Annotated in this window: 45 protein-coding genes, 1 pseudogene and 1 other annotated feature (1 of these 47 running past the window's edge); of the genes and pseudogenes, 20 read left to right on the top strand and 26 right to left on the bottom strand. The window is 45.7% G+C overall.

Annotated features, from left to right (window positions below):
• From HC752_RS18495 to gltB (HC752_RS18425), 15 genes are all read right to left on the bottom strand, one after another.
• Positions 1-323, bottom strand: partial view of a flavodoxin family protein gene (locus HC752_RS18495; RefSeq protein WP_190336658.1) — the 5' portion only. Its footprint begins 244 nt before the window's first position; the window shows 323 of its 567 coding nt (coding positions 1-323); it begins with the start codon at positions 321-323; its stop codon lies off the left edge, out of view.
• A gap of 213 nt (positions 324-536) precedes the next feature.
• Positions 537-1,157 (bottom strand): TRIC cation channel family protein, encoded by a 621-nt coding sequence (locus HC752_RS18490; protein WP_190336657.1) that lies wholly within the window; start codon positions 1,155-1,157, stop codon positions 537-539.
• A 34-nt stretch (positions 1,158-1,191) separates the two neighbouring features.
• Positions 1,192-2,028, bottom strand: a complete 837-nt coding sequence (btuF, locus tag HC752_RS18485) for a vitamin B12 ABC transporter substrate-binding protein BtuF (RefSeq protein ID WP_190336656.1) — start codon at positions 2,026-2,028, stop codon at positions 1,192-1,194.
• Between the two features lies 1 nt (position 2,029).
• Positions 2,030-2,983: a cobalamin biosynthesis family protein gene (locus tag HC752_RS18480; RefSeq protein WP_190336655.1), complete on the bottom strand. Its 954-nt coding sequence runs from the start codon at positions 2,981-2,983 to the stop codon at positions 2,030-2,032.
• Positions 2,984-2,992: 9 nt separating this feature from the next.
• A complete protein-coding gene (mtnN, locus tag HC752_RS18475) occupies positions 2,993-3,688 on the bottom strand; it encodes a 5'-methylthioadenosine/S-adenosylhomocysteine nucleosidase (protein ID WP_190336654.1) in 696 nt (231 codons plus the stop codon).
• A gap of 297 nt (positions 3,689-3,985) precedes the next feature.
• The gene (locus HC752_RS18470; protein WP_190336653.1) at positions 3,986-5,509 is read right to left on the bottom strand and encodes a PTS transporter subunit EIIC; all 1,524 of its coding nucleotides are present in this window, start codon (positions 5,507-5,509) and stop codon (positions 3,986-3,988) included.
• 249 nt (positions 5,510-5,758) lie between these two features.
• Positions 5,759-6,661 carry a PIG-L family deacetylase gene (locus HC752_RS18465; protein ID WP_190336652.1) on the bottom strand — a complete coding sequence of 301 codons (903 nt, stop codon included), beginning with the start codon at positions 6,659-6,661 and terminating at the stop codon, positions 5,759-5,761.
• Between the two features lie 387 nt (positions 6,662-7,048).
• Positions 7,049-8,296 (bottom strand): ABC transporter substrate-binding protein, encoded by a 1,248-nt coding sequence (locus HC752_RS18460; protein WP_190336651.1) that lies wholly within the window; start codon positions 8,294-8,296, stop codon positions 7,049-7,051.
• Positions 8,293-9,729 (bottom strand): ATP-binding protein, encoded by a 1,437-nt coding sequence (locus HC752_RS18455; RefSeq protein ID WP_190336650.1) that lies wholly within the window; start codon positions 9,727-9,729, stop codon positions 8,293-8,295. The genes HC752_RS18460 and HC752_RS18455 overlap by 4 nt, the downstream gene beginning before the upstream one ends.
• Entirely contained in the window at positions 9,726-10,418 is a 693-nt protein-coding gene (locus HC752_RS18450; RefSeq protein WP_190336649.1) for a response regulator, read from the bottom strand. The genes HC752_RS18455 and HC752_RS18450 overlap by 4 nt, the downstream gene beginning before the upstream one ends.
• Positions 10,419-10,836: 418 nt before the next feature.
• Positions 10,837-11,277 carry a DUF1499 domain-containing protein gene (locus HC752_RS18445; RefSeq protein WP_190336648.1) on the bottom strand — a complete coding sequence of 147 codons (441 nt, stop codon included), beginning with the start codon at positions 11,275-11,277 and terminating at the stop codon, positions 10,837-10,839.
• Positions 11,278-11,364: 87 nt separating this feature from the next.
• Entirely contained in the window at positions 11,365-12,777 is a 1,413-nt protein-coding gene (locus HC752_RS18440) for an FAD-dependent oxidoreductase (protein WP_190336647.1), read from the bottom strand.
• A 13-nt stretch (positions 12,778-12,790) separates the two neighbouring features.
• A complete protein-coding gene (gltB, locus tag HC752_RS18435; RefSeq protein WP_190336646.1) occupies positions 12,791-17,254 on the bottom strand; it encodes a glutamate synthase large subunit in 4,464 nt (1,487 codons plus the stop codon).
• A gap of 370 nt (positions 17,255-17,624) precedes the next feature.
• Positions 17,625-19,094 carry a glutamate synthase subunit beta gene (locus HC752_RS18430; protein WP_190336645.1) on the bottom strand — a complete coding sequence of 490 codons (1,470 nt, stop codon included), beginning with the start codon at positions 19,092-19,094 and terminating at the stop codon, positions 17,625-17,627.
• On the bottom strand, positions 19,094-23,635 hold the full coding sequence (gene gltB / locus HC752_RS18425; RefSeq protein WP_190336644.1) for a glutamate synthase large subunit: 4,542 nt from the start codon (positions 23,633-23,635) through the stop codon (positions 19,094-19,096). The genes HC752_RS18430 and gltB (HC752_RS18425) overlap by 1 nt, the downstream gene beginning before the upstream one ends.
• 581 nt (positions 23,636-24,216) lie before the next feature.
• Between gltB (HC752_RS18425) and HC752_RS18420 the strand changes: the two genes are divergently transcribed.
• The 4 genes from HC752_RS18420 (at position 24,217) to HC752_RS18405 (ending at position 30,033) form a co-directional block, all read left to right on the top strand.
• Positions 24,217-25,155: a TIGR01212 family radical SAM protein gene (locus HC752_RS18420; protein WP_190336643.1), complete on the top strand. Its 939-nt coding sequence runs from the start codon at positions 24,217-24,219 to the stop codon at positions 25,153-25,155.
• 69 nt (positions 25,156-25,224) lie between these two features.
• Positions 25,225-26,958, top strand: coding sequence for a diguanylate cyclase domain-containing protein (locus HC752_RS18415; RefSeq protein WP_190336642.1), 1,734 nt, complete (start codon positions 25,225-25,227; stop codon positions 26,956-26,958).
• A 257-nt stretch (positions 26,959-27,215) separates the two neighbouring features.
• A complete protein-coding gene (gene arcB, locus HC752_RS18410; RefSeq protein ID WP_190336641.1) occupies positions 27,216-29,573 on the top strand; it encodes an aerobic respiration two-component sensor histidine kinase ArcB in 2,358 nt (785 codons plus the stop codon).
• A 1-nt stretch (position 29,574) separates the two neighbouring features.
• The gene (locus tag HC752_RS18405) at positions 29,575-30,033 is read left to right on the top strand and encodes a hypothetical protein (RefSeq protein WP_190336640.1); all 459 of its coding nucleotides are present in this window, start codon (positions 29,575-29,577) and stop codon (positions 30,031-30,033) included.
• A 77-nt stretch (positions 30,034-30,110) separates the two neighbouring features.
• Here the strand turns inward: HC752_RS18405 and arcA are convergent, their stop codons facing one another.
• The gene (gene arcA, locus HC752_RS18400; protein WP_190336639.1) at positions 30,111-30,827 is read right to left on the bottom strand and encodes a two-component system response regulator ArcA; all 717 of its coding nucleotides are present in this window, start codon (positions 30,825-30,827) and stop codon (positions 30,111-30,113) included.
• Positions 30,828-31,678: 851 nt separating this feature from the next.
• Here arcA and HC752_RS18395 point away from each other — a divergent pair.
• On the top strand, positions 31,679-32,164 hold the full coding sequence (locus HC752_RS18395; protein ID WP_190336638.1) for a putative 4-hydroxy-4-methyl-2-oxoglutarate aldolase: 486 nt from the start codon (positions 31,679-31,681) through the stop codon (positions 32,162-32,164).
• Between the two features lie 33 nt (positions 32,165-32,197).
• Here HC752_RS18395 and HC752_RS18390 read toward each other — a convergent pair whose 3' ends face one another.
• Positions 32,198-32,671 carry a ribonuclease regulator gene (locus HC752_RS18390; RefSeq protein ID WP_190336637.1) on the bottom strand — a complete coding sequence of 158 codons (474 nt, stop codon included), beginning with the start codon at positions 32,669-32,671 and terminating at the stop codon, positions 32,198-32,200.
• Between the two features lie 366 nt (positions 32,672-33,037).
• Positions 33,038-33,159: a sequence feature (Thr leader region), on the top strand.
• A gap of 29 nt (positions 33,160-33,188) precedes the next feature.
• Here HC752_RS18390 and thrA point away from each other — a divergent pair.
• The 3 genes from thrA to thrC are packed head-to-tail and all read left to right on the top strand — an operon-like array spanning position 33,189 to position 37,887.
• Positions 33,189-35,648 (top strand): bifunctional aspartate kinase/homoserine dehydrogenase I, encoded by a 2,460-nt coding sequence (gene thrA / locus HC752_RS18385; RefSeq protein ID WP_190336636.1) that lies wholly within the window; start codon positions 33,189-33,191, stop codon positions 35,646-35,648.
• Between the two features lie 2 nt (positions 35,649-35,650).
• Entirely contained in the window at positions 35,651-36,607 is a 957-nt protein-coding gene (gene thrB, locus HC752_RS18380) for a homoserine kinase (protein WP_190336635.1), read from the top strand.
• Positions 36,604-37,887: a threonine synthase gene (thrC, locus tag HC752_RS18375; RefSeq protein WP_190336634.1), complete on the top strand. Its 1,284-nt coding sequence runs from the start codon at positions 36,604-36,606 to the stop codon at positions 37,885-37,887. Before thrB ends, thrC begins: the two co-directional genes overlap by 4 nt.
• 135 nt (positions 37,888-38,022) lie before the next feature.
• Here thrC and grcA read toward each other — a convergent pair whose 3' ends face one another.
• Positions 38,023-38,400, bottom strand: a complete 378-nt coding sequence (gene grcA / locus HC752_RS18370; RefSeq protein ID WP_190336633.1) for an autonomous glycyl radical cofactor GrcA — start codon at positions 38,398-38,400, stop codon at positions 38,023-38,025.
• Between the two features lie 343 nt (positions 38,401-38,743).
• Here grcA and nfo point away from each other — a divergent pair, with 343 nt between their 5' ends.
• The 4 genes from nfo (at position 38,744) to HC752_RS18350 (ending at position 41,465) form a co-directional block, all read left to right on the top strand.
• Positions 38,744-39,607: a deoxyribonuclease IV gene (gene nfo / locus HC752_RS18365; RefSeq protein ID WP_190336632.1), complete on the top strand. Its 864-nt coding sequence runs from the start codon at positions 38,744-38,746 to the stop codon at positions 39,605-39,607.
• 83 nt (positions 39,608-39,690) lie between these two features.
• Complete coding sequence (locus tag HC752_RS18360) at positions 39,691-39,897, top strand: hypothetical protein (RefSeq protein WP_190336631.1); 207 nt, start codon at positions 39,691-39,693, stop codon at positions 39,895-39,897.
• 262 nt (positions 39,898-40,159) lie between these two features.
• Positions 40,160-40,837: a uracil-DNA glycosylase gene (gene ung / locus HC752_RS18355; protein WP_190336630.1), complete on the top strand. Its 678-nt coding sequence runs from the start codon at positions 40,160-40,162 to the stop codon at positions 40,835-40,837.
• Positions 40,838-40,913: 76 nt separating this feature from the next.
• Positions 40,914-41,465, top strand: a complete 552-nt coding sequence (locus tag HC752_RS18350) for a hemerythrin domain-containing protein (RefSeq protein ID WP_190336629.1) — start codon at positions 40,914-40,916, stop codon at positions 41,463-41,465.
• Positions 41,466-41,569: 104 nt separating this feature from the next.
• Here the strand turns inward: HC752_RS18350 and HC752_RS18345 are convergent, their stop codons facing one another.
• On the bottom strand, positions 41,570-41,755 hold the full coding sequence (locus HC752_RS18345) for a DUF3545 family protein (RefSeq protein WP_190336628.1): 186 nt from the start codon (positions 41,753-41,755) through the stop codon (positions 41,570-41,572).
• Between the two features lie 712 nt (positions 41,756-42,467).
• Between HC752_RS18345 and HC752_RS18340 the strand changes: the two genes are divergently transcribed.
• Positions 42,468-43,949: an amino acid carrier protein gene (locus tag HC752_RS18340; protein ID WP_190336627.1), complete on the top strand. Its 1,482-nt coding sequence runs from the start codon at positions 42,468-42,470 to the stop codon at positions 43,947-43,949.
• A 98-nt stretch (positions 43,950-44,047) separates the two neighbouring features.
• On the top strand, positions 44,048-44,824 hold the full coding sequence (gene yaaA, locus HC752_RS18335; protein ID WP_190336626.1) for a peroxide stress protein YaaA: 777 nt from the start codon (positions 44,048-44,050) through the stop codon (positions 44,822-44,824).
• An 84-nt stretch (positions 44,825-44,908) separates the two neighbouring features.
• On the opposite strand, the gene HC752_RS18330 is transcribed toward yaaA, so the two are convergent.
• Both HC752_RS18330 and HC752_RS18325 read right to left on the bottom strand, forming a co-directional pair.
• On the bottom strand, positions 44,909-46,681 hold the full coding sequence (locus HC752_RS18330) for a family 20 glycosylhydrolase (RefSeq protein ID WP_190336625.1): 1,773 nt from the start codon (positions 46,679-46,681) through the stop codon (positions 44,909-44,911).
• An 11-nt stretch (positions 46,682-46,692) separates the two neighbouring features.
• Complete coding sequence (locus HC752_RS18325) at positions 46,693-47,769, bottom strand: ROK family transcriptional regulator (RefSeq protein ID WP_190336624.1); 1,077 nt, start codon at positions 47,767-47,769, stop codon at positions 46,693-46,695.
• Between the two features lie 233 nt (positions 47,770-48,002).
• Between HC752_RS18325 and HC752_RS18320 the strand changes: the two genes are divergently transcribed.
• From HC752_RS18320 to HC752_RS18305, 4 genes are all read left to right on the top strand, one after another.
• Positions 48,003-49,217 carry an ABC transporter substrate-binding protein gene (locus HC752_RS18320; RefSeq protein WP_190336623.1) on the top strand — a complete coding sequence of 405 codons (1,215 nt, stop codon included), beginning with the start codon at positions 48,003-48,005 and terminating at the stop codon, positions 49,215-49,217.
• 143 nt (positions 49,218-49,360) lie between these two features.
• Positions 49,361-50,293, top strand: coding sequence for a carbohydrate ABC transporter permease (locus HC752_RS18315; RefSeq protein WP_190336622.1), 933 nt, complete (start codon positions 49,361-49,363; stop codon positions 50,291-50,293).
• 8 nt (positions 50,294-50,301) lie between these two features.
• Complete coding sequence (locus HC752_RS18310) at positions 50,302-51,144, top strand: carbohydrate ABC transporter permease (protein WP_190336621.1); 843 nt, start codon at positions 50,302-50,304, stop codon at positions 51,142-51,144.
• Between the two features lie 2 nt (positions 51,145-51,146).
• Entirely contained in the window at positions 51,147-52,259 is a 1,113-nt protein-coding gene (locus HC752_RS18305; RefSeq protein WP_190336620.1) for an ABC transporter ATP-binding protein, read from the top strand.
• Positions 52,260-52,408: 149 nt separating this feature from the next.
• On the opposite strand, the gene HC752_RS18300 is transcribed toward HC752_RS18305, so the two are convergent.
• Both HC752_RS18300 and HC752_RS18295 read right to left on the bottom strand, forming a co-directional pair.
• Positions 52,409-53,350: a hypothetical protein gene (locus HC752_RS18300; protein ID WP_190336619.1), complete on the bottom strand. Its 942-nt coding sequence runs from the start codon at positions 53,348-53,350 to the stop codon at positions 52,409-52,411.
• A 115-nt stretch (positions 53,351-53,465) separates the two neighbouring features.
• Positions 53,466-53,627 carry a hypothetical protein gene (locus HC752_RS18295; RefSeq protein WP_190336618.1) on the bottom strand — a complete coding sequence of 54 codons (162 nt, stop codon included), beginning with the start codon at positions 53,625-53,627 and terminating at the stop codon, positions 53,466-53,468.
• A gap of 431 nt (positions 53,628-54,058) precedes the next feature.
• Between HC752_RS18295 and HC752_RS18290 the strand changes: the two genes are divergently transcribed.
• The gene (locus tag HC752_RS18290; RefSeq protein ID WP_190336617.1) at positions 54,059-54,922 is read left to right on the top strand and encodes an SIS domain-containing protein; all 864 of its coding nucleotides are present in this window, start codon (positions 54,059-54,061) and stop codon (positions 54,920-54,922) included.
• Between the two features lie 70 nt (positions 54,923-54,992).
• Here HC752_RS18290 and srmB read toward each other — a convergent pair whose 3' ends face one another.
• Entirely contained in the window at positions 54,993-56,222 is a 1,230-nt protein-coding gene (srmB, locus tag HC752_RS18285; protein WP_190336616.1) for an ATP-dependent RNA helicase SrmB, read from the bottom strand.
• A 90-nt stretch (positions 56,223-56,312) separates the two neighbouring features.
• Entirely contained in the window at positions 56,313-57,026 is a 714-nt protein-coding gene (locus tag HC752_RS18280; RefSeq protein ID WP_190336615.1) for a tRNA1(Val) (adenine(37)-N6)-methyltransferase, read from the bottom strand.
• Positions 57,027-57,365: 339 nt separating this feature from the next.
• Between HC752_RS18280 and HC752_RS18275 the strand changes: the two genes are divergently transcribed.
• On the top strand, positions 57,366-57,587 hold the full coding sequence (locus tag HC752_RS18275; RefSeq protein ID WP_190336614.1) for a hypothetical protein: 222 nt from the start codon (positions 57,366-57,368) through the stop codon (positions 57,585-57,587).
• On the opposite strand, the pseudogene HC752_RS25490 reads toward HC752_RS18275, so the two are convergent.
• Positions 57,558-57,671, bottom strand: a pseudogene (locus tag HC752_RS25490) (IS982 family transposase); the annotation flags it as partial. The gene HC752_RS18275 and the pseudogene HC752_RS25490 overlap by 30 nt on opposite strands.

The raw sequence follows: 57,671 nt of genomic DNA, 5'->3' as shown, positions 1-57,671 counted from the left end.
CAGGTGAAACCCGCCGCCATTGTATTCTGCCATTCTCGTTCAACGTAGGCATCGCTGCTTGTATCCATGAAAGCTTTGAATTGCGCCGCGGGACCGCCCATGTAGGTGGGGGATCCGAATACAATGGCATCGCTGTTTTTTAATTCCTCAAAGAGTGCAGGATTTTGATAGCGCCCTTCGTGAATGTCTCTAGGCTCAATTTCTAACAATGTCGGGGTTGCGTTGGGCACAGAACGAACGCCACTGGCGATGTATTCAGCCAAGGCTTTTGTCGCGCCACACTTTGAAAAATAGACAATGGATATTTTAGTCACTGACGTCATTCTCTCTATATTGGTAAAGTTATTTGTTTACTAATATAGGGTGTGAGCTGACTAAGTAAACAAAATACTTTATTTAATGATTTTTTAACCAGCTAAATGAGAGGTCGTTCTAAGAATCACGCAACAAAAAGCCCACATCAAACGATATGGGCTTTCGAAAAGGGAGATGCTCTTTCTTAAAACGGTTATTCAGTATGTACTGATAGGGTTGTGTTATTTATTAAGGGCAAATACTGGCAGAGAAAGGTGCCACTTGATGGCGGCTAGCCTAATGAGCAATGTGGTGAAAATACCAATGAATAAGGCAGATGAGTGCTCCATGCCTAATGTGATAGCCCCTGTATGAACAATACCGCCAGCTAAACAAGCGGTGGCGTACACTTCGCTTCTTAGCACCATGGGGATTTCTCTGGCAAGAACATCTCGGATAATACCGCCGCCACACCCTGTGAGTACGCCCATAATAACCGCCACTATTGCGCTATCTTGATAGATCAGTGCTTTTTCTACGCCGATGCCGACAAATACAGCCAGCCCGATGGCATCACAAACGGGCAATACGAACCACGGCAGGCGTTTAGGACGTCGAACAATCAACATGGTGAGGACGCAGGTAATAAAGATAACCCAAAGATAAGCCGTATCCGAGATCCAGAATACAGGGGTTGCACCCAACAGCATATCGCGTATCGATCCGCCCCCAATCGCCGTGACACTCCCCAGTACCACAACACCGAATGGGTCCATCTTTAAGCGGCCTGCAAGCAGCACCCCAGAGATCGCAAACACGGCGATTCCAAACAGATCAATAATATAAAGAAGTAATGCGTCCATGTTTCTCGTATTCTCAGTTATCTTTTACGTATTCTCAGTTAGCTTCTGAGTGTTGTCTTGCTTGTTCAAAAAAATCGCATACCTGCTCTATGGCGTTAACGGTACGCGGAGTCGGGCGGTTAATCCAATCGGAATTCAGCGACCAAATCTGTTTGTGTTGCACTGCGGGGACTTGAGATGCCCACCCTTGCCATAACGACTCATCCTGCACGGCGTGACGAGAGGTAAAGATGACATCCGGTTGTCGAATAATGACTTGCTCTTCCCCCACTTGAGGGTAAGGGGAAGCGCTGTCGACAAAGATGTTCGTGCCACCACAGAAACGAAATACCGCACTTGGCCAGCTGTCTTGGGCGACGGTGATAATGGGTTTCGTGCTTAACTGATAAAAGTACTTTATAGGCTTATCGGTCGCATAACGCTGTTTCAGCTGAGCTAGGTTTTTTCGAAAATCGGCGGCGGCTTTCATACCAATGCTGGGGTCTTCCGCGTATTGGCTTAGCTGCTCTAAATTATTAACGATGTCATCGAATGTGCCTGTTTTGGAATCGTAAATGTTAAACCCAAGCTTCCTTAATTTGTCTAGCTCTTTAGCGGGGTTACCACTTGGCCAGGCGATGATTAAGTCTGGTTGAAGTGCGACGATGCGCTCCAGTTTGATGCCTTGGTAACTGGCGATTCGTTCGAGTGCTTTTGCTTCTTCTGGGTAATCGCTGTGGTCGGTTGCGGCTATCAGTTTGTCGCCTAGCCCTGCCGCAAAGGCGATTTCTGTGGCATGAGGAGCAAGAGAAATAATACGTTGAGGTTTGGTATTAGCCCAAATCGATGAATGGACAAGGAGACCGGCTAACAAAGCAAAGAGCGTTTTCAATTTATAGACCTTGATAGATGAATGCCATGACGGCGCTTTGCAGTAACACCCAACCACAGATGCGCCATGCCAGAAGGTGTTGAATTTGAGATAAGTGATACGCAGCAGGCGCGACTCGCCCGCCAAGTTTAGGGCGCATGGTTTTTTTATCACCGTAAATGGCGGGGCCACCAAGCGATAACTCAAGTTTGTTGCCCACGGCGGCCATCAGCCAACCGGGACCCGGTGTCGGCCAGGTTTTGCCTTGTGAAAGCATGCCCGATAACACCGTAGGCATATTGTTGCCAACGGCGATAAGCAGGCTGAGTAGCCTAAGTGGAACCAATTCTAACAGCGCAAGCATTCGAATGGCGGGTAAACCAAATGGTAAGAACTCATTTCGACTCGGTGACCACGCCCGCGCAAGCTCCATGATGAAGCGATACATTAAGGCACCAATGCCCCCACCGATGGCATACCAAAACATCACGCATACTACATTGCGACCGTACCCTAAAATCAACGTCTCTGCGCCAGCTTTTCCAAGCCCTAACGGTGAAAGCGTGTCCGTTGCTCGATTCACATGAGGTGCCAATTCACGGCGAGCGCGTTTTTTGTCCTCTTTACCTAAAGCTTGAATAAGGTGCTTTGCCAGAGATTCATTGCTGCGCCAGTCGATGGCTAAAAGTAGCAATGCCAAATCAAACAATTGTGGTTGCCAAACCAGAGGCTTTAATGCGATGAAGAAGATGAGAGCAGGTATGCACATGACTCCCCAAGCCAAACTGCCTGAAAGGATGCTTTGCCCATGGCTTTGATTGTGGTTCACTTTGGCGGCGAGGATTTCAGCAAACTTATGCCAAAGCGTTGCTGGGTGCACCGATTTGGGGATAGGCAAGATAAAATGAAACAGCAAAGCGCCCCATAAAACCAATAGGGCGCCGTTAGAATACAGCTTACTAAACAGCTCTTCCATTGATAACGGTTACTTCAGTAGGTCAGCCATATTGAGTACCATTTCCGAGGAGCTTTGTGCTGCCAACGGAAGGAATTCATCAAAGCTCATTGGGGATTCTTTATCAGCAACGTCGGAAATGGCTCGAACCACCACAAACGGAACATTGAATTGATGACAGGTCTGAGCGATAGCTGCGGCTTCCATTTCTACCGCAATAACAGATGGAAAATGGGTGCGAATAAAGGCTTGACGATCTGCGCTGCATACAAAGGCATCGCCTGTACAAATCAAACCGCGAACAGCGTGTTTGCCGTCCATTTTTTCTAAGGCTTGCTCGGCCACTGCCATCAGTTTTTCATCAGCGGCAAATCCCGCAGGTTGACCAGCCATTTGACCCATTTCATAACCAAAAGCGGTGACATCTGCATCGTGATGACGAACTTCCGTTGAAATAACCACGTCACCTAAATTCAAAGAAGCGTCAAACCCTCCTGCGGAACCGGTATTGATGACAACGTGGGGTTGGTAGATTTCGAGTAACAAGGTGGTTCCAATCGAAGCAGCCACTTTACCAATGCCTGATTGCAGTAAAACAGCATCCACACCGTTTATTTTACCTGTATAGAAAACGCAACCCGCGCGCGTTTCTTCTTTACAGTGAGTCATGGCTTCTTTCAGGATAGCCACTTCCTGCTGCATAGCACCGATAATACCGATTTTCATTGGACGTCTCTAAGTTAGTATTCAATTACAGCGGATTGTATACCCAAACCACCTTAAGATGCTAGGTTCCGCAAACTCACTCTAGGAAGCTGAGGCTCTGCACTATTTCGTTATCAAAGAGCTATCTCGGTATCAAAGAACTATTTTTTTATCAAAGAGCTATCTCAGTATCAAAGAACGATCTCAGCATCAAAGAACCATTTTGTTGCCAAAGAATTATTTCGGAGCCAAAGAAATTGGAAAGGAAAGAAAAAAAACAACGCGCCATGTGGCGCGTTGATCTTTATATGTTGATTTCTAACTAGGATTGGTTGACAGGGTTTGAGGGGGCTCACTTGTTTCTGAGTTCATAATATCAGCGACGAATTGCGCTCTTGAACCTAATATGATTTGCAAGCCTTTAGAGCCAACTTTTATTACTCCCATGGCACCCAGCGCCTTAATTTCATCTTCTTTGACGATAGATTGGTCATTCACTTGCAGTCGTAGGCGTGTAATACATGCACCGATGGTCGTGATGTTACCTCTGCCGCCAATTAGGGTTGTAATCTCACGTGCCAATTCTTCGTTGCTTAATGTAATTGCGGCACTTTCGGTATCTTCGCGTCCAACGGTTTTAAAGCCAAATTTGCGAATCGCCAATCGGAATACAGAGTAATAAATGACGGCCATTACTGAGCCCCAAAGAATGACATTGATCCAGTTGGTCTTGAATCCATCCATGGATGGCAGAATACCGAATGAAATGAAATCAATAATACCTGCGGAGAAGGTTTTACCAATGTGCACATCGAGGGCATACGTTACTGCGTAAGAAACCCCTGCCATGATTGCAGAGAATACGTAAAGTAGAGGAGCAACAAAGATGAAGGCAAACTCGACGGGCTCCGTGATGCCCGTAACGAAAGACGTCAGCGCGGCAGACCCTAGGATACCTGCGGCAATTTTTTTATTCTTATCTTTGGCTTCATGGTACATCGCCAAGCACGCTGCTGGGAATGCAAACATATAGATAGCAAAGTTACCTGATAAGAACTTACCCGCTTCTTGGTATTCGGCGGTTGAGAAAGAGGTGACGCCGTCTTCTAGCATTTTAAACCAAATGGTATGGTCGCCATTAACCACTGTGCCCGCCGCTGTTGTGTACTCACCAAAAGAGAACCAGTAAGGGCTATAGAAAATGTGATGTAAACCCAGTGGTATCAGTGCGCGCTCCATGAATCCGTAGATGAACGTCGAAATATACATATTGCCGCTGTTGGCCATATGAGAGAGCGCATCAATGCCTGACTGAATGTAAGACCACACATAAGGAAGCACAAGACCAATTAAGAATGCAGTGAACGCCGTGACGATAGGAACAAAACGCTTGCCAGCAAAGAAGCCCAGAAAGTCAGGCAGTTTGGTTTGATAGAATCGTTGATACATAACCGCGGCTAGAATACCCGCGAGCAAGCCGCCAAATACACCCGTTTGCAGTGATGGTATCCCCATGACCATAGCGTAGCGTCCGCCGCTCATTGCCATTTCAGGTGTAATGTTAAGTGCGACGCCCATCGTTGCATTCATGACCACTAACGCGACAATGGCAGCCAAAGCCGCAATACCGGATTCTTTCGTTAAACCAACAGCTGCACCAACAGCAAATAGGAGAGGGAGGTTATCGAAGATGACGCCACCTGCACGCATCATTAGCGGAATGTCCAACTTCGCACCAAATGCCAGCAAAAGACCTGCTGCTGGTAAAATGGATATAGGTAACATTAACGCTTTGCCAACTAAAGAAAGCCGGGACAGGCTGCTTCTTAAACTATCTATCATGTTTAAATCCTTCTATGTTCACATTAGTTTTTATTTCTGTTTTCTTTATACATATAAAGAATATCAACCTTACTGACCCCTAAGGTTACAAATGCTTTCACTATGTAAAAATGAGCTTACAAAACGGCGGTTGTGGGTTGCAGTGATTGCAATAAAGAAAAAGGCACCGAAAGGTGCCTTGGAAGGAACAGGGAAACGTTCAAGGTGACTAGGGGAAAAGCTTCTCTGCTGCCCGTTTTTTAAAGGGGATTATGGCGCGAGAGTACAATAACTTGAGCCGTCACAATGTCTGTGGGATTTAACCTGGCCATAGGTCTCAGGGTTCCAAACGTAGACGACTTCTTGTAAGTTTGATGTCAGTGGACCAATGTATCCAGTGTCATATTGAGTCACGTAGTGCTTCTTAAACTTATTCAGTTTAATGGTTTCATTGGTGCCTGGCTCAAGCGGAATATCATACACTTCTTCAGTAATAGCCCCATTTGGTAATCGTGCTTTTAGCGCTTCAATTTCTATATTCACGTTTTGAGGGTTCGCATCCGTGTAAGGTTGATCCTGACCAAACTTAATTTTACATTTTGCTTGATTACCGAGTCGATAAGCCGCTGTAATCACCGCTTCTTTTGTCATAAAGTGATCGATGTGGGTACCGTTTGCGATTGGAACCAATAATGTACAGTTGTCGCGTTTTAAGATGGAAGTGAAGTTATGTACCATCATGTTAAATGTATCGATTTCAATTTGACGGAAGTTCTTAAAGGTACCCGCTGGACCGCCCCCTGCAGTGACATCGCCTTTGTATTTTCTTAGCGGAGCATCGTAGTAGCCGTAACTTCTAAATTTGAATTTGTCCCAACCCGTGAACAGCTCGGTTAACGCATCATAGTCTTCAGCGTAACGAGCTTTTGTGATAGTCAGTACTCTTTTATCGGTTAACACATCAAGATGATTGGTTGAGTAGTTAGATGCTCCAAACATGACATCGACTATCCGCTCATCATTTTCATTGGATAAGTTTAAGCTGGATATGTATCCGGAAAAAACCAATAAAGCATCATCATGATGAGGGCTTACAATTCGATATTCTTCTGCACTGATATTGGCAGCAAGAAGTAATGTAGAAAAACCTATTAGCTTGGACGAGAACTTCATTATCGCTTCTCCATTATTTAATAACTGTGGCGCTATTCGTTTATTGCTATCCCCAAGTGACCTGAAGTTGAGGTTTTGGAGCTAGCGTCTTGAGGTTACTTGGGTACAGAGATTCTAGAGGACGCAGTATTTCTATAGGTGATAATTTGTAACTGTTTTGTAAGTGATTTTTTAGAAATGGATAGAGTGAGGCGATGGTCAGTCGCACGATGTTATGGCTGACTTGTCAATGGGGGGCGGATAACTTTCATGAATATTGGGCTGGCAGACATGAATATTGTGCTGGCGGATATGGATATTGTGCATCCTGAAAGTTTGGTAAGAAAGCTGCGCTGCATCAGCCTCAAGATGAAAGGCGCAGTTAAAAAATCGTTGGGTGAAGGCTCTCTAAGGTCTGTTCGGTATGTTGGAACTGAATACGCTTAAATGGCTAATTAATGCGTCATCGGTGATGGTTGAGTCATTGAAATACTGAAACAGCTCGTTGGATACGGCATTTTGTATCGTTGGGTTGACGGCCATAGAATCGATGAAACTGGGCATGGCTGTACCAAGTTTTCGGGCGGCATTGAAATCATGGTAAGACTTCTGTTGGCAGTGGGACAAGCTATGAACCGGGATGTTTTTTTGTGCAGGGATAGATCCCTTTTTTTTATTAAATTCAAGCAGAAAGTCAGGGTTTGATATTGAACTTATTATGTATTCGAGTTCTTCGCTATGTGCTTGCTGTGTTTTAAAGAACGCCAAGCTATCAATATTGTAAATAAACCCATTCTCAGTGGATGGGAAGGTGATGCACTCAATATGTGATGGCATGGTGCGTTGGGTGCTGAGGATTTCTGCCAAAGCCCAATCACCAGTTAGCTGGAATGCAACCTCACCATTTAGCAAAGATTGGGTGCCTTGATCCCATTTCATCGTCATAAGTTCCGAACCCACTAGATTAGAAATGGTTCGGAATCGTTTTAATGCTTTTTCTGTGTGCTTGCTTTTGAGAGCATCGGGTTCTAAGTTCACAAAGGCTCGTCGATAGTAATCTGCACCACCCACTCCGTAAGCAATGTTTTCAAAAAGCTGGACGACTTGCCACTGTTCATTCCCGAGGGCGATTGGGGGGATTCCTCTTTTTTTCAGCTCTCTAAACGCCATGATCAGCGAATCCCAATCTTTTGGTATATCAACATGGTGTTGCTTTAATATGGACGTGTTTACCCACATCCAGTTGAGGCGATGAATATTAATGGGGACAGCCACATAGTTCTCAGCAAACTGATGGATGCTTTGAACCTCTGGATATAACACATTATCCCAATCTTGGGACCGCGCTATGGTATTCACATTATGCAAAAAGCCAAGTGCAGCCCATGACTGAATAGCGGGTCCTTCCATTTGGGCAATGTTGGGAAGGTTGCCCGCAATCGCCCTTGCTTGAAGGATCGTCTTAGCTGGCGAGCCTCCACCGCCCGCAATGGAGTCATTAATGAGCCGGATGGGGGAATTGATGAATTGATCTTCGATGACGGAAAGAGCCGCTTGTTCACCTTTTGCTGTCCACCAATGCAGTAATTCAAATGAAGGCTTGGCAAAAACAGGTGTAGCCAGCGTCAGCAGTGATAAGTAATATCCAATTTTCATAAAATTCTCGCCAAAACGATATCAATTTCTAAACCACCATTAGGGGAATTGGAGAGGGTGACATCGCCGCCATGGCTTCGAGCAATGCTCCTTGCTATGTATAGTCCTAGACCGGAGCCATCGACTCCATTTTTGTCGATTCGGACATACGGTTTAAAGACCTCTTCCAGCATGTCGTTGGCGATTCCTGGCCCCGCATCTTGGAGAGTAATATGCAGAGTGTCTTCGTTGACATACATACTAATGTCGACGGAATGACCATATTTTACTGAGTTATCAACGAGATTAAACAGGCATCGTTTGATGGCCAAAGGTTTTCCATAATGGCGAATTGAGGGCATGCGGTTGAGCCGAACCACTTGCTGAGACTTGTTATGAATAGCGGCACATTGTTCAATAAAATCATTGATTTCAAACCATTCTAATTCTTCATGAATATCGTTGTCTCGCATGCACTGAAGCGCCCCGTTAAGCATGAGCTCAACCTCATTTAATAGCTTCTCAAACCGCTCTTTTGTGGGTTGGTCATCCAACATTTCGGTGCGGAGTTTCAGGCAGGCTAAAGGGGTTTTGATGTCATGAGAAATGGCATTAAAGAAAGTATCTCTGTCTCTCAAGTAGGCTTTTATACGACGGTTCATTTTGTTGAATGCGTGGATAGCCGCGCGCGTTTCGCTGGAACCTTCTTCTTTTATTTCCTCTATTTGCATATTTGCTCCCATTAATGTGGCTGAGCGGGCCAGCGAGCGAAATGGGCGCGTCTCTCTTCTTAGTACGACGTAAGAAACGCCAACGAGTAGCACGGTAACAATGAAAAGGAAGATAATCTGCCGACCATCAATGAAGTTGTTTTTGAGATCATTGAAAGATAAAGGTAAAACGGTAGCCAGGTAGAGCCATTCATCCTTAGTAATGTGTACCTGTATGACCATAATGGGTAGGCTCAATTCTCCTAAAACCAAGCTGTAATTTTTCCATAATGCAGGCAGTTCGTTGATTTTTAGGGCGGTGTTAAATAACAAAATTTCGTCGCGGCTAGTGAACGTCACTTTAATGGCATGGGACTGTTTTATTTGTTTATCCAACTGCTTGATTGCCTGAGCTTCAATGTCGGGCACCAGAGCGTAATGTTGAAGCGCCGGCATAGTGAGAGAACGATTGTTCATTGAAACAAAGAAGCGTGTCCCACCAATATTCCGTAATTGCTCCAGAACCAAATGACGATAATTGACGGGTAACTCTGAAAAATAATTAATGGTTTCGGCGGCGGCGGAGGTAATGGTGGATACCGCGATACTTGCCGATTCTTTTTTGGATGCCGCCGTTGCTTTAAACCAAACGAACCCTGCAAAAATCTCTGCCAAGATGATAACAGTGAACATAGAGATCGTGATGCGGGTGACCATGGAATGTAAAACCATTTTGTTTTTCATTTTGATTCAATGGCCAACATGTACCCACGATTTCGGACGGTTAGGATAACGTTGCGATGGTCATCTCTGAGCTGTTTTCTCAGTCGGCTAACTTGGACATCAATGCCCCTTTCCATGGGCTCGGCATCTCTTCCCCAGAGCGCTTGTGCGATTTGATCGCGGCTCAATAGGCTGTTGGGCTGATCGAGCATCAGAGAGAGCAAACAGTAGTCGGCTCCTGAAAGGGACACAGTCTGACCGTCGTCATGCGTTAATTGACGCTTTAATGTGTCAAATGTCCAACTCAGAAAACGGATTTTCCTTTCCGTTATACCTGTATTGAATGTCGCACGACGCAGCAACGCTTTGATTCTGGCTAACAGCTCTCTTGGGTTAAATGACTTGGTAATATAGTCATCTGCTCCTATTTCTAATCCAGCAATACGATCCGCATCGTCGGTGACAGCGGTGAGGATAATGATAGGAACGTGGGAATCTTGTCGTATCTTCTGGCAAAGTGTTAGGCCGTCATCCCCAGGTAGCATGATATCTAATATGATGAGATCAGGTGTGTTGGATTGAAGCAGGGTCCACATCTGATCTCCATTCATAGCGGTCAGCACAGAAAAGTTTGAACGTTTTAGATATTCGCTAAGCGCGTCAAGGATTTCCTGGTTGTCATCTACGATTAAGATAACCTTATTTTCCACTCGAACTACCTATGAGATTGATTGAACTGACACTTTGTTCAATTTTGCTCTAATTTGCAAGAAGGAGAAAGTGAACTGTGTTTGAATTCCGTTATTTAAGTCACCCGAACTCGGGGTAACAGATTGCTTTCTAATGGTTCTTTTTACAGACCACTGCGTTGTACTCTCTCAATAACCCGTTATTGATTCGTGGGGGCGATTAACCTCTTATCCCGAGTTCAGGTTAAGTTGGGTGGTCGATTTTTCGAGGGTGAGTTTTCTTCCGATGTTATGCGATTTAATCACAGTGCGAGGTGTGTCGTTATGTTGTAAATCAATGGATACTCAGGTCGATACCTTGCAACAAAGCGTAACAGTGCTGAACGGATCATCTCGATGGATCCAAAGCGCTTGAATAAGAAGGGGAGACTGAATTCTCTCATTCATTTTGCTTAATGAGTTTGTGATTCAGTAAAAGCTGACGTAATTCATCTGTACGTTCCCGATTGATGCCAAAGTCAGAATGACCAGTGCGAGACTCCGAACGTACGACCAATGTGTCGCCTTCAATTTTGATTTCTAAATCGTCGACAAATCCAAAGAAATCGCTCGTGTATTCTATTCGAATGTAGGCGCCCTGTTTGACCGCTGTTAGCGAGCCCGGCATAGATAGCGCCACACTTTCAATTTGATCAATGGTGATATCCCCTGATGCCAAAGTGAATGGTTGTATCAGAAAGTCTTCACGATGCTCAAGAGTGGAGACACAGTTTGGGCTGTCTCCACAAGGATGGGAAGTTCTGTCTGGAATCGACACGGGTTCTTGGCTGCAAGCCGAAAGGAAAACGAAAGAGCCTAAAACGACACTGAGGTTTTTCATTGGTGAACTCTCCTTAGATGAAAAAGCAAAGAACAGCTTGTCACTGTGCTTTGCTTTAGAGTATGCGTTATGCGTCCTGTTAGCGAGTTAAACCTCTAAGAAATCGAGGATGCCTTCCGCAGCTTTTCTGCCTTCATCAATCGCCGTCACGACTAAATCCGATCCTCTTACGGCGTCACCACCCGCGAAGATTTTCTTATTGGATGTTTGGTATTGAAACTCTTGATCCGAAGGGGCTTTGATGCGACCCCACTGATCCAACTCCACCCCGAATGGTTCTAACCAGCTCATTGTGTGTGGCTGGAATCCAAACGCCATAATAACCGCATCGGCATCCAGAATGTGTTCGCTTCCCGCAACAGGCTCTGGTCGGCGGCGACCTGCACTATCGGGCTCTCCTAGGGCGGTTTTCACCACTTTCACGCCCACGACTTTGCCGTCTTTGTTCACTTCAATGCCCAGAGGCTGAAGGTTGAACAGGAAGTTAACGCCTTCTTCTTTGGCATTTTTTACTTCACGCCGAGAGCCGGGCATGTTGGCTTCGTCACGGCGATACGCACATATCACGTTGCTTGCACCTTGACGAATGGATGTGCGAACGCAGTCCATCGCGGTGTCTCCCCCCCCGAGAACCACGACGCGCTTGCCTGCCATGTCGATGTACGGATCCGTTGTGTCCAGTTCCATCACTTTATAGGTGTTAGAAATAAGGAAGGGCAGTGCATCATATACGCCTGGCGCCTCTTCATTTTCTAAGCCCGCCCGCATGTTTTTATAGGTGCCCACGCCTAAGAAGACAGCGTCGTAGTCATCAATAAGCGCTTGGAGTTGGATATCTTTCCCCACTTCAACATTCATTCTGAATTCGACACCCATCTCACTGAAAATATGACGGCGGTTTTCCATGACCCCTTTTTCCAACTTGAAAGAAGGAATACCAAAGGTCAGTAAGCCACCGATTTCTGGGTAGCGATCAAACACGACGGGCTTTACACCGTTTCGTACCAAAATGTCGGCGGCAGCCAGACCTGCCGGACCCGCACCAATAATGGCCACTTTTTTGTCCGTCCATTCCACAGAGGACATATCGGGTTTCCAGCCCATCTCGAACGCTTTGTCCGTAATGTACTTTTCGATATTGCCGATGGTGACCGCGCCGAAATCGTCATTGAGCGTACAAGACCCTTCACACAGGCGATCTTGAGGACACACTCGCCCACACACTTCAGGCAGGCTGTTGGTTTGGTGAGACAGTTCCGCTGCTTCTATGATTCTTCCTTCGTTGGCCAGTTTTAGCCATTGAGGAATGTAGTTGTGAACAGGGCATTTCCATTCACAATAAGGGTTTCCACAGTCAAGGCAGCGATCCGCCTGCGCGGTGGCTTGTTGGTGGGTAAAAGGTTCGTAGATTTCGACAAACTCAATCTTCCGTATCTTAAGCGGCTTCTTAGCGGGATCGACACGTTGAACATCGATAAATTGGTATACGTTCTGGCTCATGAATCTCTCCTACTTACTGTGCCTGAACACGCAACTCAGCTGCGCTACGACTTTGGTGACCGAGCAATGTTCTCAGGTCAGAAGCTTGTGGTTTCACAAGGTAGAACTTGGGAATCCATTCATCGAAATTCGCCAGAATCTCCTCAGCATGCACCGAGTGGGTTTCGTCCAAATGTTCAGATATCAATCCTCTCAAGTGCTCTTGATGGATGTAGAGATCCGAGAGTGATAAGGCTTCAACCGATTCTGTGTTCACTCGTCCTTTAAAGTCGTTATTGGCATCCAGTACATAGGCAAATCCGCCAGTCATACCCGCCCCAAAGTTCACGCCCGTAGCGCCAAGGATGGCAACCACGCCTCCTGTCATGTATTCGCACGCGTTGTCGCCCGCGCCTTCAATCACGGTAATGGTGCCTGAATTGCGCACCCCAAACCGTTCACCTGCTTTGCCTGCTGCAAACAATTTGCCACCTGTCGCACCGTACAAACAGGTATTGCCTATAATCGTTGCTTCGTTGCAACGAAATGCCGTACCTAAGTGTGGTTTGATGGTGATTTTTCCGCCTGCCATGCCCTTACCGACATAGTCGTTGGCATCGCCAGTTAGGTAAAGCTCCACACCGCCAGCATTCCACACACCGAAAGATTGCCCAGCGGTACCATTTAAGTACAACTTAATGGGCTGCGCCGCCATTCCTTGATTGCCATAACGTTTGGCGATTTCTCCTGACAAACGGGCGCCTACCGAGCGATCGGTATTGATCACATCGTAGTAAAAGTTTGCACTTTGCTTGGCTTCGACCGCCGCCATGGCATCGGAGATGATTTTTTGGTTTAGCGCAGCGTTATCAAACGGTGCATTGGGCTCCGTCCAACTGACGGGGTGCCCTTGTGGCGAGATTGGCTTTTCCAATATTCCCGAAAGGTCGAGCTTACTTTGTTTCGCCGTCATACCCTGCACGGCTTCAAGCAAGTCTGTTCGTCCAATCAAGTCTGTGAGTTTTTCAACACCGAGCTCAGACATGATTTCTCGCACTTCTTCAGCAAGCCCTGTGAAGTAGTTGACGACCATATCAGGCAAGCCTTTGAAGTATTGTTTACGCAGCGTTTCATCTTGAGTAGCAACGCCAGTCGCACAGTTATTCAGGTGGCAGATCCTGAGGAATTTACAGCCCATGGCGACCATAGGGGCGGTACCAAAACCGAAGCTTTCTGCGCCCAAAATTGCCGCTTTTACGACGTCTAAGCCTGTTTTGAGCCCGCCATCCACTTGTAAGCGAATTTTATGGCGCAAGCTGTTGGCTACTAACGCTTGCTGAGTCTCTGCCAAACCTAATTCCCAAGGGCTGCCTGCGTATTTTACCGACGTTAACGGGCTGGCCGCGGTACCACCGTCGTAGCCGGATATGGTGATGAGATCCGCATACGCTTTGGCGACACCCGTCGCAATGGTGCCGACACCTGGCTCGGAAACCAGTTTGACCGAGATTAACGCATTCGGGTTGACTTGTTTAAGGTCGAAAATCAGCTGTGCCAAATCCTCAATAGAGTAAATATCGTGATGAGGTGGTGGGGATATCAGGGTAACCCCTTGTACCGAGTAACGCAGTTTGGCGATTTCAGCGGTGACTTTGTGACCTGGAAGTTGACCACCTTCTCCAGGTTTTGCTCCTTGAGCCACTTTGATTTGCAGAACATCCGCGTTGGTTAAGTAATGCGGCGTCACGCCAAATCGCCCCGAAGCGACTTGCTTGATGCGGGAGTTGCGTTCTGTGCCAAAGCGGCGTGGATCCTCGCCGCCTTCGCCTGAGTTTGAGTAGCCGCCTAGGCGGTTCATCGCCATCGCTAATGCTTCGTGCGCTTCAGGGCTGAGTGCGCCAATCGACATGGCGGCAGAATCGAATCGTTTAAAGAGTTCGGTGTTCGGCTCGATTTTTTCCAGTGGCAATGGTTTGTCGGCTTTCTTCAGTTTCAATAAGTCACGCAACATGGCGACAGGGCGATCATTTACCTGTTTAGCAAACGATTTGTAGTCACTGGCTTCACCTGAATTAACAGCCGTTTGCAGTGTGCTTACGACATCTGGGTTGTAGGCGTGAAATTCACCGCCGTGGACAAATTTTAACAACCCGCCGTGGTCGATGGGTTTGCGTTTCGCCCATGCCTTACGAGACAGGTTGAAAATATCTTGTTGGAAATCGCTGAAAGAGGCGCCTTGGATTCGGCTTGTTACGCCTTTGAAGCACAGATCGACCACATCTTGATGTAATCCAACGGCTTCAAACAATTGAGAACAGCGATAAGAGGCGACGGTCGAAATGCCCATTTTGGACATGATCTTGTACAAGCCTTTATTGATGCCGTTGCGATAGTTCTGCATCGCCTCCCCATAGGTGCGATCCAGCGCGCCATCATCAATGATTTTGCCTAATGCCTCGTAAGCCAAGTAGGGGTAAATCGCAGTCGCCCCAAAGCCAAGCAATACAGCAAACTGATGTGGGTCGCGTGCCGTAGCCGTTTCCACAATGATATTGGCATCACAACGCAAATTGGCGTTGATCAGGTGGGTTTGTACGGCACCTACAGCCATCGCTGCAGGGATAGGCAGTTTCCCTTTCTGAATATCGCGATCGGATAACACAACAAGCACGGTGCCTTGTCGGACAACCGTTTCGGCTTGTTCACACAAGTCACGAATGGCTTGTTCGAGCGACTTTTCTTCAGGGTCGAAGTTAATGTCTAAAAGGGTATTTCGGTAATGCTCGTCGCTCAGTTCGAGCAACTGCAGCATATCCGAATACAGCAAAACAGGTGAGTCGAAGGCGACTCGGTGCGCGTGACCATCGGTTTCACAAAACACGTTCATTTCCTGACCTACGCTGGTGGCCAGCGACATGACGTGTTTTTCACGAAGTGGATCAATCGGCGGGTTAGTGACCTGTGCAAACTTTTGGCGGAAGTAATCCGTAACCAAGCGCTCTTTGGAAGATAAGACTGCCATTGGGGTATCGTCACCCATAGAGCCGACCGCTTCTTGCCCCATATCACCCAGCACTCGGAGGACTTGATCGACTTCTTCGTTGCTCATCGCAAACTGCTTTTGATAGGTTTTGAGTTCATCGCTATCAAAATTGCGCTGACCCACTTCCTCATCTTTTAGATCGGCAAAAGGGGTTAAGCGGTGAACGTTGTTTTCCATCCATTCACGATAAGGGTGACGGCTTTTCAGGTCGTTGTCGATCTCGGATGACTGCCAAAGTTTCCCTTTTCGAGTGTCGATAACCAGAAGTTCGCCAGGACCAACACGTCCTTTCTCGGAGACTTCGTCTGGCGTGTAGTCCCAGATCCCCACTTCAGAGGCAAGCGTAATCAAGTTGTCTTTGGTAATGACGTACCGAGCAGGGCGTAGCCCATTTCGGTCTAAGTTACAGGCGGCGTATCGACCATCCGATAAAACGATCCCCGCAGGGCCATCCCAAGGTTCCATGTGTTTGGAGTTGAAGTCATAAAATGCCCGCAGATCGGGATCCATGTCGGGGTGATTTTGCCACGCTGGCGGCACCAGCATGCGCATGGCTCGGAACACATCCATGCCGCCCGCTAAGAATAAGTCCAGCATGTTATCGAGGCTGGATGAATCGGATCCGGTTTCATTAACGAATGGCGCAGCGCTTTGCAAATCGGGTAGCAATGGCGACGAGAATTTGTACGCTCGCGCTCTTGCCCATTGCCGGTTGCCTTCAATGGTGTTGATTTCGCCGTTGTGCGCCAAATAGCGGAATGGCTGAGCCAGTGGCCAACGTGGCTGTGTGTTGGTGGAGAAACGTTGATGGAATAAGCAAATCGCCGATTCCATACGCAGATCCGCCAAGTCTAAATAGAATCTTGGGAGATCCGCAGGCATGCATAAACCTTTGTATACGATGACCTGAGTTGACAGACTGCAAATATAAAAATCGTCATCGTCTTGAATTTGTTTTTCTATGCGGCGACGAGCAATGTATAAGCGCCGTTCGATATCACGTTCGCGCCAGCCAGCGGGAGCTGAAATGAATACTTGCTCGATGTTCGGCACAGATTCATTGGCGATAGGACCTAATACATCGGTATTGATGGGGACGTCGCGCCACCCAATGATGGTGAGGGTTTCTCTCGCTAATTCTTCATTAATCACGCGTTTGGCTTCATTTGCTTTTTCAGGCTCTTGACCAAAAAAGACCATGCCAACCGCGTATTGTTTGCCTAGGTTCCAACCTTGTTCTTGGGCGATAATGCGCAGATAGGTATCTGGCTTTTGAAGTAATAATCCGCAGCCGTCACCCGTTTTACCATCGGCGGCAATACCACCACGGTGAGTCATTCTATCGAGTGCTGAAATAGCAGTGCGGACAAGTTTGTGACTCGGTTGACCTTCCATATGGGCGATCAAACCGAATCCACAGTTGTCTTTTTCAAGACGTGGATCGTAAAGAGCCATTGCAATTCTCCCTTTGCTTCCTACCTTCCTGGTAAGGGGATCGTGTAACTTATATTTTTTATAGTTATGTGGAGTGGCTTACGTAATTATAGTTGCCAAACTCTCTACTTTCTTAACATTGTGGTGTCAATTTGTTATCACCAGCTTCACAACCTATAGATAATGATGGAAAACGTCAAGTTATTGAGTATTTGTTGATCTAACTAGGGAGATTGGGTGGTTTCCCTCGTTTATCTATTATGTAAACAATGAGTTAGTTTGTCGTTGTTGGCAGTTTTATTGACAACAAAGAGAAAAAATGCCAGCAACAAGTGTTGCTGGCAAAGTTCAGGAAGGAGTTTGGGAAAATTTTTAGGCGTTTTCCCTATTTTTATCTCGAAAGCATCAAAGAATCGGCTTTTGCTTCTAAATGGGTGTTGCCCATTAAATGTTTATCAATCGCGCGAGCAGATTCCCGCCCTTCGTTGATACAACGAACCACGAGTGATTGACCTGTGCGCATATCACCTGCCGCAAACACACCTTTTTGGTTGGTTTGGAAATCTTGTGTGGCAACGTTTCCGCGTTCATCAAGCTTGATATCCAACTGAGCAAGCACACCGGTTGGCTCTGGATGTAGGAAACCCATTGCTAGGAACGCTTGGTCACAAGGGATCACACGCTCACTGCCAGCGATTTCTTCAAATGTTGGGCGTTCTCCTGCTTTAGCGTCTTTCCAGACGATGTCCGCTATGCGAAGCCCTGTGACCTGACCATCATCATTACCGATGAACTCTTTGGTCAGGATATTCCAGTGACGCTCACAGCCTTCTTCATGAGAAGTCGACGTGCGCATGATCATTGGGTATTGAGGCCAAGGCATATTGACAGGACGTTTCTCTGGCGGAATGGGCATGATTTCGACCTGAGTAATGCTCGCCGCTTTATGGCGGTTAGACGTTCCTACACAGTCTGAACCTGTGTCACCACCACCGATCACCACAACGTGTTTGTCTTTGGCGTGGATTTCTTCGGTTTTCAAATCCATGTCGTTTGCACGGCGGTTGTTCTGGCCTAAGAATTCCATCGCAAAATGGACGCCTTTGAGATCGCGTCCCGGAATTGGTAGATCGCGTGGTACTGTGGAGCCGCCTGTCAGCAGAACCACATCGAAATCTTCCCGTAGCTGAACGGCATTGATGTCCACGCCAATGTGCGCATTGACCACAAATTTGACGCCGGCTTTTTCCATCAAATTGATTTTCCGATCAATGACAGACATGCTCAGTTTGAAGTCTGGAATCCCAAAACGGAGTAGACCGCCTACCTTTTCATCACGTTCAAATACGGTCACCAAATGTCCGGCGCTATTAAGCTGCTCGGCCGCAGAAAGACCCGCAGGACCACTGCCGATGATCGCGACGGTTTTACCTGTGCGCGAACGCGGCGTTTTGGGCTTGGCATAACCTTCGCGATAGGCGGTTTCAACGATGGTTTTCTCAATGTTACAGATGGTGATTGGATCTTGGTTAATGCCTAATACACACGCAGTTTCACAGGGCGCTGGACAGACACGACCAGTAAACTCCGGAAAGTTGTTGGTGGAACTTAAAATGTTCCATGCTTCTTCCCAACTATCGCGGTAGACCGCATCGTTAAATTCAGGAATGATGTTGCCAATTGGGCAACCGCTATGACAAAACGGCACACCACAATCCATGCAACGAGAAGCCTGAGTATTGATTTTGGTGCCGAACTCTTCGTTCAGCACAAATTCTTTGTTGTTTTCAATACGAACGCTAGGGTCGAGCTTTCTTGGCAACTCTCGACCGTGCTCTAAAAATCCAGTAGGCTTACCCATTATACTGCCTCCACTTCTTCTTTTTGTTCTGCTTCCGCTTTACGCTTTTGAAGTACCGCTTTGTAATCGCGCGGCATGACTTTCACCATGGTGGTTAAGCTTGCTTCAAAGTTATCAAGGAAAGACTGAGCAACTTCACTTCCTGTGAATTCAACGTGCTTAGTCAGCATGTCGAGTAGCAGGTCTTTGTCTTCTTGTTCAATAGGGTCTAAATCGACCAGTTCAGCATTCAGCTTGGTTTCGAAATCACCCGCTGTATCCCAAACGTAAGCGACACCGCCACTCATGCCTGCCGCAAAGTTGCGACCTGTCGCACCAAGGATAACGGCGGTACCACCAGTCATGTATTCACAACCGTGATCACCTACACCTTCAACGACTACCTTAGCGCCTGAGTTACGAACACAGAAACGCTCGCCTGCTAAGCCACGAATGTAGGATTCGCCGGAGGTTGCACCATAGAAACAGACGTTACCGACAACAATGTTGTCTTCTGCCACAATGCTGGATCTTGAATCTGGGTAAAGTACTAAGGTACCGCCAGATAAGCCTTTACCCCAGTAATCGTTCGCATCCCCTTCAACTTCGAATTTCACACCTTTCGCAAGGAATGCGCCAAACGACTGGCCAGCACTACCGTTGAACTTAACGTTCATTGGTTGAGGCAACCCTTGGTCTTTGTAGATTTTTGATATCTCGTTAGACAACATGGTGCCAACGCTTCGATCGGTATTGATGATAGGCAGTGTCGCATTCACTGGTTCACCAAATTCAAGCGCCGGTTGCGCCAGTTTAATCAGCTGACGATCCAGTACGTCTTCCAAGTTGTGGTTTTGCTCTTTTTGGTTGTATACGCCGTCTTCTTTGCGAGCCTGCTCAATGTGCAAAACAGGAGAAAGATCCAAGTTTTTGTATTTCCAGTGGGCGATGTTTTCACGCACTTTCAACTTGTGAGATTGCCCCACCATTTCATCAATAGAGCGGAAACCCAGTTCTGCCATGATTTCGCGCAAGCCTTCTGCCATGTATTGGAAGAACGTCACGACGTCTTCTACGCGACCATCAAAGCGCTCACGCAGGGTTTTGTTTTGTGTTGCGATACCCACTGGGCAAGTGTTTTTGTGACACTTACGCATCATGATACAGCCTTCGACAACGAGAGCGGCTGTCGCCACGCCCCATTCTTCGGCGCCGAGAAGAGTGGCAATGGCTAAATCACGCGGGGTTTTCATCTGACCATCAGACTGCACAACGATTCGGTTACGCAAACCATTCTTAAGAAGTGTTTGGTGTGTTTCTGCTAAGCCTAGCTCCCACGGTAGACCCGTGTGACGGATAGAAGACATTGGAGAAGCACCCGTACCGCCATCGAAGCCAGCAATAAGCACAACGTCTGCCTTGGCTTTTGCAACACCAGAGGCAATCGTACCCACACCGGCTTCAGAAACCAGTTTCACGTTAACACGACCTTTACGGTTGGCATTTTTCAGATCATAAATGAGCTGTGCCAGATCCTCGATCGAGTAGATATCGTGGTGTGGTGGTGGTGAAATGAGACCAACGCCCGGAGTGGAGTGACGGGTTGCGCCGATCCAATCATCGACTTTGTCACCTGGTAGCTGTCCGCCTTCGCCCGGTTTCGCACCCTGAGCCATCTTGATTTGGAGTTCGTCTGCGTTGGTTAGGTAGTATGACGTCACACCGAAACGACCTGATGCTACCTGCTTGATCGCCGAACGTTCCCAGTCGCCATTTTCCTTGCGCTCAAAACGTGCTGGGTCTTCACCGCCTTCACCGGAGTTTGATTTTGCACCGATGCGGTTCATCGCGACAGCCAGAGTGGAGTGCGCTTCGTAAGAGATGGAACCGAAAGACATTGCCCCTGTCGCAAAGCGCTTTAGGATACTTTCAATGGGTTCAACTTCATCTAGAGGAATTGATCCTGCTGGGTTTTTAATGAAATCTAACTGGCTACGCAGTGTGGCTGCGTTATCACCTTGATCATCAACGGCTTTCGCGTATTGCTTGAACTGATCAAAATCTTTGTTTCGAGTTGATTGTTGTAGCAAAGAGATGGTTTCTGGGTTGAACAGGTGCTTTTCACCACGCTGTTTCCACTGATAAACCCCACCGACATCCAGTACTTGAACTGGGATTTCACGTGTTGGGTAACCCACACGGTGACGAACCAATACTTCCTTGGCAATGTCATCGATGGTTAAACCTTCGATACGAGTGACGGTCCCTGTGAAGTATTTCTCAACGACCGACTTACTGATTCCCAATGCTTCAAAGATTTGAGCACCGTGGTAAGACTGAAGTGTCGAGATCCCCATCTTTGAGAAGATCTTAAGCAGACCGCCATTGATGGCTTTACGGTAATTTTCGAACAGATCGCTGATGCTGGTTTCTGGATCCAGTTTTTTGGTACGTTGTAGCTCTACCATTGTCTCGACGACGAGGTATGGGTTCACCGCGTTGGCACCATAACCCACAAGCGTGGCGAAGTGGTGAGTTTCACGCGCATCACCTGTTTCGACCACGATATCACACTTGGCACGCAAGCCTTTACGGATTAGGTGGTGATGAACGGCACCGACAGCCAACATGGCAGGGATCGCCGCGTGGTTGGAATTTACCGCTCGGTCAGTCAGTAGGATGATGGAGTAGCCATCAACAACAGCATCTTCTGCGTATTGGCAAATGCGTTTTAATGCACGCTCAAGCTTGCCTGCATCTTCATTCGCTTGAAAGACGATGTCCAGTGTTTTTGCTTGAAGGTGTTCGTTATCGATAGCACGCAGTTTTTCAAGCTCAGAGTTAGACAAAACGGGAGATTCCAACTCCACCTTCTGGCAGTGAAGCGGTGTTTCTGTTAGCAGGTTTTGGTCTTTACCTAAGTAGGTATTTAAAGACATGACCATACGCTCACGAATCGGATCGATTGGTGGGTTCGTCACCTGAGCAAAAAGCTGCTTAAAGTAGTTAGACAGGTGCTGAGATTGGTGCGAAAGCACCGCCAGCGGCCAGTCTGCTCCCATGGCGCTGAGTGGTTCTTTGCCCTCTTTTGCCATTGGAACAATGATGTCGTTCACTTCTTCAGAGCTCACACCAAACGCTTGCTGCTTGTGCAGCAATTTCTCTGGAGAAGGTTGGTTAAATTCGTTGCTCGCGTCTGGCAGTTTCTTAAGGCTAAGCAGATTCTCTTTAACCCACTTTTCATAAGGTTGCGCGTTGGCAATGCCGTCTTTCACTTCTTCATCAGAAATGATGCGACCCTGTTCTAGATCGGCAACAAAGATACGACCAGGTTGCAAGCGACCGCGGAATTCAACGTTTTCTGGTTCAATATCAACCACGCCAGACTCAGAGGCCATCACGAGGAAGTCGTCTTTCGTTACTGTGTAGCGTGATGGGCGTAAGCCGTTACGATCAAGTGTGGCACCGACTTGGACACCATCGGTGAAACAAATGGAAGCCGGACCATCCCAAGGTTCCATAACATTGGCATGGTACTGGTAAAATGCACGGCGCGTCGGATCCATATTTTTGTTTTCTTGCCAAGCTTCAGGGATCATCATCATGAGAGCATGAGGCAAGCTACGGCCAGAGAGTACGAGGAGCTCAAGTGCCATGTCAAAGTTGGCTGAATCTGAGCTGCCTTCCTGACATATCGGCAGCAGCATGTCGATTTCTGCCTGAGTAAACAGGTCAGATTCTAAAATGGCTTCACGTGCTTTTATCCAGTTAAGGTTGCCACGAACGGTGTTGATTTCACCATTGTGTGCAATGTAACGGAATGGTTGCGCTAAGCGCCATCTAGGGAACGTGTTGGTAGAGAAACGAGAGTGAACCAACGCCAGTGCGGTGACCATGGCTGGGTTCTGCAGATCTAAGAAGTACTGAGGTACTTGCTCTGTGGTCAGTTGCCCTTTATAGACAATGGTTTTGTATGACATCGAGTTGATGTAGAAATCATCACCAATGTTAGAAATACTTTCTAGGCATACGCGCACAGTGTAGTTTCGTAGAACATAAAGCTTACGTTCTAATTCTTCTGGCGTCGTGCCCGGACCACCAGTAATAAAGACATGTTCAAACTGAGGTTCTGTGCTGAGAGGATCGGCACCGATCATGGAGTTATCAATAGGAAGAACGCGGTAGCCTAGAACTTCAAGATCTAAGCGCTTTGCATTACGCTCAAGAATATCTCGGCATTGTGCACGTTTGTGCTCATCTTTAGGGAAGAGAACAACACCCGCACCGTATTTTTCAAAAGAAGGCAGTTTAATACCAAGCTTAACCGTTTCTTCCAACAGGAATTCGTGTGGCTTCTGCAGTAAAATACCAGCACCGTCACCCGAGCATGGGTCACAACCCTGACCGCCGCGGTGTTCCATGCGAGCAAGCATATCAAGTGCTTGCGTCACTACATCATGAGATTTACGGTTTTTTAGGTGAGCAACAAAACCGATACCACAAGCGTCATGCTCCAATTCAGGAGTGTACAGACCTTGTGTCTTCTGCTCTCTATCTACCATAGATACTTCCTTCCAGTTTATTACGGGCACGGGTTACTCGCGTAAACGCACCAGTTCCTTTTAATTATGAAATCGAAACCATCTGTGTTGATGGTCTGAATCCTTTCTGTTCTTCGCGGAAATTTAATTAGCGAAGATAACTAATCCTTGGTGATATCCATTGCAGTTTGCCTAGTTTGCAGACGTTTATGTTGGTAGGTGTGGATATCTTCCGATTTATTCGCGTTCTTTAATTGACCGACATTGCTCAAAAAAACGCAATTTGTGTAACTATCCTACATTTTTGTAATAGTAAATTCCATCCAAACTTAACGCGGAATGTGTGTTTTTTCGGCTGATTTATGCAATTTTAGGTTAACAAAACAGTAACATCTGCAAAATATCCTGTATTTTCTGCATCTTTATTGATTTTTGTCCGTAATTCAGATTTTTCGTGCTTCTACAATTTGGTGATAATTTTCGCTGTTATGTAATTAAATTACATAAATGAGAATGATTCTCGTTTGATGTTCTTTTGTTCATATGACACACGTTTTTCGATCTTAAAGAAGATTCTTTTGTAGAGGTGTTAACTCATAACCATGAAACAATTGCACGAGTCGGTGAATACGTTGGGGCAAGATTTACAGCGAAGATACGGAGAGAAAGTCCATAAGCTGACGCTGCATGGTGGCTTTAATTGCCCCAACCGAGACGGAACGATTGGTCGAGGAGGTTGCACTTTTTGCAATGTTGCTTCGTTTGCCGATGAACAAGCTCAAGTAAAAAGCATCAAAGATCAACTTGTTGATAGAGCGGATGAAGTAAGCCGTGCAAAAAAGTACTTGGCCTATTTCCAAGCGTACACCAGTACGTATGCGGAAGTTCAAGTATTACGAAGCATGTATGAAGAGGCACTGGAGCAAGCGGATATTGTGGGATTATGTGTGGGGACGCGCCCCGATTGTGTGCCAGAGGCTGTGCTGGAATTATTGACCGAGTACTTGAGAGAAGGGTACGAAATTTGGTTGGAGCTGGGGTTGCAGACGGCAAACAATAACACGCTAAAACGGATAAACCGAGGACATGACTTCGAGTGTTACTCACGTATTACTCAAAAAGCACGAGAGCTAGGCATAAAAGTGTGCACTCATCTTATCGTCGGACTCCCAGGAGAAAATAAAGCGGACTGCATTGAGACACTTGATAAAGTCATCGATGTTGGTACGGATGGCATTAAGCTCCATCCTTTGCATATTGTAGAAGGAAGCATCATGGCAAAAAGCTGGCTGGCTGGACGGCTCACTGCCCCAGCGCTCGATATGTACGTTGATGTTGCGTCTGAAATGATCCGCCGGACACCACCGGATGTGGTCTATCATAGAGTGTCTGCAACCGCGAGAAGGCCCACGTTACTGGCGCCAATGTGGTGTGAACAGCGGTGGTTGGCCATGACGGAAATCGGTCGTCGTCTTGATACCTCAGGGGCGCAAGGAAGCGGGCTTAATCAGCCTTATGAATTTGTTGCGCCCAATCGATAAACAATTCAGTTAAGCGCTCATGCCCCTATTTGTGTACAATTTCGGCGGGCAATCAAGAGCGGCATTACGATGGAAGAATTGGTTCACTGGCTTTGGAATAATACTCACGGATTTGGCATCGATATGCTCGCGATATTGGTGGGAATCAGTCTGGCAATGGGAGTGAAATGGTACTACCAAAGGCAGCTTCATGAGTTGCTCCAAAGTACGCCAACGGCGATGATCGCCATTGATGCCTGTAGTGGTCGATTGCTTGATGCGAATACCGAAGCTCTTCAACTGTTGGGCATTAGACGCATTGGGGAGCAATACCTCTTTCCGAATTCGGTTTCTTCAACGGATCTCTTGTACTTATTAAATGAAGCGTTTGATGACCAGCGCAAAAATCTTTCTTATCGATTTTCCGTTTCCCAACACCATGAAGTGAAAACCACCTTATCGGGGCGAAAAACACACTACCTAAGGAAAAAAGCTTGGATTTTGTACTTAACTCCGTATCAATCCTCCGAGAGTGAACTGGATGAGAAGCAGCAAAAACTGCTGGTTTCAAAGCGAGTACTGGACTCCATCTCTCAGCCTGTTTTTTACACCGATAAAAACGGGGAGTTGATGGGCAGTAATAGAGCATTCGATCTTTTTTGGAAAGGAAGGGAAAGTGAAGGCACCCAGAGTGCGAAACAGCTTAGCCAGCACAAACACAGCCAGCAGCGCTGGACCACGTCTTCTGATGGGCATGCCTGCCTGCTAGAAACGCACATTAAAATGCTCACAGACGAAAGTGGTGATGTGATTGGCAGCATCGGCATTAGCCTTGATGTGACCGACTGGCATAATAGCCAGCAAATATTGCGTGATGAAATGGAGCGCAGTAAAGACACTGAAATTGCCCTTGCTCAGCGTGACACCATATTGCAGTCGATTTTAGAAGCCAGCCCCGATCCCATTGGTTTGTTCAACCAGAATAGAATTTATGAAGCTTGCAATCAGCCTTATGTTGAAGCCCTTGGAGTAGCGACACCCAATGATTTGATTGGTAGGCGAGTGGAAGACGTGGTTTCTCACAAGGTTTATTTGCGTTACAAAGACAGCGACGATAGGGTGATGCAAGAAGGTACATCATTACGCTATATCGATCGTATTGAACACAGCAATGGCGATATTACATGGTACGACGTAGTAAAAGCCCCTTATCGTAACCCCGCATCAGGCACTAATGGGGTGTTGGTGATGGCTCGTGATGTATCAGAACGCTTTCGAGTAGAAGAGCAGTTGGAAAAGGCGAATCGCGAACTGGAAAAACTGAGCTTCATTGATGGGTTAACCAAAGTAGCGAACCGAAGGCGTTTCGATGAGCAGCTCGATCTGTTATGGCGCTTGCATGTCCGTCAACAAAAGCCGCTTACGGTTATGCTGTGCGACGTAGACCATTTTAAAGACTATAACGACAACTATGGTCACCAAAAGGGCGACTCCGCTCTTATCGCTCTGGGCTCAACTTTTGAGAAGGTGCTTTCTCGTTCCTCTGATTGTGTTGCTCGATATGGCGGAGAAGAGTTTGCGTTTATTCTACCCGATACGACATCGGAAGGCGCGAAGCGAGTTGCCGAAAGTATTCACCAACACGTTCATGAATTGAATATTGTCCACGAACACTCCGGTGTTGCCGATCGCATTACTTTAAGTATTGGCATCGTGTCATGCATTCCTGCGATGACTGAAGTGCCTAGCCAACTGGTCGCTATGGCGGATCAAGCGTTGTACAAAGCCAAACAGAAGGGGCGGAATCAGTCTCAATTTGTTTGAATTCAACTTAGTTAATGGATGTGATGCATCCATAAGACTTTGTTGGGGATGTTGTCATACCCAAGCCACCTTGCTCTTGGGAGTCTATCTTCGACGCCATTTCATCGATAAAGAACTCGGAAAGGGTTCATCATGAGACTGTGTTTTTTCTTGAACTGACGCAGAAGATATAGTTCTGAATCCTCCATACAGAGGTCACTTGGGTATACAATGCGGGTTTCTGTCATGTTGCCAATCTCATTTTAAACGGAATTTTCATGAAGCCGATGAAAAACTTGGCGCAATACTATGTTGACTTACTGGTCAAATTAGGGATTGTGCGTTTCTCCATTCTTTTGGCGCTCGCCCTAGTTGCTCTCGCTGTCTTTGTTCAGGTCGGGATTACGCTGGCTCTCCAAGGTACCGTCGACAATATCGATATTGTTCGTTCTGTTTTCTTTGGGTTGGTGATCACGCCATGGGCGGTCTATTTTCTTTCCGTCGTGGTGGATCAACTGGAAGAGTCTCGCCAGCGTCTTTCTAAACTGGTCTCCAAGCTCAAAGACATGCGATCGCGAGACCAGGAGTTGAATCAACAACTCCAAGAAAATATCTTGCAACTCAACCTAGAAATCGAAGAAAGACAAAAAGTCGAAGTCGCACGTGAGCAACTGCTCACTGATATGGAAAATGAAGTATTCCAAAGAGAAAAAGCGCAAGTGGAATTGGCTGAAAGAACGGCGTTGCTTCGTTCTTTTATTGATGCGTCCCCCGACTTGATTTACTACCGCAATGCCAAAGGAGAATTTTCTGGTTGTAACCGAGCGATGGAAGATTTAACGGGAAAACGAGAACATGATCTGGTCGGGCTGACACCTTGGGATGTGTACAGTAAGGAAGTGGCGCAGCAAATTGTGGAAACCGACGAGCAAGTTTTTTCACACAATAATTCGCTCACTTATGAGCAATGGTTGGAATACCCTGACGGCAAAAAAGCGTATTTCGAATTACGAAAAGTGCCGTTTTACAGCAAAGAAGGCAAACACCTCGGTTTGGTTGGATTTGGTCGCGACATCACTGAGCGTAAAAAATACCAAGATGCTTTGGAAAAAGCGAGTCAGGACAAAACGACTTTTATTTCCACAATTAGCCACGAACTGCGTACACCACTCAACGGTATTGTTGGTTTAAGCCGAATGCTGCTAGAAACTAAGCTGTCACAAGAGCAGCGGCAATATATGCAAACCATCAATGTGTCTGCGATCAGTCTCGGTAATATATTCAACGACATCATTGATATGGATAAGTTTGATCGCCGTAAGTTGGAGTTGTTCCCTAAACCTTTAGATTTTACCGAGTTCGTTTTGGAAATTGAAAGCCTGTCGAGCTTGATGGCCGAGCAAAAAGGGCTTCGTTTCGATTTAGAAAGGCTAACGGACTTACCATCGGGTATTGAAGTAGACGCGACTCGTCTTCGCCAAGTACTGTGGAACTTAATCAGCAACGCCATGAAATTCACCAAAGAAGGTGGGGTAGTGATGAGTGTACGTTCGGAAACATTCGATAACCACGCTGAAATAGTGATTGAAATTGAAGACACAGGTATAGGCATTCCTGAAGCCGAGCTAGAGAAAATCTTTGCGATGTATTACCAAGTGAAGTCGGGTAAAGACAACTTACATGCTGTCGGAACAGGCATTGGGTTAGCGGTTTCCCATCAATTAATCACTATGATGGGAGGCGATATCGTGGCGTCAAGTGAAGAAGGGTTTGGAAGCACCTTTACCGTCACCTTAAACGCACCGCTCGTTGAAATAGATCCGCAAGAGTCGGCGATAGAGCCAAACTCAGAACGGAATCTACGTATCTTCATGGTCGAAGATATCGAGCTGAATGTAACCGTTGCTCGTTCATTACTTGAAAGCCTTGGACACAGTGTCGAAGTGGCAATGACGGGGGAAGAAGCCATTGCTTCGTTTAAGCCGAATAACTTCGATCTGGTATTACTGGATATTCAATTACCTGATATGACGGGGTTCGATGTTGCTGCGTATTTTAGAGACCATTACGAGCAGCTCCCTCCGCTTGTCGCTCTGACCGCCAATGTCCTGAAGGATAAAGATGAGTATTTCCAAAACGGAATGGATGACGTCATCAGCAAACCATTATCCGTGAGAGGCATCAAAAAAGCCCTCTCACTTTCGGATTTTTATTCCAGTAATATTGAAAATGAATGCAAGGAAGAACAAGAAGTTAGTGCACCTGCTGATACACAGTTAACGAGTCAAATCTTAGATCTAGACATGCTAGAATCTTACGTGGGCATCGTGGGTACAGCTCCCGTATTTGACAGCATTAAATTGTTTGAAGATATGATGCCTAGTTACATGGACGTGCTGGATTCCAACATGACAGCAAAGGATCAAGCAGGTATTGTTTCTGAAGCGCATAAGATTAAAGGAGCGTCGGGTTCGATTGGCTTAAAGCGAATCCAAAGTGTGGCACAAAAAGCGCAATCACCAGAGATGGCGGCTTGGTGGGAAAACATACACGATTGGGTAGAAGAAATTCGTAATGGCTATCAATCTGATATCGACATTCTTAAAGCGTGGTTAGACAACGAAAAAGGAAAATAAAATGAAAAAGCTTGTCTTAATGGTGGTATTGGCTGTGTCGGGTTGCGCGCAGCAAGATAGAGATACTGACCAAGTGCCTTGGGATAAAAGTACAGCACAAGAGACGATAGCTGGCGCCACTGTGCGAATGACGGCGAACCTTTGGTTAAACAAAATGCCTAGTATTAATGGTGAGCAAAGGCGATTGCTTCGCGGTGCTCTTTATTTAGAGGGGCGTGAGGATTTGCCAGCCGATTTGGATGCGAGTGCCTTAATCATAAAGCAGGGCGACTTGGTGCAGTGGGTCGCTTTGGAGAATATTGATGTACGTAACCACAGTGGCAACCGTTGGGAAGTGGCTTTTTATACGGATATGTCAGTAAATGGCACTGACAATGTAGACGTTGGCTTGCAACTGACTGATACTGAAAATACGTACTGGTTAATACAAGAACAAGTAAAAGTGGGCAGTGTTTACTAAATCTTCTTGAACGGAAGTGCTGAGCGGATACAAAAAAGCCGATGGAGTCATCGGCTTTTTACTAGAAGAATTTTGGCTTACTCGTCTAAATCACCACAAAAGCGGTAACCTTCACCATGAATCGTAGCGATGATTTCAGGCGTGTCTGCAACCGATTCAAAATGCTTACGAATGCGGCGAATGGTGACATCCACTGTGCGATCATGAGGCTTAAGCTCACGCCCAGTCATCTTCTTCAGAAGATCAGCACGTGTTTGAATCTTGCCTGGGTTTTCACAGAAGTGAAGCAAAGCACGGAATTCAGAGCGAGGCAGCTTATAGCTGTCACCAGAAGGGCTAACAAGAGATCGGCTGTTGATGTCTAATTCCCAACCATTAAATTCATACTTTTCAACACTGCGTTTCTCTTCTTGCATAACCCCATTACTCATAGAGCGGTTAAGAAGATTACGAGCACGAATCGTTAATTCTCTAGGGTTAAATGGCTTGGTGATGTAATCATCAGCACCTATCTCCAGACCTAGGATCTTGTCCACTTCGTTATCACGACCAGTCAGGAACATGAGTGCTACATTTGCTTGCTCGCGGAGTTCGCGTGCCAGCAACAGACCATTTTTACCCGGTAGGTTGATATCCATAATAACCAAATTAACTTGGTTATCAGCAAGTACACGATGCATCTCTTCACCATCACTTGCTTCGTAGACAGCATATCCCTCTGCTTCGAAAATGCTTTTCAGCGTATTGCGGGTTACTTGCTCATCTTCAACGATGAGAATCTGCGGGGTTTGCATTGGCGGTACCTAAATTGTAACTAAAACTGTGCTAATAGAATAAATTCTAGGCAGAAAATAACATGCGGGTAAAGTGTTCTTGATAATAAACGATACTACGCAAAAAAACACCACCTTCACACGGTACGCCGTCCTTGGAAGCCTGATTTTGTAAGACTAAATCCTATGTCATGCTTGCTTTCTGCCATTTGCTGAACTGGATTTTATATTGTTAACAGCTTGCTAACAACGCCCAAATTCCAATTCCATTCACTTTGTTGATTTATATCAATAGAAGAAAACTAACAAGAATAGATAGTAAATGTATATAAAAAGTTGAAATTTTTATGCAGATTGATAACACTCGAAAACAAGCCTGTTTGGAAACATTTTGTTACACGGGGTAAAGCATCGGATTTTCCAATTCTTGCGTAATAACTGATTGTAATACAATAAATATCATGCTGAAGCATAAAAGGAATCTGCGAAGAAATTCACAGTTAGAGTGGCGATTACAACCCAACAATACGTGAATTTGTTAGTTGATGATACCCATTATGGAGGGGCGTTAAGCCAGCCATGCTGTAGAAATATCACTACAAAGTGGCTTGGATTTAGAGACCACGCTTGATCAAAATGCCATGTATTTGGGAGTTCGGTGAGTGGTCTTTAGCATGTGTTACGAGAGATAGAAAATAAAGGTCAAGTTTGCAGGAAAGGCAAAAGCCCATGCCTTCGCGCCTGAGTTTCTAAAGAAAACGGACAGGTAACTTGTGGCGAGCTTTACTTGCTTATGAAATTTAATGCTTCAGGTGGCATAAGAAAAATCACAGTTTATAGTTAAATAAGCAGGAATATTTCAAGGAGGAACCATGAAAGACTTACTGCCTGATCTCTGTGATCAGTATGAAGACCAATTAACCTTACTCGACTTACCCTTACTCAATTTTGGACAAAGATCGGCATTTTGGGGAGAAATTGTTACAGTGCGCTGTTTTCATGACAATTCCAAAGTGAAAGAAATACTGAAAGAAAACGGAAAAGGAAAAGTACTGGTTGTTGATGGCAATGGATCAAGTGAGCGAGCTTTATTGGGAGACCAAGTTGCACTGACCGCTTTAAAAAACCGATGGGAAGGAGTGGTGATTTGGGGAGCGGTTCGAGATGTTGGTGCGTTATCCCAAATAGACTTAGGCGTTAAAGCGTTAACTTCCTGTCCTTTTAGAACCGAGAAAAGAGACATAGGGGAAACTCAAGTCGGTCTTACCATTCAAGGGCAAATGATTCAACCAGGGGATTATCTATATTCCGATGGGAATGGGATTGTCATTTCTAAAGAAGCATTGAAAGTGAACTAACCGCGAACAAACCTAGAATGGTTGGAGTTGGATTTAGAAGCGAAAGCCTAAACCAACTTCAATGCCACCTTTCTGAAGCTCTTCATAATCTAAGGTCGCGTGGATATCCAAGTTTTCAGATAACTTTAATCGGCTAGACAGCTCGGCTGAGATGAGTTTTTCTTGTGGGTTAGTGCTGTTCTCTTCGTGCGATTTTGATGCTCTAAGACTACTGTTAACTGAAAAAGATTCATTAAATGTGTAATTTACGCCACTTAAGAAACCATTATACTGCGGCGATTCTGAGCTAGTGATGCTCGCCCCTACATATAAGTCAATAGAATCAAACAGGTTGTAGGAATAACCACTGTCTATTTGCCAACTATCAAACTGTGTGTTGGATTGGGATTGACTTGATATAAACCAACTGTGTGAAGAAGGTTTTTCAGGATTTAATAGCGGGAGATTTTCAGCGAAAGAGCATGCAGGAATCGCGAGCAGACTCATTACGAGAAATGCTTTCTTCATATCGTGCCTCCTTGCTGAATAGTCTACTTAGTGAATATAGCGTATCTGTAAAGCGATAACGATCTTTTTTCAGGATCGATCATACAATGAGATCATACTCACCTAAACACTGTATTTTGTCAAAGAATGATAATTTGCTCACATATACGTCATTTCTATTAGTAAAGAGAGAAGATTCCGGATTCTGTCCAACAATAAATTGATTATCAACGTTTTTATTGTGGAATATTCTAAGTTTCAGTTTTCATTGGGTCGAGTAAAAAGCAAAAAAAACAATCTTTTCATTGACTCTGATACAGAAAATCGGTAAACGTAAACCTAAGCAAACACACGTTCACAGTAAGATAAAAATATATTCATGCTTAATCATCGCTTAACAATGACCACCACCATTATTATTACCGACATTCGAATTGTTGGGGTAGGCTGGTAAGCGAAAGAAATTTCAAAAAAAGGCCTGTATCCCACGAGATACAGGCCTTTTTTTATGCAGGTTTAAAATATACCGGAGGAAGGGATGCGAGTTTTAAAATTTGGTGGATCGTCGTTAGCGGACGCAGATCGCTTTTTAAGGGCGGCGGACATCATTGCAAATAATGCAAAGCAAGAGCAAGTTGCTGTCGTGCTTTCAGCGCCAGGGAAGACCACCAACAAGTTAGTGTCTGTTATTGAGGGAGCGTTGCGTAACGGTGAGGCAAATTTGCAAATAGCAGAATTGGAATCTTCTTTGCAAGCTTTGTTCGATGACGTTAAAAAACATTTGCCCGATCTTGCGAGTGCAGATTTTTCTAATCAGCTAAACACTTCATTAAGTCAATTGAAGCAATATGTTCACGGCATCAACCTGTTGGGTATGTGTCCGAATAACGTGAACGCTCGCATCATCAGTAAAGGTGAGCGAATTTCAATTCAGTTAATGAAAGCAGTATTGGAAGCAAAAGGTCACCCATCTTTTCTCATCGATCCTGTTGAATACCTCGTCGCCAAAGGAGATCACCTTGAAGCGATGGTCGATGTGGAAGTGTCTACGCAGAATTTCCGAACCAATCCCCTTCCCAAGGATCATGTCTACATCATGCCTGGCTTTACTGCGGGTAACGCTAAAGGTGAATTGGTCACTCTTGGGCGTAATGGTTCTGATTACTCGGCGGCTGTTTTGGCCGCATGTTTACGGGCTGAGTGTTGCGAAATTTGGACTGACGTTGATGGCGTATACAACTGCGACCCTCGTTTGGTTGATGATGCTCGCCTACTCAAGTCTCTGAGCTATCAAGAAGCGATGGAGCTTTCCTACTTTGGTGCATCGGTTCTGCATCCCAAGACGATTGCACCTATCGCGCAATTTCACATTCCTTGTTTGATCAAAAACAGCTTTAATCCCCAAGGCGCGGGTACGCTCATTGGGCAAGATACGGGTGAAGATAATCTTGCCATCAAAGGCATCACGACCTTGAATAAGCTAACCATGGTGAATGTATCGGGTCCTGGCATGAAAGGCATGGTTGGTATGGCTAGCCGCGTTTTCAGTGCGATGTCATCAGCAGGCATTTCCATTGTTTTGATCACGCAATCCTCATCGGAATACAGCATCAGCTTCTGTATAGAGCAAGCCGATAAAGCCAACGCAGAGCAAGTACTGAGTGACGAGTTTGAACTGGAATTGAAAGACGGTTTACTTGAGCCAGTTGAGTTCATGAACGATGTAGCCATTGTTACGCTTGTAGGTGATGGTATGCGCACATCCCGCGGCGTAGCATCACGTTTCTTTGCCTCTTTAACGGAAGTGAATGTGAACGTTGTTGCGATTGCTCAGGGGTCTTCTGAGCGTGCGATTTCCGCTGTGATTCCTGAAGATAAAGTTTCGGAAGCCATCAAAGCGTGTCATGAAAACCTGTTCAACTCGAAGCACTTCTTAGATGTATTTGTAGTTGGTGTCGGTGGCGTAGGTGGTGAGTTACTCGATCAGATAGAGCGTCAACAAGCCAAATTGGCAGACAAAGGCATCGTGATTCGTGTTTGCGGATTAGCAAACAGCAAAGGCTTACTTCTAGACAGCAAGGGCTTACCTCTGGATCATTGGCGTGATCGTATGACACACGCGACAGAAGAGTTGAGTCTTGCTCGCCTCATTGCGTTGGTTCAGCGTAACCACATCATCAACCCAGTACTGGTTGATTGCACATCGAGTGAAGATATTGCGAACCAATACGCGGATTTCCTCGCCGCAGGTTTCCACGTGGTGACGCCCAATAAAAAAGCGAATACCGCAAGCATGGCTTACTACCATCAACTGCGTGATGTGGCTCGTTCTTCTCGCCGTAAGCTTATGTACGAGACGACGGTAGGGGCAGGGCTCCCGGTTATTGAAAACCTACAAAACCTGATCGCTGCTGGTGATGAATTGGAGAAATTTAACGGCATACTTTCCGGTTCGCTGTCTTACATTTTTGGTAAGCTGGATGAAGGTATGACATTAAGTCAAGCAACGAATATTGCAAAAGACAATGGGTTCACCGAGCCGGATCCTCGCGACGACCTGTCTGGTATGGATGTGGCTCGTAAGCTTCTTATTTTGGCGCGTGAAGCTGGCTTTGGGCTGGAGTTGGATGATGTCGTGGTTGAGGCTGCGTTACCTCCAGGTTTTGATGACAGCGGCAGTGTGGAAGAGTTTATGGCCAGGCTGCCAGAAGCGGATGCATACTTCAGTGAACTCTCGAAGAAAGCGGCGGATGAAGGGAAAGTACTGCGTTACGTAGGCGAAATCTTGAATGGAAGTTGCAAGGTGAGTATTGCCGCAGTGGATGAAAACGATCCGATGTTCAAGATTAAAGACGGTGAAAATGCCTTGGCATTCTACAGCCGCTATTATCAGCCGATTCCGTTGGTGCTTCGTGGGTATGGTGCGGGTACAGAAGTAACCGCAGCCGGTGTGTTTGCGGATGTCATGCGTACGCTAGGCTGGAAATTAGGAGTATAAAAATGAGTGTAGTGGTTTATGCTCCTGCCTCTATAGGTAATGTGAGCGTTGGCTTTGATGTGCTTGGCGCGGCGGTTTCCCCAGTCGATGGCACACTTTTAGGTGACCGTGTATTGGTGAAAGAAGGCGCTGAGGCGTTTACTCTTGATACGGCGGGGGATTTTGTTAGCAAGCTGCCGACCAACCCAAAAGACAACATTGTTTATGACTGCTGGCGTGTGTTTGCGCGCGAGCTTGATAAAAAAAACGTACCGCTAAAACCGATCCATATGGTGCTCGAAAAGAACATGCCAATCGGATCGGGGCTGGGCTCAAGCGCATGCTCTATCGTTGCTGCGTTGGATGCGCTAAATCAGTTTCATGAAAATCCTCTCAACGAAATGGAGCTATTGGCGTTGATGGGGGAAATGGAAGGACAAATTTCCGGTGGCATTCATTACGACAACGTTGCACCGTGTTACCTTGGTGGGTTGCAATTGATGCTGGAAGAGCTGGGTATTATTTCACAAGAAGTGCCGTGTTTCGATGAATGGTATTGGGTGATGGCGTATCCGGGAATTAAGGTATCCACTGCGGAAGCACGTGAGATTTTGCCTTCTCAATATCGACGTCAGGACATCATTGCACATGGTCGTCACCTTGGGGGCTTTATCCATGCATGCCACTCAGGGCAGCCCGAGCTGGCGGCGAAGATGATCAAAGACGTGATCGCAGAACCATATCGTGAGAGACTGCTACCAGGCTTTGCCAATGCTCGCAAATACGCGGCAACCGCTGGTGCCCTAGCTACCGGAATTTCTGGCAGCGGTCCAACGTTGTTCAGTATCTGCAAAGAAAAAGAGGTCGCCGAGCGCGTTGCGCGTTGGTTAGAACAGAATTACGTACAAAATGAGGAAGGGTTTGTTCATGTTTGCCGTTTAGACAAGCAGGGATCAACCGTAACAGGAAGTGAGCTATGAAGCTTTACAACATCAAAGAAAATGACGAACAAGTATCCTTTGGCCAAGCCGTACGCCAAGGATTGGGCCGTAATCAAGGCTTATTTTTTCCTTCAGAACTGCCCAAGTTTGAAGATATCGATGCGCTATTAGACGAAGACTTCGTCACTCGCAGTAGTAAAATCCTATCTGCTTTTATTGGCGAAGAATTGTCCGCGGAGCAAGTCAACCAGTTGGTTGACGCTGCATTCCAATTCCCTGCGCCAATTAAGCAAGTAAAAGATGGTGTGTATGCTCTGGAGCTTTTTCACGGGCCAACACTGGCATTTAAAGATTTCGGTGGTCGCTTTATGGCGCAATCACTGGCTGCAGTGTCTGATGGCGGCAAGATTACCATTCTTACTGCGACGTCAGGCGACACGGGTGCTGCGGTGGCTCATGCTTTCTATGGGATGGAAAACATCAATGTTGTGATTCTTTACCCGAAAGGCAAGATCAGCCCGATGCAAGAAAAGCTGTTCTGTACGTTGGGTAAAAATATCCATACAGTGGCAATCAACGCCGATTTTGATGCGTGTCAGTCGCTGGTGAAAAACGCGTTTGATGACGCTGCGTTACGTGAAGAAATTGGTCTGAACTCGGCTAACTCCATTAACATCAGCCGCTTGATGGCTCAGATCTGTTATTACTTTGAAGCCGCAGCTCAAATGAGCAAAGCGGAGCGTGAAAACCTTGTTATCTCAGTACCAAGCGGTAACTTTGGTAACTTAACGGCGGGTCTATTGGCGAAAGCAATTGGTTTGCCTATCAAGCGTTTCATAGCGGCAACGAATGCGAACGATACGGTGCCTCGTTACCTAGAAACAGGAAAATGGGATCCAAAACCAACGGTCGCAACCACTTCAAATGCGATGGACGTAAGCCAGCCAAACAACTGGCCACGTATTGAGGAGCTTTGCCAGTTACAAGGTTGGGGCTTGGATACGTTAGGCAAAGGCGCGGTAACCGACGAGCAAAGTGCGGATTCAGTTCGAGATCTGAATGACAAAGGTTATTTATGCGAGCCACACGGTGCGATTGCGTATCGAGTGCTGGACGAACAACTTCAAGAAGGCGAAACGGGGCTATTCTTGTGTACTGCCCACCCAGCAAAATTCAAAGAAGTGGTCGATGACGTTCTAGGTGCGGATATCGATGTTCCTGCGCCACTTGCGAAGCACGCTGCGATGGAGTTGTTGTCGGAAGAGTTGGATAACGACTTTGACGCGTTAAAAGCGGTCCTTCGTCGAGTTCAAAAGTAAGCAAGCAGCTAAATGTCTTCTTAGTTTGCAGTCATAAAAACAGCGCTCATTGAGCGCTGTTTTTGTATTTATTCAACCTAACATGGTTCTTGGCTTAAATAGCCTTTGAATCAGATAGTTTTTGAATAGATAGTCTTATAGGGACTCTGTAAACGTACGAGCAATCACGTCGCGCTGTTGCTCTTGAGTTAATGAGTTAAAACGTACTGCGTAGCCAGAAACACGAATGGTTAGCTGAGGGTAGTTTTCAGGATTGTTTACTGCATCCTCTAGCGTTTCACGCTTAAGAACGTTCACGTTTAGGTGCTGACCACCTTCGATACGTGGCGCTGCTTCAATAGGCACTTCACGGCTTTCGAATTCACCTAGATCAGATGTAGGAATAACTTGATCGGCTTCGTAGCCTGCATTTGCTGCCACACAACGCGCTTCCTTTTTATCGTTATCCAATAGCCAAATCGAGTTAAGTAGATCGTCGTTTGCTGCTTTAGTAATTTGAATACCTTGGATCATGCCTGTCTCCTAGTCCACGTACGTGGTGATGAATTTTGATGTAAATTTCGATTTTTTGTCGAGCCAGCTATTATATAGCCAATAACCTTAAATATAATATTGATTTACGTCAAATAACAACATAATTTGTTGGAAATTGACCAGTAATTATCTTGAGTTAAATCAATTAATCTTTATAAAACATAGTTTTTACAATTTATTTTAATCATTCAAAAATATTTTATATCTATTTTCGTGGTAAATTTACTACAAATATAAGTGTCATTGTTGACGGTTAATGACTCTGATCCAATGGTTGGGTAGCATAAGTGAAAGACTTTCAGCCACAATTACAAGAGAGCCTATGAAATACATTGGTGCACATGTTTCTGCTGCTGGTGGTGTAGATAAAGCCCCACAGCGAGCGCGAGAGATCGGAGCAAATGCTTTTGCTCTTTTTACAAAAAACCAAAGGCAATGGGCAGCGAAGCCTTTAGAGGAAGAAACCATTACCGCTTTCAAAACGCAGTGTGAGATTCACGGGTTTCGTGCGGATAGCATTCTTCCTCATGATTCGTATCTGATTAATCTTGGGGCGCCAGAGCAAGAGAAGTTAGAAAAATCTCGATCTGCCTTTATTGATGAAATGCGACGTTGTGAGCAACTTGGGTTGACATTGCTGAATTTTCACCCTGGTAGCCACTTAAAGAAGATATCGGAGCAAGCGTGTTTGTCTCTCATCGCAGAGTCGATCAACATTGCTCATCAGGCGGTTCCCAATGTCATTGCTGTAATAGAAAACACAGCCGGACAAGGAACGAATTTAGGGTGGCGATTTGAACAGCTTGCCGAGATCATTAGTCAAGTAGAAGATAAATCTCGTGTTGGCGTTTGCATCGATACTTGCCATGCTTTTGCCGCAGGCTATGACCTCAGAACGTTTGAAACTTGCGAACAGACCTTTAAAGCATTTGAAAACACCGTCGGCATGCATTATTTGCGTGCGATGCATCTTAATGATTCCAAGGTAGAATTTGCTAGCCGTGTCGATAGGCATCATTCGCTGGGCAAAGGCGAAATTGGTTGGGATTGTTTTCAATACATAGCGCAAGATGTACGATTTGACGGTATCCCATTGATTCTAGAGACCATCGAACCAGAAATATGGAAAGATGAAATACAAACACTCCGAATGCACCATCAAAATTCGTTGCGAAAGGATCGCTGAACCAAACAAGTTGGCACTGATCTTTCATAAGAATGATGGAGATGAGAAAACAGAATCCATAACTCTTGTGTGAGGAGTGACTTATGAACAGTCAAGCCAGTGTAGGGACAACGACGAATAGCTCTACGCCAAATAGCGCTACGCGAAATAGTTCTCTGTCAGATAGCTCTATTTCAGATAGTCCTATACCAAATAGTTCTACGCCAAAACCGTTGCCTCAGCCTAACCGATACCATCGTGGTACTGGGCATTGGAGAACACCACAGCAAAGCAGATCGGCTAAGCGATAAGGGAATGCCAATCCGAACGTCTCTTTGCTCGGGTTGGCATCAAAGATCCCAAGTTAAACTTAGGTTTGAGGGCTTTTATGCTTTTGCTTCACAAATCTTTCTATTCCGACAAATTCTCTTATCCGACAAATTTCGCAAAAATCACGTTGAACGCACTTGGGGCTCTAGCTACCTGAAAACGAACTCGGTATCCTTTTGCGAGATATTAAAGTCACAACCCCCTTAGTCAGGGAATCTCTACTGGAATGAATGCGAGGGTACTATGAGCGAGTCACTGACTTGGCACGACGTTATTGGTGAAGAGAAGAAAAGCGCTTATTTTTCAGAGACAATGAAATTTGTCCGGCAAGAGCGTGCCAGCGGGAAAATCATTTACCCAGCTGAAAGCGACGTTTTTAATGCGTTTAGGTTCACTGAGTTTCACGATGTGAGAGTGGTATTGCTTGGTCAGGATCCTTATCACGGTCCAAATCAAGCACATGGTTTGTGTTTCTCGGTTTTACCTGGCATTAAATCGCCGCCTTCACTCGTTAACATGTATAAAGAATTGGCACAAGACATCCCCAATTTCATTATTCCTGAACACGGGTACTTAAAAAGCTGGGCGCAGCAAGGTGTTCTGATGCTGAATACCGTGTTAACGGTGGAACAAGGGCAAGCCCATTCCCACGCCAATACAGGGTGGGAAACGTTTACCGACAAGGTCATTGAAGCGGTTAACCAACATAAAGAAGGGGTGATCTTTCTGCTTTGGGGGGCTCATGCTCAGAAAAAGGGACGCATGATTGATAGAAATAAACATCATGTTCTTGCGGCGCCTCATCCGTCTCCGCTTTCTGCTCACCGAGGCTTTTTTGGGTGCGGTCACTTTTCACAAACCAATCAAATTCTGCAGAAGCAAGGTCACATTCCTATAAATTGGCAACCTGTAATTGACTAATTTTTAATCAATATCAAAAAAGGCTTCTTCTCATATTCCTACACTCAAACTGAGGATAATAAAGAGGAATGAAGCCATGATTATAGAAAGAATAAGACGAGAACATGGTTATATGGTGCGTTTGTTGGCGATTTTGAGTGCTAAGCTCGATCAGCTAAAAAATGAAAAAACCATAAACTATAGCTTAGTTAAAGAGATCATTGATTATTTAGCGATTCACTCTCAGAAAACGCATCATCCAAAGGAAGATATTCTTTACCTTCATTTTGCTCGCCACTATGGACATCATCAAGAAATCGATGATCTTGAGAAGGAGCATGTCGCTTTATCTAAAGTGACAGAAGCGTTTCAAAATACGGTAGACATGATACTGCATGACGCAGTGATCCCATCGAACATGTTTGCATCACAGCTAGAAGAATTCATTTCGCGTCAGAGAGGGCATTTGGAAATGGAAGAGCGAGATGTTCTTCCTAAAATAGCGAAAGCTTTTACTGTGGCAGATTGGCAGACGGTTGAAAACCAATGGCTTCATGATGATGAAGACCCCGTCTTTGGTAATACAATCGCCGACCAATATCGTCAGTTGGCGGCAAGAGTCAGGCAAACCGAGTTCGAAAGCACTTAACCTCAGTTCACAAGCTTGAAGAACAACCAATAGCATGCTCGAAAATTCGAGCTTCTGATGTTCCCTTTCACGACGAAAAGAGGCACCGTTAGGTGCCTCTTTAGTTATAAGTCTATGTCGTCTAGGTAGTAGTCGTTACAAACATCCATTTCCATTAGTTCGCGTTGCAAGCGCTGCTTATCTTTAATCGCTTCTATCTCACGCCATTTCCGTTTGGCTGGTTTCGAACGTGTCGAGCGAGTCTGCTGGTCATTCATAGCCATAATATCTTCGAGTTGAAAGCCATCCATATGCGACCTCTCTTTTTTGTTATAAAGACTCCGATTGGAGCCTCTTAAGTAACATAATTGCTTGCAGAATAACCTTGATGTGTTTCTCATTTGTTTCTCTTTTATGAAGGTTTTATGAGAAATCCTGCGGAATTTCACAATTTGCCTCGAAAATATTTGAATGAAAAATGAGCAAACAGTGTTAGGTAAAGAAAAATTCTGACATTTAATTATGTTAAAGAAGCCAACCTAAAAAGGGTTGAGATGAATGTCAAAGAGGCATTTTCTTCAAAGTTGCAAATGAATGCTAAGGGTTGGATGAGCATTCACTCATAAAAATTCGGTAAAGCTCGCTACGCAAAGGGCTATGCTGTATTTGTAGCACACAAAAAATGATCAAAGGTAGAGACACTTTTCTGTAAAGAAACTTTAAGTTATTTGTTTGGTGTTTGTGCGCTTGGTGTTGTTTGTTGTGTTAATGATTCGTGCAAAAATAGTGAAATATAACAAATCAGTACACATCAATGCATATTGATTTTTGCCGTTTAGGTCTGCATTATCCCCGCGGTCGAAATAATCACTCTGACATTTCTCTGACCGGATACGGTGAGATAACGGAGGGTCAGTGCAATGCAAAAACGACAACGAAGAGGGCAAGCTCCTCTAATCCTGTAGTGAACATGGGATCACAGCGTGAAGCTGTGGGGTTGTCATAACTCGATGCGAGGCTATCGTGGCAGATTTAATTCATTTAATGAACGACCTTCTTTGGGGATCGATTCTAGTTTACTTACTTGTTGGCGTGGGGATGTACTTTACCTTGCGTCTTGGGTTCATTCAGATCAGACATTTTGGTCACATGTTTTCTGTTCTTCGGAACAGCCGTAAATCAGACGCAGCGGGTATTTCCTCTTTCCAAGCTCTTTGTACTTCGCTAGCGGCACGTGTAGGCACAGGTAACATGGCAGGGGTTGCGGTTGCGCTTACCGCTGGTGGACCTGGTGCCATCTTTTGGATGTGGGTGATTGCTATGCTCGGTATGGCAACGTCATTTGCAGAAAGCACACTGGCGCAGTTGTACAAAACGCGTGACGCCGATGGTAACTACCGAGGGGGACCTGCATACTACATGGAGAAAGGGTTAGGGATGCGCTGGATGGGCGTCTTGTTCTCCATTTTTCTGATCATTGCGTTTGGTTTGGTGTTCAACGCTGTGCAAGCGAACTCTATTGCGGGGGCAATGCAAACGGCTTTCGGTACAGAACCTAAATTTGTGGGTATCGCTCTCGTTCTTATCTCGGCGTTCATTATTTTTGGTGGCATGAGAAAGATAGCGCGCACCGCGGAATTGATCGTACCCGTGATGGCGCTTGCATACCTTTTGCTTGCCATGTTTGTGATGTTAACCAATTTAGAAAAAGTGCCAGCGGTATTCAGCATTATTTTCAAAAGCGCGTTTGGTTTGCAAGAAGCCGCAGCCGGTGGGTTAGGTTATGCGATTGCACAGGCTATGATTCAAGGCATTAAGCGTGGTTTGTTCTCGAATGAAGCCGGTATGGGCTCGGCGCCGAATGCCGCTGCCTCGGCAACACCATACCCACCGCACCCCGCTTCCCAAGGTTATGTACAAATGCTTGGGGTATTTATGGACACCATGGTGATCTGCTCGGCGACGGTGGCGATTATCTTAATGTCTGGTGAATACGTTCCGCACGGGGAAATTACGGGTATTGAACTGACTCAACGTGCATTAAGTGCACAAGTGGGTGAGTGGGGTGGGGTCTTTGTCGCGGTGGCGATCTTCTTCTTCGCTTTTACATCGATCATCGCAAACTACTCGTACGCAGAAACGAACCTGATTTTCTTAGAGCACAACCGCAAGAAGGGGTTGATTTTTTTCCGCCTCATTGTGCTTGGTATGGTGATGTTTGGTTCTCTGGCGACATTGCCGACCGTTTGGGGCTTAGCGGATGTTTCAATGGGCTTAATGGCCATTGTCAACCTTGTCGCCATTCTGCTTCTTTCCGGTATCGTGGTGAAGCTGGCAAAGGATTACAATCAGCAGCTTAAAGAGGGCAAGGTGCCGACATTTGATGTGAAAGATTACCCAGAATTGCAATCTCAACTAGAAGAAGGTATTTGGGATAAGACTCAATCTGAGCAGAACATTCAGTCAGAGCAAAGCCAAAAGTCTGAACAGAGTCTTAAGTTCTAATCGACATCACGAATCAATACGATTGAAAAAGCCATGCTGACTTAGCGTGGCTTTTTTTATATGCTTACCACATAAAACAGCCTAACAGAGTAAAAGCCATGCTTATCGTTGTATCACCTGCAAAAACACTGGACTATGAATCTCCATTAGCGACAGAGCGCTTTACCCAGCCCACAATGGTCGAGCACAGTGCTGAGTTGATTAAGGAATGCCGTAAACTTACTCCTGCTGATATTTCTGGCTTGATGAAGGTGAGCGATAAAATTGCTGGGCTTAACGCTGCACGTTTTGAGCAATGGAGCGAAACGTTTACTGTCGAGAATGCACGGCAAGCTATCTTGGCATTTAAAGGGGACGTGTACACTGGGCTGGAAGCGGAAACGTTTTCTGATGACGAATTCGATTATGCGCAATCGCATTTGAGAATGCTGTCAGGCTTGTATGGTTTGCTAAAGCCATTGGATCTGATGCAGCCATACCGATTAGAAATGGGCACAAAGCTTGCCAATGAGCGTGGCAGTAATCTTTACCAATTTTGGGGCAATATCATCACAGATGAAGTGAACCAAGCGCTCAAAGAACAAGGTGACAATGTATTGATCAACCTTGCATCCAATGAATACTTTAAAGCGGTAAAGCTCAACAATGTGGATGGCACGGTCATTACGCCTATTTTTAAAGATTGTAAAAATGGCAATTACAAAGTGATCAGCTTCTTCGCTAAAAAAGCGCGAGGAATGATGGCTCGTTATATTATTCAAAATAAAGTCGACTCAATTGAGGCGTTAACCCAGTTTGATACAGCGGGTTACTCTTTTGATGAGGCAGAATCCACAGCAACAGAGCTTGTGTTCAAACGCGAAGAGCAACACTAATCCGACTTAATTTGAATGTGACAACGTAAAGCGCCGGCACATTTTAGTGCTGGCGTTTTTGGGTTATGATGGCTTTGGGTGGCGTTAGCGTGAGAGCAATTGCCTCAGGTATTGCAGGCGTGACATGCTTTGTTTGCAACCGCCAAGGCGATATTTCTCTTGCCATAAGATGGCATACTCACTTTCAATTTCAGCAACTTGAAGAACCAACTGCCTTTTCAGTGCCGTAGGAAAGTCTTCCACTTCTCTGCATTGATTTTGGCAGTAACCAATGGCGATCTGGCTCGCCAGCTTCATCGTTTTGATTGTCCAGAGAAGCTCGCGTTTCAGCAGCGACTCACTGGATGATTTCACTCGCTTCTCTGTGGTGTCTAATTGGCTGATGCTTTGCCTTATACGTTGTTCATCTTTCAGTTCTGCTCTGCGTATATGTCGGCGAGATTTCTGGTCAAACACAAAAGGACCATAAAACGCACAGTTTGGGGTGGATACACCAGATTCTAAGTACGCGTCTTGCAGTTGCAATAATGTATCGGTTAGGTCGTCATACTCTTTCCCCAAAAAAGTAGTGAGCGCATATCGAATATCCACATCGGTGTTTTGTGCTTCGCCCCATGCGACGGCAGCGCCAAATACGTAGGCTGGCAAAGATGTGGAAAACTGCTGAGCATGCCCCATGTCCCCCCATTCCGATATCTGATAACCGTGTCCCCCATATTTTTTGGCGGATATGGCGGCGCGGCGCATGTGGATTTTCGCGGCTTGCCAGCGACCCACGACCGATGCAAAGGTATTGGTAGAAACAACCACCTGAAACGGATAACCAAACTCCGCCAATTTGGCGTGCTCTTCATCGTAAGGATGATCCTCTTCATAGCCCCAGTTGAGCAGCTCTAATTCCTTAGGAAGATGGGGGAGGATTTCTGGGTATCGAAACAGCATGTCACTGAATATTTGGCAGTACATCCCGTGTTTACGGGCAATGGTTAGGATCTTCGTTAGGTAGTTCAAATACACTTGACCTTTTCCTAACGTTTCGCATGCTTGCTTGCTGCCATCAACCCCTAAATCCATGGTCTCATCAAAGTTGATGTTCAGTGTTTTGCTGGTAAAGTTTGGCAGCAACTCGTCAAATAATTCCGCAATGAATTTCGGAACATCTGGGTTTTCGGGGTTTAATCCAAAGGATTCTGGGCGAAAATCGCCACGTTGATCGTAAAAGCCTGAAGTTTGTTCTGCCAAATGTGTGTATTCAGGGTGACAGAGCCACTTTTCCATGTGCCCAAATGTCGCTTGATTAGGGATCAGCTCAATGCCTTTGGTTTTGCAATAGTAATCCAGCGCTCGAATTTGGTTGGGGGTGAGTGGATCGTAATCTTGCCAAACTTTGTGGTGATGTTGGTAAGAAAAAGCGTGCTCGATATAAAACTGTAGCTGGTTGATTCGAAGTGAAGACCAGAAATCGATGAGCTCGAATAAGGTGTCCATTGTCGGGATCTTGTCTCGACTCACATCCAGAATCACACCTCGCTGCAAGAAATCGGGTTCATCGAAAAGCATCAGTTGTGGCAATGACGAAGCACATTGATGAACCAACTGACTTATAATGTGATGAGCGTACAGAATACCCTGTTCGTCGCAATGTTTGATTAATACACCACCTTTGCTGATCTCGATACTGAAAGATTGTTCGGTGAAATCGCTTTGGTATTGATATTCAATTTGTGGCGACAAGATCCGCTCGCCTTGAATGCGAGGGATCATGCCTTGCGTTAAACCGGGAATAAACAGTGGTTCGCCGTTAGGGAATTGAATCGACTTTGGTTCCGGAAATAATGTTGGGCAGCGTTTTGCCATAGAGACCTCAATTAAATACAACCATCAGAGGGCAGCACGCTAAACAGCGCGATATCGTGAGTGATAAGTTTCTGCCATGCCATGGCAGCCGCTCCAGCCGAGACAGCTTGAGTACCCAGTGTGGAAAAGCTAATGCAGGGATCCCACGTTTTAGGGCCGTCGGTCTTGGCGAGTTTCTGATCAATATTGGCCACAAGATTGGCTCCATAGCGTTGGGCTTCGCCGCCGATAATGACATTATGGATATTCATCAAGCGGCCTATGACGACAAGAGAAGAGGCAAACTCATGGAGGATCAAAGACAAATCGGCAGACTCTGTGCCATGCACAAGCTCACTTTTATACTGACCTGCTGAAAAATCATCACCATAGAAGAGCTTATCGTTGAGCACGAAACCCAAACCAATCCCCAAATGTTCAGAGTCCGTATTTCGATGGTGAGACGTAAACAGGACATAGATAAAATTCGTGGTGGGCTCTCGGCGAGTTTGCATCATTTCTCCCCACGCAGCGCAATTGGCATCGTTATCGATGAAGATCGGATAGGCGAATATCTGATTCAGTTGAGCCGCCAATGCCAGTGGTTGATAGATTTCCAGAGCATTAGATAACGATACCCGCCCATTTTCCGGATCCACTAAGCCAGGTAGCCCGATGCCAATCGCAAGGATCTTATGGAACTTAAGTTCAATTTCCCGAAGTATTGGCGTTAACACATGGGCTAACTCGGAAATGACTCCCCGTTTAGGCTGAAATGGAATGATGGTGCGATAGACAATAAAGCAATCCACATTTACTACCGATACGTTGATGGCATTATCGGTCAGTTCAATGCCAACCAAAATACCGATATCCGCATTGAGGGAAAGTGACACTTTTGGTCGTCCACCTTTGCTATTGGAATGTTTCGCGGTGACTTCCGAAATCAGGTTCTTTTCCATCAGCAGCCCAACAATCTTCGTAATGGTGGATTTATCCAGCCCGAGTTGCTCAGCGACTTCTACCCGTGAAATTCGGTTATGACGCCAGATGCTTTTGATGACCCTGGATAAGTTAATAATCTTACTGTTCTGGCTTGGCTTTATCATTAAGTTGATTTTGGAAACTAATTAATACTGTCTTTATAGCGATTTCGATATGACTATTCAAGAACAAAACCTAAGTATGCATATTTATTCAAATAAAGTATGATCCATGTATCTTTTCTTATTTTTTATCGATAATTTTGTTACTTATTTGTGATCATGATCGTTGTGTGGTGTAAAAAATAGCCTAGATTATACGGTTAGTTTCCAGTGTAAACTAACTGAAGGATAAAACAATGAAGTTGAAGAAAGGTGTTAAGGCACTGGTGGCATTAATGGCATTTACGGTCGCTTTACCTATTACTGCAATTGCAGAAGAAACCTTAACCATATGGACATGGCGCAAACAGGAACGTCCTCTATGGGAAGCGGTCTCTAAGAACATGAAAGATGTCGACATCAAAGTCGAAGTCTTTAAAGGTGTGGACTACAACTCTCGCCTTCGTCTTGGTTTGCAAAGCGATGGTGGACCCGATTTATTCCAAGGTCGCCCTGGTGCTTCCTTTATCGATCAATACGCGAAGGCAAATGTGATCAAGCCAGTTGGGGAGGATGTGGATCTGTCTGGTATTTCTCCGGCCACATTGGGCGCGGCGATGGGATCCGATGGCAAGGTTTACGGTGTTCCGTTTGCTGTTCAGACTGTGCAAATCATCTATAACAAAGATATTTTTGATAAATACAACATCAAAGAGCCTCAATCACTTGAAGAGCTAGAGCAAGTGATGAAAACCCTGAAGGAGGCTGGCGTTACACCGCTTGAAGTGCCAGGGCGTGCTGGTTGGGCATTAGCCATGATGAGTGCCGGTCTTGAAGCTGGGTTGTCTGGGGATGACATGGGCAAGATTGCGACGCGTGATGAGCCGTTTACGGCTAGTGGCTATCAAAAAGTTGTGGACACGTTTGCAACATGGAAACCTTACATTAACCCATCTGCGGCAGCGCAAGATTACAATGGTATGCGTGCGAATGTGGCGTTAGGGGATTCCGCCATGATTATTGATGGCTTATGGTCAACGTCTCCGTTATCCACCATTGCTCAAACCAATCCAGATGCGAATTTGGGTCTTATGCCAGTCCCAGGAGCCGGTGGTAAAGTTTATGCTTTTGCGGATGGTGCATATTTAGTGAATGCCAATAGCGAGAAGAAAGCAGCGGCGGATAAGTTGTTAGCGTATACCGCAACCAAAGAGTTTGCGCAGTTGTTTGCAGACCATGTTGGTGAGCTTTCTACTTATGCATCAGGCATCAAGTATAAAGGTGCACACCAGGCTGAAGCGGCGACCTTTGTGTTAAACCAAGCACAGGCGCACTTGACTTGGAAAGGACCATTCAACGTTCAGTATGAAGAAGTGGTTGGTCCAGCGTTCCAGAAATTCCTTGCTGGTAAAGTCGACAGTAAAGGGTTGTCTGAAGACATTGAAAAAGGCTTTAAAGCCAAAAATCTGTAATTACTGCTCTGTGATGATAAACAGTCTGTGGTGATAGGCAGTCTGTGGCGATAAACAGAAGACGTAATAGCAGTAAAACGTAATAGCAATAAGAAAGACGGCGACCTGAATCTGCGGGTCGCCTATATACCGCTGGAGTCAGTATGACCGAGTTTTCCCGCCCTAAAGGATTGAGCTTCAAGCAGAAAGAAAAGATTCAGTACATGTTGTTGTTGATTCCAGGTTGCTTGCTGTATGGGGTATTTAACCTTTTCCCCCTATTCGGCACGTTAGTGTTGTCCTTTTTTGATTGGCCTGGCATAGGTCCTGCCACGTTTGTTGGATTGGATAACTTTACCAAGCTTTTAACTGATGACTACATGAGTGCTCAGCTTTGGAATGCGTTTTACCAAACCGTGTTGTTTTTCGCTATCTGCATTTCTGTTTTTCTGTTGTTGGGAACGGTATTTGCGTTGCTACTAAGTTGGAACACGGCAGGGAAATCGGGCTACAAACTTCTGTTCTTCATGCCATACCCATTGGCTGCGGTTGCTGTCGCGTTCTTAGGTCAGCTTGTAGTCGACGTGCGTGGACCACTGAATCAGCTTTTAATGAATTGGGATGTGATTTCGACCCCCTTGATGTTTTTGGGAGATGAAAGTGCGGCACTGCCAACCATCGCGTTGTTCCAATCTTGGCAGAAGTTGGGCTTCTCGATCATGTTGATTCTCTCGGCGATCCTTGGTGTTCGATCCGATTTGTTGGAAGCGGCAGTCTTGGATGGTGCAAGCCGCTGGCAGTGTATTCGACACGTTGTGTTTCCCGTTCTGACGCCTGCGTTTGTCCTGATTACTATTTTGACCATGGTCGATGTGTTTAATAACGCCGAGTATGTCTTGATTCTTATGGGACCGGATGCAGGTCCGTACTATTCAACCGACATCATGGGTACATTCCAGTATCGTACTGCGTTTGGAACCAGTGGTGGGTCCGGGGCGGCCGATCTGGGTATGGCTGCGGCCATCGGTATGGTGATCTCCGTTTTGATTTTGCCTGCCACGATCTATCTGGCCCTCAGAAACATGCGTAACCGATAGGGAAAGCCATGGAACGTATATTCAAACTTAAGCCTTTAGAGCAGGTGGTGGTTCAGTTCTTATTGCTGACATGGGCTCTGATTGTGGCACTTCCTTTTGGCTTGGCGTTTATCAATTCGGTGAAAGGGAATCTGGGGCAGGTGATTCGATCACCGTTTGGTTTGCCACAAGAATGGCATTTTGAGAATTACCTTAGCGCTTGGGATCAAGCGAATTTCAGCAGCTACTTTTTTAATTCATTGATCATCAGCCTAGGGACGGTCGTACTTGCCGTTGCATTCAGTACCATGGTGGCGTTTGTGTTGGCGCGAGTTCAATTCAAAGGCAATAAGCTGATTTTTATTTTGTTTATGTTGGGCGTTATCATCCCTTTGCGTTTGGCGATGGCACCCTTATTTGTGGTGGTGCAGAGCTTGGATCTTTTAAACTCTTTGCTTGGTCTTATTTTGGTTCAGGCCGCCAGTATGATGCCCGTCGCGGTCTTCATACTCAGTACGTTCTTCAAAAATTTGTCGCCTGAAATAGAACAAGCTGCGCGAGTGGATGGGGCGTTACCTTTCCAAATCTACTGGCGCATTGTGCTGCCATTGGTTAAGCCTGCGATCGCCACTGTTGCGTTGCTGTCGTTTGTGAGTGCATGGAATGAGTACATCTTCCCTCTCTTATTCTTACAAGACAGAGGGTTGTATCCGTTAACGCTTGGATTACAAGAGTTTCAAAATGAATTTGCCATTCAGTGGCACATGATGTTCGCAGGGTTGATCATCATGATGGCACCAACACTTATCGCATTTTTGCTGGCATCCAAAGCCTTTATCCAAGGTTTGACTCAAGGTGGAATTAAGGAATAACCATGGCTCATGTAGTACTCAAAAACATCAAGAAATCGTATGGCAAAGTGGATGTTCTTAAAGGCATTGACCTTGAAATTAATGACAAAGAATTTGTGACTTTTGTTGGTCCGTCTGGCTGTGGAAAATCGACCCTACTTCGCATGATTTCAGGGTTGGAAGAGCCGACATCTGGCGAGATATTCATTGATGACAGGGATGTTACCAATGAAGCACCAGCGGATCGCGAAATTGCCATGGTGTTCCAATCCTATGCGCTCTATCCGCAAATGACGGTGCGGGAGAATATGTCATTTGCTCTTTCTATCGATAAGCGCCCCAAGGAGGAGATCACTCAAAAAGTGAATCACGCAGGGAAAATGCTCAAGCTCGACCAACTGTTTGATCGCCTACCTAAAGAGTTATCCGGTGGGCAGCGTCAAAGGGTAGCGATCGGGCGTGCGATTGTGCGCAATCCTAAGCTATTTTTGTTTGATGAGCCGCTGTCGAACTTAGACGCTGAGCTAAGGGTTGATATGCGGATTCAAATTGCCGAACTGCACCGCACGCTGGCGACCAGCATGGTGTATGTAACGCACGATCAGGTTGAAGCGATGACATTGGCCGACAAAATTGTGGTACTTCGCGATGGCAGCGTAGAGCAAGTGGGGCCGCCACTGGAGCTGTACTATCATCCGCAAAACCAGTTTGTTGCGGGGTTCATTGGTTCACCCAAGATGAACTTTATTCCGGTTACTGTTTTGGACGCAAGCGACACGCAAACGACGGTCAGTATCGCGGATAAGTACCGTTTGACCTTGCCTAGAAATGGGGCGCATTTGACGTCGGGTGATCAGATTACGTTGGGTATTCGTCCTGAGCACTTAGTGGTTAAAGAGGTTATCGAAGAAGGGCGTTGCGTTGTGCCGATGACGATTAATGTGGCGGAATATTTGGGCGCGGTGTCTTACGTGCACTGCTATTCAGGCGACATTGAAAAACTCAGTTTGATGCTGGATGGCGAAGAAGCGGTATCGTATAAATTGGATAACGGGCAGATTCTGAATATCGAGTTGAGGGAGCAATATTGCCATCTTTTCGATATCGACCAGCAAGCACTGCCACTGGCTAAATAACCAGAACAGAGATCACTTGGGTTGATTTGAGTGACGAAAAAACAAAGCCGCTTTTTTGCAGCGGCTTTGATTTTACAGTGCCTTTGATTTTACAGTACCTATGACGCTTCCCATTTCCTAAGAAGGATTTTTACGCCATAACGCAATCACTACTGGCTTAAAATCGCCTTCATGCGTTCAATCACTTCCGGTGAGTTCACTACCGGCGAGCGCAGCATCAGTAGTGCAAAGTTATCCGCTAAGATTTCTTCAGGGTGGATAATGTAGTTGGTATTGGTGCCGACTTGTTCAAAAAAGCCAGTTAAATTGGTGTGATCAACAATCACGGGCTCATCATCGTCATAGGTCCATTCGCCGTTCTGATCGGCCACTACCAAAAACTTAAACTGCAGGTAATTGAAGAACTCGCCGCCTTTTTCTAAATCGTATTTGTCAGAAACAGAATACAAGATTGGCATTGCCCACACTTGCTCGTTGTTCAACCCAACTTTAATGGCGTAATCGTTCACAGGAGCATCGGGATTGGTGATTTTTCTGTCTTCTAGTTCGTCTGGAAATTCAATTTCGCCAACATGCTTAAATCCGATGCTTTGGTATAGTTCGTCTTTTTTCGTGGCATTAAGGCGAGAGTAAATATGGAAAATCTCATGAGCCATGATGCGCTTTAATTCGATACCCAGTTCTAACTTGTTGCGCTGCAACATGATGGTTTTACCACGAGTATAAGCGGCTGTGCCTTCTTCTTTTCCCGTCGTCAAAATCATTTTGATTTCTTTTGGTAAATCCAATGGGTAGGTCGATAATTCCTTTTGCAGATTGGCATAGACGTCTTTCACCTTGGCTTTCTCTTCCGCAGTCCAATCGAGGGTATTCTCTCGCACAAAACGACGAAACTCGGGCTTGATGATGTGATCTTCGGTTTTCATGCGCGCTTCCATATCAAACTGGCTCAGACGGCGCATAAAGGCATCATTTTTTCCGAGTTCTTTTGCCGCTTGCTTGGCGCTTAGAAACGTCAGTTCTGGTGTGGCTAGGCTGGAAAAGCTAATGCTGACCAGTGCGGTGATAAGTAGAGCTTTAAATGTGTTCAAAATGATCTCCAACGGCGTTGAATTAAATGAAATGGTTTATGTACGACCATTGTGAGGACATGAGGAGGACTTCACAGCAATTTATTGGTAGTAGTAAAAAGAAATGCGATCAATATTAGGTTGAGTACATATTAGGCTTTGGAGGAAACGGAATATGCGCAGGCGTTAGATTACTGTAGATAAGCAGATTGATGGTCGACGCCACTCCCTTCCACGATCCTGTATCACTCATTTTAGGCGCATTCGTGCGTTTCTCCATGACAGCAATGATGCTCATGCAAATCATGCATATGAATCATCCCAGCAATATACCTATGGTAAACCGTCCACCAATGGATACGCCCATGAGTGAACCATACATTACCATTAAATCGGAAGAGGGATCATTGGTCCAATGATAGTTTATAACGGATAAAAACATTGCACTTATGATAGTTTCTAACGTTTTCGATGGTTGTTGTTTAACTGTTTGAAGTTATGAAGTTAGCAAGTTGAGCATCATTAGTATGACCAAGCTTGTATTTCAGATGTGATGTTGACTTTTTGATCGTAATTATTCCAATAGCGCAAGTCAGCCATTTAGTGATTTAGCGCTCATTGAGTGCTGAAGGAGTATGGCAGGATATCTAATTCTGTTAGAAAATATCTAACTAATAACATTTATAGGGTCAATCGATCCTGAATAATCAATCAAAGTGAGAGCGCTACGTGTCTGTGGATATCGATATTCTTTCTAAAATCAGCGAACGTTATTCAAGCCTTCGAGACGCTGAAAAGAAAGTCGCCAATTACATTGCTGATGACCTATCGTCGGCGGTGAACGCCAGTATTACCGAGATGGCGCAGCAGGCAAAAGTCAGTGAAGCGACCATTACACGGTTTGCTAAGGCGGTAGAGTGTCGTAATGTGCGAGATTTAAAAATGAAGCTGGCACAGTCCTTGGCCGTTGGGCAGCGTTTTATTGATGAACCCATTGATCAGACGGGCATGCAAGGGATTTATGAATCCATTAAGCACACCATGGACATGAATCGGAAAGTGCTCAATGAAGAGGATATTCGCCAGTGTGTTGAGTGGATACACGGAGCTCGCCAGACACTAGCAATAGGTATGGGAGGCGGTTCCACCATGGCCGCTCAAGAGTTTCAACATCGGTTATTTCGTCTCGGTTACCCCGTGACAGCATACAATGATGGGCTGTTAGCTCGAATGGTTGCCGCGACCGCTGATCGCCATGATGTTTTGGTTGTGATGTCGGTAACAGGGTACACGCCAGCCATTGTTGAGGTGGCAGAGATTGCCAAACAATATGGGGTGAAAGTAATAGCCATCACGAGCAGCGGGAGCCCACTCGCGCGTGTTTGCGATATTGTTCTGCCGATTGTGACCCAAGAAACGGATTTTATCTATAAGCCGTCGGCTTCTCGTTATGCCATGTTAGCGCTGGTGGATGTGCTTTCTATGGAGCTAGCCGTCAGCCATAAACGCCGTTCTCGCGATCGTCTTCGCCGATTGAAAGTTGCGTTGGATGCGCATCGCGGTGGGGGAGACAGGCAGCCTTTGGGCGATTAAGCATGATTCGACCTATTTGAATGTGAAAAGAGGTCGCTCATCGCGACCTCTTTTAAGAACAACATGACATTTACTTTTTCTTTTTAACGCCGGACTTTTTCTTTTCTGCTTTTTTTGCCGCTTTCTTTTTGTTTTTCTTCTTAAACGTTGGCTTTTTATGCTGAGGTCTCAAACCGTCGATAAAGCGTTCTTTGATGTCTTCTTTTGTGTAGCGAGCAACGCGATCTAACATAGGCTGATCGTGTGCTTCCACAATGGAAAGTGCGTTCCCTTTTTTACCAGCACGCGCTGTACGACCAATACGGTGAAGGTAGACATCCGCCGTTCGCGGCATATCGAAGTTAATCACGTGAGAGACATCGGGTAAATCGATACCACGAGCCGCAACGTCGGTAGCGAGAAGGACATTCACTTCACCGTCACGGAAGCGGCGAATGGCATTATTGCGGCGATCTTGCGGCATTTCACCTTGGATCCAAGCGCAGTTGATTTGCGCGCTTTCTAATTGTGCTCTTAACTCTGCAAGGCGATCGCGCGTTTTTAGGAAGACAATGGAACGCTCGGCTTGCTCCGTTATGATGTGCTTCAGCAGCGCCAATTTGTGTTCCATGGTATCGGCACGGTGATACCACTGAGTGATTTTTTTGCGTTCTCGGCGTGAAGGTTCAGCATCCAGTTCCGCAGGCTCTTTGAGTAGATCGGCAGTGAAGCCTTCGACACCACGACCTTCAAGGGTAGCGGAAAACAGCATGGATTGTTTACGCCAGCGGCATTCTGCAGACAAGCGATCAACCGTTGGACCAAACCCCATGTCGAGCATACGATCGGCTTCATCCAATACCAACCATTCGATCGCGCGGCAGTCAAAACGTTCGGCTTCAATGTACTCCATCAAACGACCCGGTGTCGCAACCACAATATCTTGTGTGGTGGAAAGGATGTCGGCATGTTCTTGGTACTGAACGCCACCTGTAATGGTGAAGATCTTCAAATTGGTGTTCTTCGCCAGTGCTCTTGCGTGATCGGCCACCTGCATCGCCAGTTCGCGAGTGGGGGTTAAAATCAAAATGCGTGCAGGACCGGCTTTACGACGTGGAAAATCTTGCAGGTATTGCAACGCAGGAATCACAAATGCCGCTGTTTTACCTGTACCAGTAGGGGCAGAAGCGAGAATATCACGGCCGTTTAATGCTTGTGGAATGGCTTCAGCCTGAATCTGAGTTGGGCGTTCATATCCCATCTCTTCAATGGCCTCCAGCAAATTTTGATCTAAATCGAGTTCAGCAAAAGTTCTGATCACAGTGGGTCTCCACAAGCGTGCGAATAAATAATTGGGCGCGAATTATATACCTATCGCCGTACAGATAACATGAATTTTCTGATGAGTTTTTTACATCTTTAAGTAAAAGTCTTGAGTTAGCGTGACAAAATCAGAGCTGTATTGACCATTTTGATGGATTACCAAAGAGGAGATACCTGTCTCACAAGGTTGTTTAACCAAACTGAACATCACTCTGCTGGGGGCTTTGCGTTCAGTGGTTTGTATATCGCAGCGAGAATGCAAATACCAGCCGGATTTCAGAGCAAGATCGATGCATTTCTGACCCTCAACCGATGGCAAGATAAAACTCGCGTTACCCTGATCAGTAAGCAAGGCATGGCACACGTTCAGTAAACTTTCGTGAGTAAGGGTGTTGGTATGACGAGCATCTGCCCTAGAGCGATTGCCTGCTTGTTGCCCACTATTGAAATAAGGTGGGTTACAGATGATGGCATCAAACGGATGCGAAAAAGCGTGATTGAGTACGTCGCCGTGGATGAACGTTAATCGGTGGTGCCAAGGGCTTTGGTTGAAGTTGCCCAACGCGGTGTGGGATGCGTTGGCTTCTAGTTCGATAGCTGTGATGTTTAGGCTTATTGCAGAACGTTGTGCACACATTAATGAGAGCAAACCCGTACCCGTGCCAATATCCAATAAATGTCCACTTTCCGGAAGGGTTGCCCAAGCTCCTAGCATGACACCGTCAGTACTCACTGGCATGCCGCCGTGACCACCGGAAATAGAGAATTGTTTAAATTGGAAATCTTTGGTTTTGATGTGCATACAGTATCTTGATATTCCTAGGGTTGAAGCATGGATGGCGGTGTTTAGTGCAGATAAATAATCATTTCTTTTGATAGATATCACACTATATTAAGAATAATATTGGTGAGGGACTTTAGACGATGATGGCACGTCTAAAAGCTAAACGGTGAGTCATCATCCTTTACCACTTAAACATAAACATCAGTGTTTTTTTAATCAGAAGGGATAGCGGAGCCTGATGGATCTAATGCACTGATATCTCATATTTTATACTGTTTCCCTATGATCGTTTATCTCGTCTAATCTTAATAAGTTGTTACTCACTTTCTTTAACTAAAAATTTTTGTAGGCATGAATATGAAATCTCTTTTTTTACGCATGAGAGCAGTACATTGGTTGGCTGTTCTCATATTGTTGATCAATATCTTTGTATTTACGGAGTCTTTTATTTCTCAACTTGTCCAGGGTGTATTGATTTTAGCAGTGATTATCCATGATTTGGATGAAAAGCGTTGGGGAGTGGATACGCTAAATCAACCTCAGATCTGGTTAAGCCGTCGTGATGCCATTACTTTCTAACAGCTCAAGCTCTTGAGCTGTTAGATCTAAGTGGGGCTTCTCATCTTTCAGGCAATAGGCTATCAATCCTCCCAATAGATTCAA

Origin of the sequence: Vibrio sp. S9_S30 (assembly GCF_014694455.1) — a bacterium.
Taxonomy (GTDB): Bacteria; Pseudomonadota; Gammaproteobacteria; order Enterobacterales; family Vibrionaceae; genus Vibrio.
The sequence above is the reverse complement of the archived record's forward strand: the minus strand, read 5'-3'. Positions and strand labels throughout refer to the sequence as shown.

Excerpts from the sequence above, each read along its gene's own strand:
- HC752_RS18440 (WP_190336647.1), bottom strand. The coding sequence starts at position 12,777 with ATGAGCCAGAACGTATACCAATTTATCGATGTTCAACGTGTCGATCCC.
- nfo (WP_190336632.1), top strand. The coding sequence starts at position 38,744 with ATGAAATACATTGGTGCACATGTTTCTGCTGCTGGTGGTGTAGATAAA.
- HC752_RS18415 (WP_190336642.1), top strand. The coding sequence starts at position 25,225 with ATGGAAGAATTGGTTCACTGGCTTTGGAATAATACTCACGGATTTGGC.
- HC752_RS18310 (WP_190336621.1), top strand. The coding sequence starts at position 50,302 with ATGGAACGTATATTCAAACTTAAGCCTTTAGAGCAGGTGGTGGTTCAG.
- HC752_RS18430 (WP_190336645.1), bottom strand. The coding sequence starts at position 19,094 with ATGGGTAAGCCTACTGGATTTTTAGAGCACGGTCGAGAGTTGCCAAGA.
- HC752_RS18480 (WP_190336655.1), bottom strand. The coding sequence starts at position 2,983 with ATGGAAGAGCTGTTTAGTAAGCTGTATTCTAACGGCGCCCTATTGGTT.
- HC752_RS18455 (WP_190336650.1), bottom strand. The coding sequence starts at position 9,729 with ATGAAAAACAAAATGGTTTTACATTCCATGGTCACCCGCATCACGATC.
- HC752_RS18320 (WP_190336623.1), top strand. The coding sequence starts at position 48,003 with ATGAAGTTGAAGAAAGGTGTTAAGGCACTGGTGGCATTAATGGCATTT.
- mtnN (WP_190336654.1), bottom strand. The coding sequence starts at position 3,688 with ATGAAAATCGGTATTATCGGTGCTATGCAGCAGGAAGTGGCTATCCTG.
- HC752_RS18390 (WP_190336637.1), bottom strand. The coding sequence starts at position 32,671 with ATGAAGAAAGCATTTCTCGTAATGAGTCTGCTCGCGATTCCTGCATGC.
- HC752_RS18315 (WP_190336622.1), top strand. The coding sequence starts at position 49,361 with ATGACCGAGTTTTCCCGCCCTAAAGGATTGAGCTTCAAGCAGAAAGAA.
- thrA (WP_190336636.1), top strand. The coding sequence starts at position 33,189 with ATGCGAGTTTTAAAATTTGGTGGATCGTCGTTAGCGGACGCAGATCGC.
- ung (WP_190336630.1), top strand. The coding sequence starts at position 40,160 with ATGAGCGAGTCACTGACTTGGCACGACGTTATTGGTGAAGAGAAGAAA.
- yaaA (WP_190336626.1), top strand. The coding sequence starts at position 44,048 with ATGCTTATCGTTGTATCACCTGCAAAAACACTGGACTATGAATCTCCA.
- HC752_RS18395 (WP_190336638.1), top strand. The coding sequence starts at position 31,679 with ATGAAAGACTTACTGCCTGATCTCTGTGATCAGTATGAAGACCAATTA.
- arcA (WP_190336639.1), bottom strand. The coding sequence starts at position 30,827 with ATGCAAACCCCGCAGATTCTCATCGTTGAAGATGAGCAAGTAACCCGC.
- HC752_RS18305 (WP_190336620.1), top strand. The coding sequence starts at position 51,147 with ATGGCTCATGTAGTACTCAAAAACATCAAGAAATCGTATGGCAAAGTG.
- HC752_RS18345 (WP_190336628.1), bottom strand. The coding sequence starts at position 41,755 with ATGGATGGCTTTCAACTCGAAGATATTATGGCTATGAATGACCAGCAG.
- HC752_RS18465 (WP_190336652.1), bottom strand. The coding sequence starts at position 6,661 with ATGAAGTTCTCGTCCAAGCTAATAGGTTTTTCTACATTACTTCTTGCT.
- HC752_RS18275 (WP_190336614.1), top strand. The coding sequence starts at position 57,366 with ATGAAATCTCTTTTTTTACGCATGAGAGCAGTACATTGGTTGGCTGTT.
- HC752_RS18490 (WP_190336657.1), bottom strand. The coding sequence starts at position 1,157 with ATGGACGCATTACTTCTTTATATTATTGATCTGTTTGGAATCGCCGTG.
- HC752_RS18350 (WP_190336629.1), top strand. The coding sequence starts at position 40,914 with ATGATTATAGAAAGAATAAGACGAGAACATGGTTATATGGTGCGTTTG.
- HC752_RS18325 (WP_190336624.1), bottom strand. The coding sequence starts at position 47,769 with ATGATAAAGCCAAGCCAGAACAGTAAGATTATTAACTTATCCAGGGTC.
- arcB (WP_190336641.1), top strand. The coding sequence starts at position 27,216 with ATGAAGCCGATGAAAAACTTGGCGCAATACTATGTTGACTTACTGGTC.
- HC752_RS18330 (WP_190336625.1), bottom strand. The coding sequence starts at position 46,681 with ATGGCAAAACGCTGCCCAACATTATTTCCGGAACCAAAGTCGATTCAA.
- HC752_RS18295 (WP_190336618.1), bottom strand. The coding sequence starts at position 53,627 with ATGAGCATCATTGCTGTCATGGAGAAACGCACGAATGCGCCTAAAATG.
- thrC (WP_190336634.1), top strand. The coding sequence starts at position 36,604 with ATGAAGCTTTACAACATCAAAGAAAATGACGAACAAGTATCCTTTGGC.
- HC752_RS18445 (WP_190336648.1), bottom strand. The coding sequence starts at position 11,277 with ATGAAAAACCTCAGTGTCGTTTTAGGCTCTTTCGTTTTCCTTTCGGCT.
- gltB (WP_190336644.1), bottom strand. The coding sequence starts at position 23,635 with ATGGTAGATAGAGAGCAGAAGACACAAGGTCTGTACACTCCTGAATTG.
- HC752_RS18360 (WP_190336631.1), top strand. The coding sequence starts at position 39,691 with ATGAACAGTCAAGCCAGTGTAGGGACAACGACGAATAGCTCTACGCCA.
- HC752_RS18470 (WP_190336653.1), bottom strand. The coding sequence starts at position 5,509 with ATGATAGATAGTTTAAGAAGCAGCCTGTCCCGGCTTTCTTTAGTTGGC.
- gltB (WP_190336646.1), bottom strand. The coding sequence starts at position 17,254 with ATGGCTCTTTACGATCCACGTCTTGAAAAAGACAACTGTGGATTCGGT.
- HC752_RS18420 (WP_190336643.1), top strand. The coding sequence starts at position 24,217 with ATGAAACAATTGCACGAGTCGGTGAATACGTTGGGGCAAGATTTACAG.
- HC752_RS18460 (WP_190336651.1), bottom strand. The coding sequence starts at position 8,296 with ATGAAAATTGGATATTACTTATCACTGCTGACGCTGGCTACACCTGTT.
- HC752_RS18280 (WP_190336615.1), bottom strand. The coding sequence starts at position 57,026 with ATGCACATCAAAACCAAAGATTTCCAATTTAAACAATTCTCTATTTCC.
- grcA (WP_190336633.1), bottom strand. The coding sequence starts at position 38,400 with ATGATCCAAGGTATTCAAATTACTAAAGCAGCAAACGACGATCTACTT.
- thrB (WP_190336635.1), top strand. The coding sequence starts at position 35,651 with ATGAGTGTAGTGGTTTATGCTCCTGCCTCTATAGGTAATGTGAGCGTT.
- HC752_RS18405 (WP_190336640.1), top strand. The coding sequence starts at position 29,575 with ATGAAAAAGCTTGTCTTAATGGTGGTATTGGCTGTGTCGGGTTGCGCG.